Raw genomic sequence first — 56,200 nt, 5'->3', positions numbered from 1 at the left:
GCGGTCGCCGGCGAGCTCGAGCAGCCAGCGCTGGTCGATCTCGAACGAGGTCTTGAACACGTCCTTCTCGTCCTGGCTCAGGAAATCGAGATGCTGGACCGAGCCGCCGCGCTCGAGGATCGAGTTCCACACTGCGTCCGAGTTCTTGGACTTCTCGGTCAGCAGCTTCTCCAGATACGGATTCTTGACCGCGAACGAGCCCGACAGCGTCTTGTGGGTGTAGATGTTGGCCGGGATCGGCTCGATGCACGCCGAGGTGCCGCCGCAGATGATGCTGATCGACGCGGTCGGCGCGATCGCCATCTTGCAGCTGAAGCGCTCCATCACCCCCATCTCGGCGGCGTCGGGGCACGGGCCGCGCTCGATCGCCAGCGCCATCGACGCCTCGTTCACCTGGGCGTTGATGTGCTTGAAGATCTTGAGGTTCCATGCCTTGGCGGTCGCGCCCTCCATCGGCAGGCCGCGCGCCTGGAGGAAGCTGTGGAAGCCCATCACGCCGAGGCCGACCGAACGCTCGCGGCTCGCCGAATAGCGGGCGCGGGCCATCTCGTCGGGCGCGCGCTCGATATAGTCGGTCAGGACGTTGTCGAGGAAGCGCATCACGTCCTCGATGAACTGCTTGTCGCCCTTCCACTCGTCCCAGGTCTCGAGGTTCAATGAGCTGAGGCAGCACACCGCGGTGCGATCGTTGCCGAGATGGTCGCGGCCAGTGGGCAGCGTGATCTCCGAGCAGAGGTTCGAGGTCGAGACCTTGAGCCCCAGGTCGCGGTGATGCTTGGGCATCGTCGAGTTCACGTGGTCCGAGAACACGATATAGGGCTCGCCGGTGGCGAGGCGGGTCTCGACCAGCTTCTGGAACAGCGCGCGCGCGTCGACCTTGCCGCGGACCGAGCCGTCCTTCGGCGACTTCAGCTCCCATTCGGCGCCGTCGCGCACCGCCTCCATGAACGCGTCGGGGATGAGCACGCCGTGGTGGAGGTTGAGCGCCTTGCGGTTGAAGTCGCCCGAGGGCTTGCGCACCTCGAGAAACTCCTCGATCTCCGGATGCGAGATGTCGAGGTAGCAGGCGGCGCTCCCCCTACGCAGCGACCCCTGGCTGATCGCCAGCGTCAGGCTGTCCATCACGCGGACGAAGGGGATGATGCCGCTGGTCTTGCCGTTGAGGCCGACCGGCTCGCCGATGCCGCGGACATTGCCCCAATAGGTGCCGATGCCGCCGCCGCGCGACGCGAGCCAGACATTCTCGTTCCAGGTCTGGACGATGCCCTCCAGGCTGTCGGGTACCGAATTGAGGTAGCAGCTGATCGGCAGGCCGCGCCCGGTGCCGCCGTTCGACAGCACCGGCGTCGCCGGCATGAACCACAGCCGCGAGATATAGTCGTAGATGCGCTGGGCGTGCTCGGCATCGTCGGCATAGGCGGAGGCGACGCGAACGAACAGGTCCTGGTAGCTCTCGCCGGGCAGCAGATAGCGGTCGCGCAGCGTCTCCTTGCCGAAATCGGTGAGGAGTGCGTCGCGGCTGCGGTCGATCTCGACCGGATAGGGCTGCGGCGCCACCGACTTGGAATCGGCGAGCGACGCGTCCGCCGACGCAGCGGCGATCGCGGCTCCGGCGGCCTCCAGCGTGGCGGCGGCGGCTTCGTTCACCCGGCTCTCCGACGTGTCTCTGAAATCCATGGCACCAACCCCTGCTTCGTACGATCGACTCGGGGGATGATCCCCCATCCTACACCCGCCACGCCCTGGAACAAAGCGTGACCCTCCTCTGCCGGGGCGCAGACGAGGCCACCGCCCACGATATGGGGTCGCGGGCCCGGTTTACCAACGATTGCGTGTGTCCCCCTGCGGAGCCACAACAGATTGTGCCCATTTGCCGGGGAGTGCAACTGGTAAATGTGCGATGAAGCGCTGAAAAGCCCCGGTCCGCGGCCGGGGTGAGGCGGTGCGGCGCAGCGACGCGCGGACTTTCCTTGCGTTCGCGAAACGCAAGGGAAAAATGGGGAATCGAAAAAATATTTTGGAGGGATTCCGGCGCGGACTGAGGCGTCGGCTTCGGTCGTGTCTGCAGTTGTTCGAGGCGGGGCGTTATCGTCCGGAACCCTGGATTTGGGGAGGCAAGTCCGGGGTGACGGCGAGGAGGGAGCGATGTCGATCGCCCCCGCACGCAAGGAACATGAAGAGTGGGCGCCCGCCTATCTGGTGGCGAGCTTCGACTTGATGAGGCCGATCACCAGCGCGGTGACCGCACCGCTCACGCCGCCGGACGCAAAGCCCGAGACGATGGAGCCGACGTCGAGGCCGGAGGCCGCCGCCCCGGCGCCGAGGCCGAGGACCGAGGTCAGGATCTGCCCGCCGACGCCGCCGCCGATCGCGCCCGCGATCGTGTTGCCGAGCGGGCCCAGGCTGGTGGTCTTCGACGCTGCCCCCGCGGCGTTTCCGCCGATGGCGCCGCTGACGGCCTCGATGATCAGTGCGGTGAAATCCATCGTCGCCCCCTTCACGAAGTGAACCGACACAGTGCCTCATACGCGCACTAAACAAGTGCATCATGCTTCGACCGGCAAGTCAAGCAATGAAGGCGGCAAGATCGATCTATTAAGCACCGGTGCCGAACTACTCGGTCCGATCGAGATCGTTTCGTCGTCAGATTGATGTTGGTCGATCCAGCGGTCGAGTGTAATCTGATGTCGTCGGGGCAAGACGCAACAGGGAGACAGGGGATGAGGAACAAGCCCGTCGCAGCGCTGGTCATCGCTGCGCTGCTTTCGCCGGCGGGAACGGTGCCGGTCGCAGCGCAGACCCGCCCGGTACCCCTTCCTTCGCCGGTTCCCGACCGGCCGGTGCCGCTCCCGTCGCCGATCGTCGATCGGCCCGTGCCGCTTCCCTCGCCCGTTCCCGGCCGCCCACGCCCGCCGCGGCCGCCCTATCCGGGCAATCCGGGGGTCCGGCCGCCGGTCTATCCCGGGCCCGGCTATGGCCAGACGCTGCGCTGCGAATCGCGCCGGAACCGGCACCAGCGCTGCGCCGCGAACACCGAGAACCGCGTCCAGCTCGTCCGCCGGCTCGGCGGCTCCTGCAGCTATGGGCGGAGCTGGGGCTACGACCGGCGCTCGATCTGGGTCGACCGCGGCTGCCGCGCCGACTTCACCTACGGCCGCTGGGCCGGCGGCGGTGGCGGCGGCTATTATCCGCCCGACCGCGACAAGGGGCCGAGCACCGGCGCCGTCATCGCCGGGGTCGCCGTCGCCGGCGGCCTGATCGCGCTGCTCGCCAGCTCGGCGAACAAGCGGAAGAAGGAGGCGGCAGCGGCGGCGGCCGAGCCGGAGGCGCCCGCGACCTTCCCCGCCGGGCCGCCCGCCACGCTGGTCGCCGACCTGTCGCCGCTGCCGCCGGCATCGCGGCCCTCGGTGCAGACCTGCCTGCGCGAGGCCGCGCGCCAGATCGGCGCCACCGGCGGGACGCGACTCACCTATGACCGGCTCGTCTCGATCGAACCCGGCAACGGCGGCTGGCGGTTCGGCGCCTCGCTGACCGCGGCCTATCCCGACGGGGACCGCACGCTGCCCTTCTACTGCCGGGCGACGCCGACCAAGGTGATCCAGCTCGACTTCGCGAACGGCTGAATCGGCGGCGGGAGAGGAGTCCATGATGAGGCGAGCATCGCTGCTGATCCCGCTACTGGCAGGCCTCGTCGCCTGCCAGACGGCGCCATCGAAGGAGATTGCGACCGTGCCGGCCGCGCCGAGCGGTCAGGTGACGCTGACCGGGACGGTGATCTATCGCGAGCGTATCGCCCTGCCGCAGGACGCCCGGCTGAAGGTCCACATCAGCGACGTCAGCCGCATGGATGCGCCGGCGCCGGTGATCGCCGAGACCGAGATCGCCACCGAGGGGCGGCAGGTGCCGATCCCCTTCTCGCTCACCTATGCCCGCGCCCGCATCGACGCGCGCGGGCGCTATTCGGTGTCGGCGCGGATCACGGACGGAAGCGGGCGGCTGATCTGGATCACCGACACTCACAATGAGCTGCCGCCACCGGGCGAAACGATCGAGCTGCGGCTGGTGCGGGTGACCGGATAGACCGGGCGGGGCGACCGCTCCCGCGAGGGGCGATTGCCTGAAGCGGCTCGACGGCGGAACCAGGATCGCCGAGCGTTCTTCGTCAGCCATGGAGAAAGCGGTGCTGCGCCGCGAGGCCGGCGGCGCGGGCGGCTGCGCTCACCCGGGCCGTCGGCACGATATCACAGGCATGGAGCCCATCCGGGAAGACGTGCGGCGCGGTGGGGCCGCGCATAATCCATGTCCTCATCGAAAAAGGGATCGAGCGAGCCGGTGGAGATGAAGACCGGCCGGAGCCTGGACAGATCGGTCGCGTGGGCGGCCGCCCAAGGGTCCGGTCGGCAATCCCGCGCCGCGGGGTGCTTGATCGCAGGCTGATTGACGGCCGACCCCGTGCTCCATAGCCCTTCCGCATCGAAAGATGCGGGAGGGTTTTTCATGTGGGCTGCCGTAGCGGCGTTGCTGCTGCCGGTTTCGGGCGTATCGGCGACGGTGCAGCAACCGCCGATGACCGTCGCCGATTTCATCGCGCGGACCAACGCGTTGCGCGCGATGGGGGCAGCTGCGGCCGAATCACCGGAACTCCAGCAGCTCAAGGCCGAGATCGCGGGCGTGATCGCCGCCTATCGCGCCGACCTCGCCGCCGCGAGCCGGGCGGGCGAGCCGCCGCACAGCTGCCCGCCGCCGCGCGGCCGCACCGGCCTGACCAGCACCGACCTGATCCGCGAGTTCAACGCCATCCCGCCGGCCGATCGCGGGATCAGCGTCAGGGACGCCTTTTATGCGATCATGAAGAAGCGGTATCCGTGCCCGCAGTAAGGCCCGGCCCTCGACTTGCCCGAATGGACCGCGCATGGTCACAAGCGAGGGGGAACGGCTGTTGACGCGGTGGATAACGATAGCTGCTGCGCTGCTTCAGCCGATCTTCGCCGCCCAGACGGGATCGATCCAATCCGTGCCTCAGGCTGGCGATGCCTATGAAATCACGAGGGACAGCAAATCCTCGTGGCGAAGCAGCGAGGGTTCGTCGGGAAATTCAACCGATCGGGATACGATCATCGAGCGTATCGTTGCGGTGCGTGAAGCCGGCGTGGAGCTGGAGTACGACCTTCCGAAGAACGCCGCGGGGAAGGGGCGTCCGGGCAATTGGCAATTCCCCGCACGGGTCTTCAGGCCGTTTCACGGGCCACCGCAGTTGCTCAACGGCAGGGAACTGGAAGCACGGGCAGACAGCTGGCTCAAGGCGGCCGGCCTATCACGTGCGGCGTGCGGGCGATGGGTCTTCACATGGAATGCTTTTCGAATCGAATGCGATCCGCAATCGGTGATCCAGATGATCGAGCCGTTCGATCTGCGGTCCGTGGATCTTCGTGACGGAGCCCCCTACCAGGAGCGCGGGACGCGCGGGCCCGTGCCATTAAGAAAAACGGTCGGGTCCGGTGGCACGGCCTTTGTTGCCGAGATGACCATCGATCCAGACGCGGCGCGTCGAGATCTGGCCCAGTCCGATGTTGCCGCGGCCGAGATCAATCAGGAGACGTTGACGTTCGACGCGGCTCTTCGCGCACGGGCGCGCGAGGATATTTCCGGAACCGTTGTCACCGCGTTCGATAGCGATCCCGCAGGGCAGGCGCATCGGCGCAGGAAAGTTACGACGTTAGAGATCAGGGGCGCCGGCGGCCGGCTGGAGACACGGACAACGACGGAGATCGTGGAACGGCGGGCCGCTTCGCAACTCGATCCTTGATCGGCTACGGTTTGCGTCCCGACGCTCCGGACGACGTCCGTTGAGTTCGAACGGGAGGTTTTGCCTACCCGACCAGCCCCAGCCCGATCACCAGCACCAGGAACAGCGTGAGGATGATCACGATACACATGAGCAGGAAGAAGGTGCGCAGGATCGCGGTCCTGCGCCGGAGCTGATAGGCGCCGCGCAGCTGGCGGTAGAGGTGGATCACCGGGACAGCCGTCCCCACCAGTCCCAGCCAGGTATTGCTCACGCCGACCGCGCCCGCGAGGGTGAGCACGATGAACAGCAGCGACATGAACGCGAGCGAATAGGTCACGAACACGGCGTGGTCGTACATCTTGTAGTCGCGTTTCCAGAAGAACATCAGCCACATGAACGGCAGCGACAGCGGGATCAGCAGCCAGGAGAATTTGTAGCTGTTGGACTGGAGCTTGTAGAGCATCAGCTCCGGGTGCTTCTGCGCCTTCTCCAGCCCGTGATCGAGCCGCTCCCAGCCGGTGTGGATCGAGGTCTTGCTCGTCGACAGCGTCGGCTTCAGCACCGATTCGGTCTTCTCGAGCGTGGCGAGCGCTTCGCGGGCATCCGCGACCTGCTTGTCGAGCGCCGCCGCCTCCTTGGTGCCATCGGGCACCTTCGCGCGGTTCTTCTGCGCCTGTGCCAAGTCCTTCTCGAGGCGCTTGTGCCCCTCCTCGAGCCCGACCGCGAGCTCGCCCTTGCCGCCGATGTTGATGTCGCTCGGCGGCGAGATGCCCATGATCTGGAACATCGCGAACATGGTGAAGATCGAGAACAGGAACAGCGCCATCGGCGAGACGAAGCGTGCGCGCTCGCCATGGACGTAGCGCCGCGTCAGCTCGCCCGGGCGCCAGGCGAGTAGGGGCAGCGTCGACCACAGCTTGCCCTCGAAATGGACGACGCCGTGCAGGATCTCGTGCCAGATCGCGCCGAACGATCGATGGATGTGTGCGCTCTGGCCGCAGCGGTGGCAATGCGGCCCGACCAGCGCGGTCCCGCAGTTGAGGCAGAGGCCGCCTTCGCCATGGCCCACGTCCCCGCGATTCTCGCCCGCGTGCGGCTCGACCGCACGGCCGAGCAGCGCGCCTGTGATGATTTCTCCGGCTGCGTCCACCCCCATGGTGCCTCCGCCTACCATCTCGCGCCGCGCCATGCTAGCGGGCAGGAACGATGACCGACGCCACGCAACTGATCGCCGAGATGGGGGCCCGGGCCCGCGCCGCCGCCACGGTGCTGGCGGCAATGCCGAGCGCGGCCAAGGCCGGGGCGCTGCGCAAGGCGGCCGAGGCGCTACGCGATGCCGAGGGCGCGATCCTGGCCGCCAATGCCGAGGACATGGATGCGGCGGCCGACCTCTCCCCGGCGATGCGCGACCGGCTGCGGCTCGATCCTGCGCGGGTGCAGGCGACCGCCGACGGCGTCGCCGCGATCGCCGCGCTCGACGATCCGGTGGGGCAGGTGATCGACGAGCGCGAGCGGCCCAACGGCCTCAAGCTGTCGCGCGTCCGCGTGCCGATCGGGGTGATCGGGATCATCTACGAGAGCCGGCCCAACGTCACCGCCGACGCCGGGGCGCTGTGCGCGATGGCGGGCAACGCCGCGATCCTGCGCGGCGGATCGGAGGCGGTGCGCTCCAACCGCGCGATCCATGCCGCGCTGATCGAGGGGCTGGCGGCGGGCGGGATGCCGCGCGATGCGGTGCAGCTCGTCCCCACCACCGATCGCGCCGCGGTCGGCGCGATGCTGGCGGGCGAGGGCGTGATCGACATGGTGGTGCCGCGCGGCGGCAAGGGGCTGGTCGCGCGCGTGCAGGCGGAGGCGCGGGTGCCGGTGCTCGCCCATCTCGACGGCAACAACCACGTCTATGTCCATGCCGCCGCCGATCCGGCGATGGCCGAGCGGATCGTGCTCGACGCCAAGCTGCGCCGTACCGGCATCTGCGGCGCTGCGGAGACGCTGCTGATCGACCGCGGCTATGCCGATCCCGCGCCGATCGTCGAGAGGCTGCTCGATGCCGGCTGCGAACTGCGCGGCGATGCGGCGGCGCGGGCGATCGATGGCCGGATCGTGCCGGCGAGCGATGACGACTGGGATACGGAATATCTCGAATCGATCCTCGCCGTGCGCGTCGTCGACGGGTTCGACGAGGCGCTGGGCCATATCGCCGCGCACGGATCGCACCACACCGACGCGATCGTGACCGAGGATGCCGCCGCCGCCGAGAGCTTCCTGCGCGCCGTCGACAGCGCGATCGTGCTGTGGAACGCCTCGACCCAGTTCGCCGACGGCGGCGAGTTCGGGCTGGGGGCGGAGATCGGCATCGCCACCGGCCGGCTCCATGCCCGCGGGCCCGTCGCGCTCGAAGGGCTCACCACCTACAAATGGGTCGGGCGCGGGACGGGGCAGATTCGCGGGTGATCCCCTGGAAGCGGCGGTAGCGTCGCCTATCTGAGGCGTGGGCGTCCGCCCCGCTCAGGAGATCCAGCATGCGCTACAAACCGCTCGGCCGCACCGGTCTGTTCGTCTCCGAACTCTGCCTCGGCACCATGACCTTCGGCGGACAGGGCATGTTCGCCCGTATCGGCGATCTCCAGCAGGCCGACGCCGATGCGCTGGTCAAGGCATCGATCGACGCCGGGGTCAACTTCATCGACACCGCCAACGTCTATTCGGAAGGGCTATCGGAGCAGATCACCGGTCAGGCGATCAGGAACCTCGGCCTCGACCGCGATGCGCTGGTGATCGCGACCAAGGTGATGGGCCCGATGGGCGCCGGGCCCAACGACCGCGGCACCTCGCGCAAGCATATCCTGACCCAGGCGCGCGAAAGCCTGAAGCGGCTCGGCACCGACTATATCGACCTCTACCAGATCCACGGCTGGGACCCGGCGGTGCCGATCGAGGAGACGCTGGCGGCGCTCGATACGCTCGTGCGCGCCGGCGACGTGCGCTACGTCGGCGTCTCCAATTGGGCGGCGTGGCAGATCGCCAAGGCGCTCGGCATCTCCGAGCGCAGGGACCTAGCGCGGTTCCAGTCGGTCCAGGCCTATTACACACTCGCCGGCCGCGACCTCGAGCGCGAGATCGGGCCGATGGTCGCCTCCGAGGGGCTGGGGCTGATGGTGTGGAGTCCGCTCGCCGGCGGCTTCCTGTCGGGCAAGTACCGCAACGGCGGTGAGGGCCGCCGCGCCGGCTTCGCCTTCCCGCCGGTCGATGGGCCACGCGGCGACAAGGTGCTCGACGCGATGGCGCCGATCGCCGAGGCGCACGGGCGTTCGATGGCGCAGATCGCGCTCGCCTGGCTGCTGCAGCGGCCCGAGGTGACCAGCGTGATCGTCGGCGCCAAGCGGCCCGACCAGCTCGCCGACAACCTTGCCGCGGTCGATGTCGTGCTGAGTGCCGATGAGGTCGCCGCGCTCGACGCCGCCAGCGCGCTTCCGCCCGAATATCCGGGCTGGATGATCGAGCGCCAGGGCGAGTATCGCAAGGGTGGCGCCATCACCGCGCCGCCGTCGGGGCGCTGACCCGGCATTGCGGGATGGGTGCGGCATGTATACATTCGATACATGACCCATTCCGCCGTCGTTTCGGGCCGTATCGCCGCAGAGACTGCCGTCAAGCTCGACAAGCTGGCGGAACGGCTCGATCGCTCGCGCGCATGGATCGTTGCGCGCGCGGTCGAGCAGTTCGTGGAAGAGGAAGCCGAGTTCCTCGCCTCGCTCGACGAAGCCGAACGGCAGATCGATCGCGGCGAATTCTTCACCCAGGAGCAGATGGAAGCCTGGTTCGAGGCCCGTCATCGCGGTGAAGCCGCCGAGTGAGCGAGATACGGTTCGCCGCGCTTGCGCGGCGTGATCTCGAAGCGATCGATCGCCATTATCGTGCAGTCCACCCGCCCGTGGCGGAAACGATCGTCGCGCGGATTTTTGCGGCCACCCGACTGCTGGGGGACTTGCCGAAGGCCGGCCCCGTAACGGCGCGCGGCGATCGGCGCAAATGGCGCGTGGCCGACACGCCCTATCTCATTTTCTACCGCATCGAGACGGACCATGTCCGCATCCTGCGGGTGATCCACGGCGCGCGGCGGCAGGCTCGTCCATGAGCCGCATCGGCCTCCTCGGCGGGTCGTTCAACCCGGCGCATCGCGGGCATCGCGCGATCTCGCTCCATGCCCTGCGCGCGCTGGGGCTGGACGAGGTGTGGTGGCTGGTGTCGCCGGGCAATCCGCTCAAGGAGGGGGCGAGCGACATGGCGCCCTTCGCCGCGCGGATGGCCTCCGCCCGCGCCATGGCCCGGCATGCGCCGATCCGCGTCACCGGCATCGAGCGGCGGCTCAAGACCCGCTACACCGCCGATACGCTGGCCAAGCTGGTGCGCCTGTACCCGAAGCACGACTTCATCTGGCTGATGGGGGCGGACAATCTCGCCACCTTTCACCGCTGGGAGCGCTGGCGGCATATAGCCCATCTGGTCCCGATTGCGGTGATCGCGCGTCCGGGGTATGATAGGGATGCCCATGCAGGTCCGGCGATGGGTTGGCTGCGGCGCTCATTGAAGCCCGCGCGCCAGGCACTAAATTGGACCGGATGGAGATTGCCGGCGCTCGTGCTTCTGCGCTTCCGCCCCGATCCGACTTCGGCGACGCGGCTTCGGGCCGCCGATCCCGCCTGGCATCGCCGCTATTCCCGTCACCGCCGGTCGCGTGCGGGCATCCCGTAACCCCAGGAGTTCCCTTGGCCACCAACCCCCAAGTCCAGCGTTCGCCCGATGCCGACAGCGTCGAGGCGCTCCATCGGCTCGTGCTGGCGAGCCTCGACGACGATCAGGCGGTCGACACCGTCTCGATCCCGCTCGCGGGCAAGAGCAGCATCGCCGACCATATGGTCGTCGCCTCCGGGCGCTCGACCCGTCAGGTCGCGTCGATGGCGAACAAGCTCGCCGAGAAGATCAAGGCCGAGTTCGGCCGCTCCGCGCGCGTCGAGGGGCTGCCCAACGCCGATTGGGTGCTGATCGACGCGGGCGACGTCATCGTCCACCTGTTCCGCCCCGAGGTGCGCAGCTTCTACAATCTCGAGCGGATGTGGGCGTTCGGCGACGCTCCGCCGTCGGTCAACTGACGCCGCATTGCTGCTGCACATCGTCGCGCGGGGCCGCATCGGCCGCGGCCCCGAGGCTGAGCTCGTCGAGCGCTATCTCGCGCGTATCGCCTGGCCGACGAAGGTGACCGAGCTGCCCGATAAGGGCGGCAGGGTGCCGGCGGCGGACGGGGCGAGGATCGTCATGCTCGACGAGACCGGCGAGCTGATGGGATCGAAGGCATTCGCCGAGCGGCTCGGCCGCTGGCGCGACGATGGGGTGAGGGAGACGCGCTTCATGATCGGCGCCGCCGACGGCTTCGACGATGCCGAGCGCGCCCGTGCTGACCTGCTCCTGTCGTTCGGCCGGCTCACCTGGCCGCATCTGATGGCGCGGGCGATGCTCGCGGAGCAGCTGTTCCGCGCAACCAGCATCCTCGCCGGCCATCCCTATCATCGCGAGGGCTGACGGTGCGGCGGCTCGTCCTGCTCCCGCTCGCGCTGGTTGCCGCCGCCCCGGCGCCGCCCGACCGGCGCGCGGAGCTCAAGGCGGCCAATGCCGAAGCCGCCGCCGCTGAGGCGCGGTCACGCGCGCTCGAACGCGCGGCCGCGACCGAGCGGGACGAGGCGGCCAAGGCGCGCGCCCAGGAAGCCGCCGTCGCCGAGCGGATCAAGGCGGCCGAGGCGAAGATCGTCGCGGCACGGGCTCGCGTCACGCTGGTCGACGGCCTGATCACGGAGCAGCGCAAGCGTCTCGCCGAGCGCCAGGCGCCGATCGAGCGGCTGGTCGCGGCGCTGCAGTCGCTGGCCCGGCGCCCGGCCGCGGTGGCGCTGGTCCAGCCCGGATCGATGAGCGACATCGTCCATGTCCGCGCGGTGCTCGGCACGATGGTGCCGGTCGTCCGCCAGCGCACCGAGGCGGTCCGCGCCGAGATCGCCCGTTCCCGCAAGCTGCGCGCCAATGCCGCGCTCGCCGCCGCCACCTTGCGCGACGGTCACGCCAGCCTCCGCTCCGAGCGGCTGGCGCTGGTGCGCATGGAGGGAGAGCATCGCCTGAGGAGCCGCAACCTCGATCGCAGCGCGATGTTCGAGAGCGACCGCGCGATCGCGCTCGGCGAGCGGGCGCGCGATCTGGTCGATCAGATCGAGGAATCGGGCACCGCGGCCGAGACCGCCGCCGCGCTCGCCGCCCTGCCGGGCCCGCTGCCGCGCCCGGCCAAGGCGGGGGAATCACAGGCGCCGGCGCGTTTCGCGGTGCCGCCCTATCGGCTGCCCGCCGCCGGCCGCGTGGTCGAAGGACTTGGCGAGCTCTCGAGCGCGGGCGTGCGCTCGCGCGGCCTGACGCTGGCCGTCGTGCCCGGCGCCGCGGTCGCCGCACCGGCCGCCGGCCAGGTGCTGTTCGCCCGCCGCTTCCGCGATTACCGGACCGTCGTGATCATCGATCACGGCAACGGCTGGACCAGCGCGATCACCGGGCTTGCCGCCGTCGCCGTCAAGCGCGGCGATCGAGTCGCGCAGGGCGCTCCGCTCGGCCGCGCGGGCGCGGGCGACGCGCGCATCTCGGTCGAGCTGCGCCGCAAGGGAACGCCGGTCGATCTCGCCCAGCTGATCAGCTGACACGGTCAGGCGCGATCCGACAGAGCAAAGCTTTGCGTGGCCCTTCCAAAACCGCTAGCCTGAGAATAACTCCGCAGGACTGATGCCCGATGGCCCGTATGCTTAGCTCTCTTCTCCGCGCTTCCGCGATCGTCGGCACGCTCGCGCTGGTTCCCGTCACCACTGCCGCCATGGCGGAGGTCGATACCGGCGCCTATCGCGAGCTCGACGTGTTCATGGACATCTACAATCGCGTGAAGGCCGACTACGTCGACAAGGTCGACGACAAGACCCTGGTCAAGGGCGCGATCCAGGGGATGCTCGCCGCGCTCGATCCGCATTCGAGCTATGTCGACGCGCTCGACTTCGACAACATGAAGATCCAGACCGAGGGCAATTACGGCGGCCTCGGCCTCACCGTCACGTCGGAGGACGGCGCGGTCAAGGTGATCGCGCCGACCGAGGATACCCCCGCCTGGCGCGCCGGGATCAAGGCGGGTGACTATATCACCCACATCAACGGCCAGCTCATCTACGGCCAGACCCTCGACGAGGCGATCGAGGGGATGCGCGGCGAGCCCGGCACCAAGGTGTCGATCACCGTCGTCCGCCCCGGCCGCGACAAGCCGCTCGACTTCACGCTGGTGCGCGAGCGCATCATCCAGAAGCCGGTGAAGTGGGAAGTGAAGGACGGCGTCGGCGTCATCAACATCAACACCTTCTCCGCCAACACCGGCGCCGACACTCGGGCGGCGATCATGTCGATCGAGAAGTCGCTCGGCCATGCCCCGACCGGCTATATCGTCGACCTGCGCGACAACGGCGGCGGCCTGCTGACCCAAGCGATCGAGGTCAGCGACGCCTTCCTCGACCATGGCGAGATCGTCTCCCAGCGCGGCCGCGAGAAGACCGACATCGAGCGCTATTACGCCAAGCCCGGCGACCTCGCCCGCGGCCTGCCGGTGATCGTGCTCACCGATTCGGGCACCGCCTCCGCCTCGGAGATCGTGGCGGGCGCGCTGCAGGACCATCACCGCGCGCTGGTGATGGGCGAGCGCAGCTTCGGCAAGGGATCGGTGCAGACGCTGCTGCCGCTGTCGGCCAATTCGGCGCTGCGGCTGACCACGGCGCGCTACTACACCCCCTCGGGCCGGTCGGTGCAGGAGGGCGGGATCGAGCCCGACATCACCGTGCCGCAGCTCAGTGACGCCGACTACAAGACGCGGCCGGTGTTCCGCGAGGCGGACCTGCGCCGGCACCTGATCAACGAGGCCAAGGTCGACAACAAGGTCCTCGAGGAGGACACCGTCGAGGATCCCCGCTTCGCCGCCACGGCCGAGGCGTTGGAGAAGAAGGGGGTCAAGGACTTCCAGCTCGACTATGCCGTGAAGACGATCGCGCGCCTGTCGACCGTCGCGCCGCAGAAGGTGGCGGCGGTGGCGCCGCGCAGGCGCTGATCGGTTCCTCCATGCGCTCGAAGCTGGTCACCGCCAATCTGCTGGCGCTGCTCGTCTCGGCGGCGCTGCTCGCCGGCGCGTTCGGATCGGAGCTGCTCGGCAAGCTGGTGCCGTGCGAGATGTGCTGGTGGCAGCGCTGGCCGCATATGGCGGCGATCCCGCTCGCGCTGATCGCCTTCCCGGCGCCGGTTCCGCTGCGCCGGTTCCTGGTGACGCTCGCCGGCATTGCGATCGCGATCAGCGGCCTGATTGGCGTGTTCCACGCCGGCGTCGAATATCACTGGTGGCAGGGCATCACCGCCTGCACGTCGACGATCCATTCGAACGGCGACATCCAGGCGACGCTCGACGCGATCATGAACGCGCCGGTGATCCGCTGCGACGTCGCGCAATGGACGTTGTTCGGAATTTCGCTCGCCGGGTACAATGCCATCTTCTCAATCGCCGGTGCGATCGCCATCTGGGCGCTGGCATGGAGCAGGCGGTGACAGGACGAGCCCTTCCCGGCGACCGGCGCAGCGACGTCGCGTCGATGATCCGCGTCGATCAGGCCGGCGAATATGGCGCGACCCGCATCTACCAGGGCCAGCTCGCGGTGATGGGCGACCGCACGCCCGCCGCGCGCAAGATCGCGGCGATGGCGGGGCAGGAGGAGCGCCACCGCGCCTTCTTCGACGCGCTGATCGCCAGGCGCGGGGTGCGGCCGACCGCGCTCCAGCCGTTCTGGAACGTCGCCGGCTTCGCGCTGGGCGCGGTCACCGCGGCGATCGGGCCGGAGGCGGCGATGGCCTGCACCGTCGCGGTCGAGACCGAGATCGACCGCCACTACCAGCAGCAGCTCGACGAGCTCGGCGACAGCGATCCGGAACTCTCCGAGGCGGTCGCGCGCTTCCGCGACGAGGAGATCGAGCACCGCGACACCGCGCTCGCCAGCGGGGCGGAGATGGCGCCGGCCTATCCGGTGATGAGTGGCCTGATCAGGCTGGGCTGCCGGGCGGCGATTGCCGTGGCGAAGAGGATTTGAGACTATGGCTGCGATGAAGCTGCTGTTGCCCGTGATCGGCCTGTTCGCCGCCGTTCCCGCGTTCGCGCAGGACGCGCCGGTCAACGGCGTGGTCATCCTCTACGGCGACCAGAAATGTCCGACCAACAAGGACGGGCAGGAGATCGTCGTGTGCCAGCGCCGCGACGCCGGCGAGCAGTTCCGCGTGCCCAAGGAGCTGCGCGAGCCCGAGATCAAGCCGGAGTACCAGGCCTGGTCGACCAAGGTCGACGACGTGCTCGCGACCGGCGCGACGGGCACGGGCAGTTGCTCGACGGTCGGCCCGGGCGGCCAGACCGGCTGCTTCGTGACGGGAGCGACGCGGGCTCGTCAGGAGCGCCGCGCCAAGGCGCAGGCCGACAGCGCCTATACCGATCGCTGATCGAAGCCCCCCATGCCGTGATGTCCTAGAGGGGGGATGGAGACCGCGGCATCGATAGGGGGCGGCGATCGTGCTCGCCTGCGCGTCACCGCGGCGCTGTTGTTCGCGCTCGTGTGGCTCTCGTGCGTCTGGTTCGGATCGTGGGAGTGGAACCCTAACCATGCGACGCGGCTGTTCGCGGCGTTGTCGATCGTCGAGCAGGGCGATGCCACCATCGACGAATATCAGGCGCTGACGATCGACAAGGCGCGGTTCGGCGATCATTTCTACCTCGACAAGGCGCCGGGGATGACGCTGATGGCGTTGCCGGCGGTGGCCTTCGCCGACGCCGCGACCGGGCAGCAGGCGCATGACCTGCGCCTTCAGCTCTACGATGTCGGGTTCGAGCGGTTCCTGCGGCTGCGACTGCGGCTGGCGGTCGCCACCAGCGTCGCGCTGCTGACGGCGCTGGCCGCGCTGGCGCTGTTCGACTGGGGGCGCGTGCTCGGCGGGAGCGCGGCGGCGGGGGTGTTCGCGGCGATCGGATTCGCGCTCGGCACGCCGATCTGGGGGTGGTCGACGACCCTGTTCGGCCATGCGCCGGTGGCGGCGCTTTATGTCGTGGCGGCCTGGGCGGTGTGGCGCGGAAGCTACGGTGAGCGGCCGTCGACCAAACTCGCGCTGCTGGCCGGGCTGGCGCTCGGCTGGGCGGTGGTGATCGACCATGCGGCGGCGATCGGCGGCGTGGCGATCGGGCTGTGGGCCTTGTGGCGGCTGCGGCGCTATGGCTTTCCGGCCGGTCTCATTATTGCTGCCATGGCGGGCGGAGGCGCCGCGCTTCTCGTGCTCGTCGGCTACAATCTGTTCGCGTTCCACACCCCGTTCCGCCTCGGCTATCAGGGCGTGGTCGGGTTCGAGGGGATGCAGCAGGGCCTGTTCGGCCTCACTTATCCGAAGCCGGCGGCGCTGTTCGAAATCCTCGTCGGCGATCGGCGCGGGCTGGTGTGGGTGGCGCCGATCCTCGTTCCCGCCGTGATCGGCTGCACGCTGATGCTCCGGCGGCGGAGCATGCGCGACATCGGCGTGCTGGCGCTGGCGGTGGCGCTGCTAACGGTCCTCTACAATGCGTCCTACGTCTATTGGGACGGCGGCAACTCGACCGGGCCGCGCCATGTGGTGCCGATGATCGGTCTGCTGGCGCTCGGTCTCGCGCCGCTCTGGGGCATGGCGCGCAGCTGGTCGAAGGCGCTGCTGCTGGCGGTGCTGGCCGGCTCGGTCGCGCTCAACAGCATCATCGCCTCGGCGGAGATCATGTCGGGCGGGCGCGAACCCTTCCCCTTGTGGAGCGACGTGATCCGCGAGCGGTTCCTCGGCGGCCAGCTCCGCACGCTGCCGAGCGAATGGCTGGGGTGGAGCGTCTGGTCCGGCTATGCGGCGTGGTGGGTCGTCGCGGCGCTGGCGGCCGTCGGCCTCGCGATCCTCACCATGCGACCGTCCGCCAGCCCCGCTCGCGTGCGATCCGGCGCAGCTTTGCCCCAGGATTGACCGCGATCGCCTCGTCCGCCCACTCAAAGGTGGGGACGTCGGTCAGATTGTCCGAATAGAAGCGGACATGGAGCTGGTCGCGATCGAGCGACTGCTCGGCGATCCACGCCTCGATCGCCTGCAGCTTGGCGACGCCACGATAATTGTCGCCGTCGATCCTGTGGGTGAGCTGGTCACCTTCGCGGCGCACTTTGGTGGCGAGCGCCGCCTCCATGCCGAGGCTCTCGGCGATGCGGTGCGCATAATGGTCGGGCGCGGCGGTGGCGAGGATCAGGCGGCGGCCCTCGGCGCGGTCGGCGGCGAGCTGCTCGAGCGCGGCGGGGCGGAATCCGCCGGCGAGGAGCCGCGCCAGGAACGGCGCGGTCGCGCGCTCGTGCGCCTCGGCGCTCAAGCGTGGACCGAGCAGCAGCTGGTGCATCAGCTCCTTGGTGCGCTTGCGGTCGATCAGCCCGGCCTTGTACGCCGCCGTCGCCGCCGCCGCGGCCGGCACCAGCAGCAGGCGCCACGGCGCCACCGTGCGGGCGGCGTGCAGCAGATAGGGCGAATAGGTCGGCAGCCGCGTCAGCGTGCGGTCGAGGTCGAAGATCGAGAGCTTGTTCCCGCTCTCCGTCGCGCTGTCCAATGCAGTTCCCCCGGGCAGGATGAAGCTTCGCCCTAGCTCCTCCGAATCCCGCGCACCATGGTTCGGCAGCAGAAAATATACTGGCGAACGCGCCGGGCCGCGCTATCTGGGCGGCCATGATTGGCGTGATCCTGAGTGCCGGCATCGGCTCCCGCCTGCTGCCGCTCACGCAGGAGATGCCGAAATGCCTGATCGAGGTCGAGGGGCGGAGCATCCTCGACCGCCAGCTCGAGGCGCTGGCGGTGGCCGGCCTGACCAAGGCGGTGATCGTCGGCGGCTATCGCTATCGGCAGATCATCGCGCACCTCCAGCGCACGCCGCCACCGCTGCCGGTCGAGTTCGTGTTCAACCCCTTCTGGTCGGTGGCGAGCAGCATCGGCAGCGTGTGGATGGCGCGCGAGCATCTTCGCGAGCCCTTCTGCCTGATGAACGGCGACACGGTGTTCGATCCGCCGCTGATCGCCGATGCGGTCGCCCGCACCGCGAGCGGCGTCAACCTGTTGGTCGAGCGGCTCGGCGAGCCGGCGCTCGACGACATGCTGGTGACGGTCGCGAACGGCGAGATCTGCGCGGTGGCCAAGGACCTGCCGCCGGATGTCGCGACGCACCGCTCGCTGGGGGTGATCCTGTCGGCGGGCGGCGATGCCTATCCGGACGCGCTGGAGCGGGTGATCGCTGCCCCCGGAGGGCTCAATTCCTACCATCATGCGGTGGTCGCCCGGCTTGCCCAGACCGTCGGCGTCGGCGCAATCGAGACGGACCGCGCGCTGTGGCAGGAGATCGACCGGCCCGAGGACATCGCCGGATGGAGCGGGCGGGGCGGCCAGTGAAGGCCCCGGGAAAGGCCGAGGTCGCGTTCCTGTTCCTCGGCGAGACGCTGCTGATCCCGCACCTCTATCCCATCCTGGAGGAGCTGGCGCGCGCTGCGCCGGAGCTGCCGATCGACGCATGGATTGCGACTTCGGTCCATGAGGAGCTGCTCGGCCGCTGGCTGGCCGAGATGGGGACGACCGGAGTTCGCCTGCGCCGCGCGCCGGGGTTTCGCACGCTTCACGGCTATGACGACGGGCGCAATCCGCCGCTCCCGCCCAAGCTTCTGACGCTCGCCCGCCTCGCGCCGGCGCTGGCCCGGACGCCGGTGGCGGTGTGCGCCGAGCAGACCAGCCTGTGGCTGCCGACGCTGCTGCCGCTCCGGACCCGCTTCATCAAGACGCTGCACGGGGCGGGATCGATGTCCGCCTATTCCGACCGCCGCCGCAAGTCGGCCTGGCTGACCTTCGTCGCCTCCGAGCGCGAGCGTGCCACGCTGGCGAGCTTCGGCGTCGATGCCGACCGTATCCTCGCGCTCGGCTACATGAAGGCGGGCTTCCGCCACGCCCAAGCCGCGGACCTCCGCTTCGCCGAGCCGCGGCCGGTGCTGCTCTACACGCCGCACTGGCAGCAGCACCGATCGTCCTGGTGGCGGTGGGGCGAGGAGGTGGTGCGCCGGGTGATCGCGTCGGGCCGCTACAACCTGATCTTCGCGCCGCACCAGCGGCTGGTCGAGCGCGCCCCGGAGGTGCGGACGCTCTGCGCCGAGCTGGCAGGACGGGGCGACGTGCATTGCGACCTCGACAGCTTCGCGATGGTCGACGGCAGCTACACCGCGGCGGCCGACATCTATCTCGGCGATACGTCGAGCCAGGTCGTGGAGTTCCTGATGCGGCCGCGGCCGTGCGTCTTCCTCAACGCGCATGGCGTCGCGTGGCAGGGCGATAGCGTCTACGACATGTGGCAGGCGGGCGACGTCGTCGACGATATCGACGCGTTGGCAGCCGCGCTCGAACGGGCCCCTCGCGAGCATGAGCGCTACGCGGCGGTGCAGCGCGCCTTCGCTGCGGAGGTGCTGGGCGACGCCAGCGGCGCGGCGCCTCGGCGGGCGGCGGCCGAAGTGCTGGCCGCGTTGCGCTGAACCGCGCAACAGGCGCTATCGCGACGACCCCGTGTTCGGCTATCGGAATGACCGATGAAGGATGATGTGACCGCACCCCAGCCGGTGGTCGTGCCCTGGGGCGACAATCCGACGCGGATCTGGGGCATGACCGCGAGCGAGCGGCTGCGGCGGATCGCGCTCGCGCAGCAGCTGCCGCTGCAGGGTGATCCGGCGCACGGCGCGATCGTCGCCAACCTCGATTTCGTGTTCGATCCGATCTGGATGGCGCATCTCAAGCGCCGCCCGGGTACCGTCGTCACGCGCGAGGGCGTGCCGGTGCTCGCGCATGTCGCCAACGCGGCGCAGCGCGGGGCGGTGCTGGCGGCGATGTCCGCGGATGCGCCGCTCGCGCCCGATGCCGGGCTCGATGTGATCGCGGCCGAGGCGGAGGAGGGGCTGTTCAACGAGGCGCTGCGCAAGCGCGAACGGCCCTTCGCCGAGCGGCTGGTGCCCGAGAACGTCCGCGCGATCGAGCGGGCGAGCTATGCCGGCGCCTACAAGGGCGTCACCGACATCCTCACCAAATATCTCTGGCCGGAATGGGCGTTCGCGCTGACCCGGCTGGCGGCGCGGCTCGGCATCTCGCCCAACCAGGTGACGGCGATCGGCAGCGTGCTGTGCATCATCGCCACCATCGCCTTCTGGCACGGCTGGTTCTGGAGCGGCCTGGCGGTCGGCCTGATCTTCATGGTGCTCGACACCGTCGACGGCAAGCTCGCGCGCTGCACCATCACCTCCTCGGCGCTCGGCAACGCCTGGGATCACGGCGTCGACCTCGTCCATCCGCCCTTCTGGTGGTGGGCATGGGCGGCGGGCTGCGCGGTCTATGGCCGGCCGCTCGACGACCGGACCTTCTGGATCGTGATCGGCACCATCCTGTTCGGCTATGTCGCGCAGCGGCTGATCGAGGGCGCGTTCATCGCGCGCTTCGGGATGCACATCCATGTGTGGGAGCGGTTCGACAGTCAGTTCCGGCTGGTCACCGCGCGGCGCAACCCGAACATGGTGATCCTGTTCGCTTTCCTGGTCATCGGGCGGCCCGACTGGGGCATCATCGCGGTCGCGGCGTGGACCGCATTGTCGCTCGTCGTCCATCTCGTCCGGCTGATCCAGGCGATGGTCGTCCGGGCACGCGGGCGCGAGATCGTCAGCTGGCTCGCGTGACCCGAGGACCCGCTGGACCGGAGGAACGCGGCGTGAGCGGCGGCGTGCGGGCGATCGCCCGCAACTTGAGCTGGATGCTGGCCAGCCGCGGCGTGCTGGCGGTGCTCTCGCTCGTCTACATCGCCATCGTCACCCGCACGCTGGGCGTCAGCAACTTCGGCCGGTTCGCGCTGATCGTCGGCGCCTCGCAGGCGCTGGCGACCCTGGTCGGCTTCCAGACCTGGCAGATCATCGTCCAATACGGCACCGCCTATGTCCATTCGGGCGACGAAGCGCGGCTGTCCAAGCTGGTGCGCGCCTGCGGATTGCTCGACCTGGGCAGCGCGGTGGCGGGGACGCTGCTGGCGGCGGTGATCATCTACAACTGGGGCGAGGCCCTGGGGGTGAGGGAGGTGCATGCGCGCGCCACCATGTTGTTCACCGTCGCCCAGCTCCTCTCGATCCGCTCGACCCCGCTCGGCGTGCTGAGGATGCGCGACCGCTTCTCGCTGGCGGCGCTGGCGGACAGCGTGACGCCGCTCGTCAGGCTGGTCGGTGCGGCGCTGGCGGTGGTGATCAAGCCGACCGTCAGCGGCTTCCTGGTCGCCTGGGCGCTGGCCGAGGTGCTGACCGCGGCCGCCTATTGGGTCCTGCTCGCGCGGACCGGCGACCTCCAGCTGCTGAAGCGCGGCGGCAGCCTCAAGGGCGTGATCCGCGAGCATCCGGGCATCGTCCGCTTCGCGCTCAGCACCAACGCCAATTCGACGCTCGGCCTGTCGAGCAAGCAGGTGCCGCTGCTGCTGGTCGGCGGCATCGCCGGCACCGCCTCGGCCGGCGCCTTCCGGCTGGCGCTGCAGCTTGCCCAGGCGCTCACCAAATTCTCGCAGCTGCTCGCCCGCGCCGCCTTTCCGGAGATCGTCCGCGCGGTCGGCACCGGCGGGATGCACCGGGTCGGCGGGCTGATCGGGCGCTCGTTCCTGATGACCAGCATCATCGCCGCCGTCGTGTTCGTGATCATCGTCGTGGCGGGCAAGCCGGTGCTGACGCTGATGGGCGGCAGCGCGTTCGCGCGCGGCTACCCGATCCTGATCTGGCTGGCGGCGGCCGGCTGCATCGACCTGATGATCGTCGGCTTCGAGCCGCTACTGCTCGCCGCCAACCGCTCCGGCCTGACCTTCGTCGTGCGGCTGATCGCGGCGGCGGTGCTGTTCGCCGTCGCCTTCCTGCTCGACGACCGATATGGCGTGATCGGCGTGGCGATCGCGGTGGTGGCGAACTCGCTGGTGATCGCGCTCCTCCTCGGAATCGCGACGATGCGGCTGCTTAGGGTCCAAACCCATAAACGGCAACGACCGTGATCGCCCGGAGGGACGGGCGGATTTTGGCGCATGGCGTCGTCGCTCGTCAGTCACGATGCTATCCGCATCGCTCCTTCCTCACTCCTAGCCCTGCACCAAAATCCGCTCCGTCACGGCCACTGCCGTTTATGGGTTTGGACCCTAGGACCGGCCGGAACGCTGACGCATAAAGATACAAAGGCCTTGTGATCGCCTTAAAAGTGCACATTTCCCGCCGGAACCTTGGGGGAAAGGGCATGCGGGCGCGGTTCGTGCGTCCGTGTTCGCATGGATGGAGTTGTGTCCGATGACCCGGAATGCTGCCGCCGCCGCTGCGGCGATCGCGCTTTCGATGCTTGCCCCGGCCGTGGCCGAGGCGGCCTGCGCCGGCCAGCCGGGCGGCGGAGCGATCCAGCTCGACGTGGTGGCGACCGACGTCCGCAACGGCGCCGGCGAAGTGGCGTTCACCGTCTACCCCGACGATTCGGGCCGCTTCCTCGCCAAGGGCGGCAAGCTGCTGCGCCAGCGCGTTCCGGCCGCCGCCGGGACGACGCGCGCCTGCTTCTGGCTGAAGCCCGGCTATTACGCCATCGCCATCTATCACGACGAGAACGGCGATCATGACTTCAACCGCACGCTGTTCTCGGTGAAGGAAGGTTTCGGCTTCTCCAACGATGCGCCGACGACGCTGGGCGTCCCGTCGTTCCGGGCGGTCCGCTTCCCGGTGTCGGCGGATCGCCGCACCGTCCGTATCAAGATGCGCTACAGCCGCTGACGTAGCGGGATTGGCGGCACCGGCCGCATTTTTTGCGGCGGACCGTTGTCAAATGACAACAAATTCCCATTTCGCGCCTTACTCGGGTCTCATTACGGCCCAATGAAACTAATGTGACGTATAGATGTCTGTGGAAACGGGGAACTGTTTTGCGCCAGTTTTTTGATCCGTTGCGGCAAAAGCCGGTGGCCGATACCGCGCCGAAGCTCGCCCGCACCCGGGGTGAGACGGGCGTGGTGCTGCCCTGGCCGGGCGGCGCGGCAGTCCGTGCCCGCCGGCTGCGCCCCGCGGACGAGATTCGCGCTGGCGTGATCGCCAATGCGCGGGCGCACCGCAACCACAAGAACGGCCTCCAGTTCGAGGGCACCGACGACGTATTCTACGCCTCGCCGCGCACGCGCGTCGCGCTCGAGCGGACGCTGGTCGACTTCGCGGCCGAGGGCGTCAACCTGCTGATCGTCGACGGCGGCGACGGCACCGTCCGCGACGTGATCACCGCGGCGGCCAAGGTGTTCGACGACATGCCGAAGCTCGCGGTGATCCCGTCGGGCAAGACCAATGCACTCGCCTACGACCTCGGCATCCCTGAGGAATGGACGGTGGAGGCGGCGCTGGAGGCGGCGCGTGCCGAGCGGTTCGCCACGCGCGCGCCGATCGAGATCGAGCGGATCGGCACGTCGGAGCCGGCATTGCGCGGCTTCCTGTTCGGTGCCGGCGGCTTCGTGCGCGCGACCGAGCTTGCCCAGCGCACGCACAAATGGGGCGCCTTCAACGGCGTCGCGGTCGGCTTGTCGCTCGCCTGGAGCATCGCGCAGACGCTGTTCGGCGGCGCCGGCAACGCCTGGCGCCGCGGCGATCGGATGCGCATCCGCCGCGAGGACGGGTTCGAGGTCGACCGCTCCTTCTACATCCTGTTCCTGTCGACGCTGGAGCGGATGCCGCTCGGCCTCAAGCCGTTCGGCCGGCCGCGCCCCGGCCTCAAGGGCCTCGCGGTCGACGCACCGCCCGCCAAGCCGCTGGTCGCCTTCGGGCCGCTGCTGATGGGGTCGGAGGCGGCTTGGCTCGACGACTGGGGCTATCACCGCGCCGATCCGGGGCCGTTCGAGCTGACGCTGGACGGCGATTTCGTGCTCGACGGCGAGCAGTATCGCGGCGGCGAGCTCGCGATCCGCGCCGGCGAGCCGCTGCAGTTCGCGGTGCCGTGAACGCGCCGCTCGTCGAGGTCATTGCCGAGGAGCTGAACGCTCCGGTCCCTGCCGAGGTGAGTGCCGCGGCGGCCGCACTTGCGCACAAGCCGGGCGTGCTGGCGGTGCTGTTCTACGGATCGGTGCTGCGGACCGGCGACTTCGACGGCGTGCTCGATTTCTACGTGCTGACCGACGGCATCCGGAGCCGCGGCCTGCGCGCGCTCGCCACGCGCTGGCTGTGGCCGGACGTGAGCTATGTGGAGACCCCGGTCGGCACACGGATGATCCGCGCCAAGGTGGCGACCATGCCGATCGACACCTTCCGCACCGCGGTCGAGGGCCGGTCGCTCGATACCACCATCTGGGCGCGCTTCACCCAGCCGGCCGCGCTCGTCTGGGCGGCGGACGCGGCGGTAGCGCGGCGGGTGATCGAGGCAGTGGCGGCGGCGGTGACGACCGCGGCGCGTTTCGCGGCCGTGCTGGGCCCCGAGAGCGGCGAAGCGGCCGATTATTGGAGCGCATTGTTCCGCCAGACCTACACCGCCGAGTTCCGCGTCGAGCGGCCCGGGCGCGAGCGTCAGATCCTCGCCTATCATCCCGAACGTTACGACAGGCTGCTGCCGCTCGCCTGGGATGCGGCAGGCATCGGTCACGCGCGCGATGGTGACGTGCTGGTGCCGTCGGTGCCGGCTACCATGCGCCGCGCGGTGACTCGCGCGTGGCGCGCCCGCCGGCGGGCCGGCAAGCCGCTCAATGTCGCGCGGCTGGTCAAGGCCGCCTTCACTTTCGAGGGCGCGACCCGCTACGCGCTGTGGAAGCTCGAGCGCCACACCGGCGTCCACTTGCCGCTGACGCCGTGGCGCGAGCGGCATCCGATCCTCGCCGCGCCCGGCGTGCTCTGGCGGGTGTGGCGCGGGACGCGTATATCGCCCGCACGATGAGCTTCAATGCGCTGGTGCTGGCCGGATCGCGCGGCGGTGCCGATCCGGTGGCGGACTATGCCGGCGTCTCCGACAAGGCGCTGATCCCGATCGGCGGCGAGACCATGCTCGCGCATGTGGTCGCTGCGCTGCGCGAGGCGGGGGCGGCGCGGATCGCGGTTTCGGCATCGGGCGATGCAGTGAAGGTCCATGCGACGGCGCTCGGCGCGGAAGTGCTTGAAGCGGCGGGTGGCCCTAGCCTCAGCACGCGGCAAGGACTCGACCAGCTCGGCGCCCCGCTCTTGGTGACGACCGCCGACCATGCGCTGCTCGAGCCGCAATGGGTGCGCCAGTTCCTGGACGACGTGCCCCCCGGCGCCGACGTCGCCGCGCTGCTCGCCCGTCGCGAGACGATCGAGCGGGACGCTGCCGGTACGAGGCGCACCTATCTGCGCTTCGCCGACGGTGAATGGTCCGGCTGCAACCTCTTCCATCTGGCGACCCCGGCGGCGGGGGCGGCGATCGACCTCTGGCAGACGGTGGAGCGCGACCGCAAGCGGCCGTGGCGGATCGTGCGGCGGCTGGGGGCGGGCATGCTGCTCCGCTACGTCACCGGGCGCCTGTCGCTCGCCGAGGCGCTGGCCCGGCTGGGCGCCGCCTGTGGCGTCCGCGCCTCGGTGGTGGAGGCACGCGACGGTCTGGCGGCGGTGGACGTCGACAAGCCCGCCGACCTCGATTTCGTCCGCGCGCTCAGGCGCTGAGGCGCTCCAGCGCGTCGAGGATCGGGCGCTGGCTCGGCAGGATCATCGCGCGCGCCTCGGCAAGGCTGAACCAGCCGGCGCGGTCGACCTCGGGAAATGCCTGGCGCCGGCCCGAGCGCGGCGGCCATTCGATCTCGAAGCCGTTGCTGCGGACTTCGGCGACGTCGAGATCGCCTTCGAGCGCGAAGGCCTCGACCCATTTGCCGCCGGCCTGGCGGATGCGGCACAGCGGCACCGGCGATCCGGCGGGGCGGATGCCGAGCTCCTCCTCGAACTCGCGCAATGCAGCCGCCGCGGGCGTCTCTCCGGCCTCGATCAGTCCCTTGGGGATCATCCACGCGCCTTCATGTCTGTTCGCCCAGAAGGGACCGCCGGGATGGATCAGCAGCACCTCCAGCCGCTCGCGCCTGCGCCACAGGAGGATGCCGGCGCTTTCCTGGGCCACGCGGTCATTCGCCGATGAGGTGAAGCGCGATCGACCGCCGGTGCGGCCGGCGGCGGTGCTCGAACAGGTAGATGCCCTGCCAGGTGCCGAGCGCCAGCCGCCCCTCGATCAGCGGGATCGCCAGCTGCACGCCAGTGAGCGCGGTCCTGAGGTGCGCGGGCATGTCGTCCGGCCCTTCGTCGTCATGTTCGTAGGCGGCCGGGTCCTCGGGCGCGATGCGGGCGAAATAGGCCTCCATGTCTCGCCGCACGGCCGGTGCGGCGTTCTCCTGGATCACGAGCGAGGCAGAGGTATGGCGGCAGAACAGCGTCAGCAGCCCCTCCCGCATCGCCGGTTCCCGGACCCAGCGCTCCACGACGCCGAGTCCCTGTCTCTCGGTGGCGACCTCGATCGTGCCCGTTCTCTGTTTCATCTTGCCTCCATCGCATGAATACCGCCGCTCGATCCATCGCATCGCCGCGATCCATCGTCTTGAAGCGCCGATCGCGCTGCCTACCTTTTCATCGCCGGGCGTCGATCCGGGCCCGGGCCTCGCGATCGAGGGCGTCGGGCGTTCTTCCGCACTCCCTCGCAATCGCAGATGCCGTGCCCCGGCGCGCGGCCTAATGGCTCTGCAAGGCATGAGGAGAGGATCATGGCGAGAGAATTGACACCCTGGGATCGCGAACGCGAGAGCCGCCAGCTCGGCAGCTACGGGCGCGAGTCGAGCCCGTTCTTCACGCTGCGCCGCGAGCTCGACCGGCTGTTCGACGACGTCTTCCGCGGCTGGAACCTGCCGGTGACCGGCGGCGAGCGTGGGCGCGGCTGGCCGTCGCTCGAGGTGAGCGAGACCGACAAGGAACTGCGCATCACCGCCGAGCTGCCGGGCATGACCGAGAAGGACGTCGACCTCGGCATCGAGGACGGCGTGCTCACCATCCGCGGCGAGCGGCGGCAGGAGGAAGGCGACCAGCCCCGCGGCTATACCGAACGCTATTACGGCAAATTCGAGCGCCGCCTGTCGCTGCCGCGTGGCATCGACGAGGACAAGGCCGAGGCGCGCTTCGAGCATGGCGTGCTGACGGTGACGCTGCCCAAGGGACCGGAGGCCGATCGCGGCCGCCGCATCCCGATCAACGCCGACACGCGGCACTGAGGCTCGGGGAGGCGCGCCCGCTCGCGCGGGCCTCCTCCTCCTTTTCAGGAGACCGACGATGGCGGACGTGATCGGCTGGAAACTCGACCGCGGCGAGCGCGCGGCGCTGCTGGCGCGTTTTCCGCCGCATTGGCCGGAGGTGGTGGCGGATCATGTGACGCTCCGGTCGGGCGCGGGCCCGGACGATCCGCTGCCCGAGCCGGCGACCGGCGAGATCGTCGGCATCGCCGACGACGGCGCCGGGGTGGAGGCGATGGCGGTGCGGATCGGCGGCACCGCCGACCGGCCCGACGGCGGCACCTATCACATTACCTGGTCGCTGGATCGCGGCCGAAAGGCGATCGAGAGCAACGACGTGCTGGCGAAACAGGGATGGACGCCCATTGCGGAGCCGGTGCCCGTCACGTTGCTTCCGGCCCGCTGGCCTGGCGGTTCTGCGCCGAAAGGTGCCTGATCTTCGTTTCCCCGCAGTACCGGAGTTGTTCCTCGGCCGGCGATAAGGCATAATGTAACCGTTTCCAGAACCCGGCAGTGCCGGGACGATAACCGCGGATACATGGATCCCGATCGGTCCGGCCGCGTTCTGGAGCGTCGGAGGAGACATGCCTGTTCACGCGCGTTTCACTGTTCGTGCCGTGCTCCTGCTGGGCGCGGCGGTCCTGCCGATAGCACCTGCGTTCGCGCAGGCCGAACCCGCCACCCCGGCGCCGACCCCGACTCCCGCCCCGGCCGCTCCGCCCCAGGCTGGCGCCCAGCCCCAGGCGGCTGCTCCCGCCTCGTCCGCGGATCCGCAGGACTATACGCAGGACATCGTCGTCACCGGCCAGACTTCTCGCGACCGTCCGCTGATCACCTCCTCGGCCGACATCACCTTCGCCACGCGCGAGGACCTCGACCGCCGCGCGCCGCGCTCGACCGCCGACATGCTCGAGCTGGTCCCCGGCATCTTCGTCGAAGGGACGGCGGGCGAGGTCTCCAACAACTATTCGGTCCGCGGCCTCCAGGGCGGCGGCCAGCGCTTCGTCCAGCTCGAGGAGGACGGGATGCCCGTGCTCTACCAGGGCGGCGGCGCCGATTTCTTCTTCGCGCAGGACCTCACCATCGACCGGCTGGAGGCGGTGAAGGGCGGCTCGTCGGGCGTGCTGACGGTCAACGGCGCGGGCGCGACGATCAACTTCATCTCGCGCAAGCCCAACTTCAAGGAGGCGGAGGGCATCGCCAAGGTCACCGCCTACGACTACGGCCTGAAGCGCGCCGACCTCTATTATTCCGCGCCGATCGCCGACAACCTCGCCTTCAGCGTCGGCGGCTATTTCCAGAGCAGCCCGGGCGTGCGCAAGAACCCGTTCGACTATGACGGCTATCGCGTGAAGGCGATGCTCGAATATCGCTTCGACGACGGGGGATATGTCCGGCTGACCGGCAAGATCGGCGACCTCAAGACCGCCTATTACGCCGGCATGCCCTATGCCTACAACAACGGCGATCCCGACGGGGTGCCGGGGCTCGACCCGCAGAAGGACAATATCGGCGGCGACGCCTTCTCCCGCATCTCGGTGCCGGTATCGAGCTTCGTCGACAGCGACGGCTTCCGCGACTTCCGGTACACTGAGGGCGTGCGCAGCAAGACCAAGCAGCTCCGCATCGACTTCGAGAAGCCGGTCGCCGACGGGCTCGAGCTGTTCGCCCATAGCCGTTATCTCGATCTCAGCTACGACTTCAATGGCCTCTTCCCCGGATCGGGCACGGGCAACGGCGGCCTCGCCAGCGCGGTCGACTATCTGACGCCGGAGTCTTCGCCGCTCGATCGGGTGAGCGTCATAAACGACATCAGCTTCCTCGATCGCGGGCTGGCCGCCTTCCCCGCGGCCGCGCGTCTCGGCATCAAGAACCTGCGGACCGGGGAGGTCATCGGGGCGAACCAGACCGATGCGCTGAACGCATTGAACGGCAACGGCTTCCTCCAGCAGACCGTGCTCAACCACGATTATCTGAAGGGCCACGACTTCGGCCTGAACGTCGGCGCGCGCTGGGAGATGGAGAGCGGGTCGTTCAAGAACTCGCTGACATTCGGCGTCCAATATTACGACGTCAGCCGCAAGCAGAACCAGTCGGCGGTCGGGACGGTGGTCAACGACGTCCGCAACAACAGCGACATCTACGACATCGTCGCGCTCGACGCGAACAACAACGTCGTCGGCACGTTGAGCGACAACGGCCTCATCTCCTACGGCGACTGGGGCGTCGGCATCCGCGAGCGCGACGACAAGTCCTTCTCGCTCTACGCCAACGACGAGCTGCAGATCGGCGACAATCTCCACCTGGACGCGGGCGTGCGCTGGGAAAGCGACTCCGCGGTGTTCCGCGACGGCCGCGCCGCCGCGGTCAACCCGCCGCCGCCGTCCGGCGCAGGCGTCGTCCTTCCCGCGCCGGGCTCGACCTGGGACGGCACGTTCAACGTGACGCGCCGCACGCAGGAGAAGGTCGCCTGGACGGTCGGCGCCAACTACCGCATCACGCCCAACCTCGCCGTCTATGCGCGCTATGCGCTCGGCTTCCAGACCAACAACACCGATCCGATCACCGAGATCGAGCTCTACGAGGCCGGCGTGCGCTACCAGCTCGGCCGTTTCGTCAGTGCCTCGGCGACGGTGTTCCGCACCAACTTCAACGACCAGTTCTACAATTTCATCAGCCCGACCGACCCGACCCGGCAGGATAGCTTCCTGGCGGACCTCAGGACCACCGGCGTCGAGGTCGACGTCGCGGTGCGGCCGGTCAACTGGTTCTCCGTCGACTTCGCCGGCGTGTTCCAGAAGCCCAAGCTGCAGAACCTGACGCTGAACGGCGTGGCGCAGCCGACCTACAGCGGCAACCGGCCCGAGCGCACGCCGTCGACGCTCTACACGATCACCCCGACCTTCAAGCTGCCGGGCGGCCTCGGCGAGGTCTATGCGCGCTACAAATATATCGGGAAGATCTTCGCCGATTCGGGCAACGGCGTCGCGCTGCCCGGCTATGGCGTGACGGGGGCGGGCATCAGCCTCAACATCACCGAGCGGCTGCAGGTGAGCTTCGATGCCGACAACATCTTCAACGTGATGGGCCTGACCGAGGGCAACCCGCGCCAGGGCCAGACGCAGAACGCGGATTCGGGCTTCTTCTACGCCCGCGGCATCGTCGGGCCGACCTATGGCGGCACGGTGACGCTGAAATTCTGATGGGGAGGCAGGCGCGGGGAGCCGCGGGAAGAGTTAGGGCCGGAGTGGGCCTGGGGCTGGTGGCGGGGCTGTGCCTGATCGCGGCAGGCGATTCCGGCATGGCCTCGCCCCCACAGGCGAGCGGCACGCCCGAGCTCAGCTATCAATTGACCGAGGGGCAGAACCTCAACGCCTTCGTCCGCGACGGCCAGGTCGCCGCGCACCTGCTGCTGCGCTCGGGAGCCGACCCGCGCATCCTCGTCGCCTTCCCGGCAGGGAACAGTGGCGTGGGCCTCTGGTTCGACCGCGTGGCGGCGCCGGCGAGCTGGCGGCTGGAGCGCACTCCCGAGCCGGTGACGCTGGCCGACGGCCGCGGCCGCCCGCTCTACGGCATCCGCGCGACGGCGAGCGTCACCGCGCCGCGGCTGACGGTGAAGCAGGCGGTGCTCTCCAACGTTCGCTTCCTGCGCGACTATCAGGCGATCGGCAAGTTCCCGCCCGAGGTCGCGGCGCCGATGCGTAGCGAGGGGAACCGCATCCTCTACGCCCGCGACCGGCTCGACGGCGCGCCGGGCTACCAGCTCGAGCTCAACGTGCTGGAGGGGCGGGTCGACGGCGGCACGATCACCGCCGCGCCGGGCGGCCGCATCCGCCTGGAGATCGTCGCGGCAAGCGGCGACACGCCGCTGACCGGCCTCACCCTGCCCGAGCTGCTCAACGACCGCGCCGCCGACGATCCGGCCGCGCGCGACGCGCTGCATTTCCTGAGCTACCGCGAGAAGTTCCTCGCCGGATCGTGGCGCTTCGACACCTATTTCGGCCGCGACACGCTGATGTCGGTGCGGCTGCTGATGCCGGTGCTCCAGCCGGCCGCGGTCGAGGCCGGGCTCGGTGCGGTGCTGGCCCGGCTCAACGACCAGGGCGAGGTCGCGCACGAGGAGGGCCTGTCCGAATTCGCCGTCGTCGAGCATCGCCGCAACGGCGGCAGCGGCGACGTGCCGACCCTCGACTATGCGATGATCGACGACGACTTCATGCTCGCGCCGGTGGCGGCAAGCTATCTCCTCGATCATGCCAAACCCGACCCGGCCCGCGCCTTCCTCGCCCGCGACGTCCCCAGCGCGGCGAAGCCCGGCACCGCCGAGCCCGCGGGCAAGGCGCTGGTGCGCAACCTGCGCTATGTGCTCGACCAGGCGCGCCCCTTCGCCGACGCCCCCAAGATCGCGAACCTCGTGTCGCTGAAGCGCGGCCGGATGACCGGCGAATGGCGCGACAGCGAGGAGGGGCTGGGGCGCGGCCGCTATCCCTTCGACGTCAATGCGGTGTTCGTGCCCGCCGCGCTCGATGCGATCGACCGCCTCGCCCGCGCCGGGTTGCTCGACGCCTATCTCGCCGCCGACGACCGCGCCGCCTTCGCGCGGGCGCGGGGGATGGCCGAGGCATGGCGCAGCCGCGCGCCCGCGCTGTTCCGGGTCTCGGTCCCGGCCGTCACCGCGGCGGCGAGCATCCGCGACTATGCCGCGCGCGCCGGCGTCCCCGCCCGGCCGGCGCTGGCCGCGCTGGGATCGGCGCCGCTCACCTTCCATGCCATCTCGCTCGACGAAAAGGGCGCGCCGGTGCCGATCGTCAATTCCGACGAGGGCTTCGCATTGCTGTTCGGCGATCCCTCGGCGGCCGATCTCGACACCTTTGTCGGCGCGATCATGCGGCCGTTCCCGGCCGGGCTGATGACCGACGTCGGCCTGCTCGTCGCCAATCCGGCGCTGGCGGGGAGCGAGGTGCAGGCGCGCTTCACTCCCGCCGCCTATCACGGGACGGTGGTGTGGTCGTGGCAGCAGGCGCTGCTCGCCGCCGGGCTCGAGCGTCAGCTCGCGCGGCGCGACCTGCCGGCGGCGACGCGGACGCGGCTCGCGGACGCGCAGGCCCGGCTGTGGCGCGCCATCTCCGCGACGCGCGCGGTGCAGAGCTCGGAGCTCTGGTCCTGGACCTATGAAGGCGGCCGCTACCGCGTGGTGCCGTTCGGCGCTGGCAAGCAGGACGTCGACGAATCGAACGCCGCACAGCTGTGGAGCACGGTCTATCTTGCGGTGCGGCCGCCTGCTTCTCTTCGTTAGAGCGGTTTGCGGAAAACCTACCCCACCTTCGTCACCCCGGACTTGTTCCCGGGTCCACCGGGCGACCAAGCATTGGTTTCAAGGTTCGAGCTGGAACCTCGACGCCGGTCTCTGTGGAGAAGTGGATGCCGGAACACGTCCGGCATGACATTTCGGATTTATGGCAGGCCGGTCAGAAGCGGTAGGCCAGGAACAGCCCGCCCGTCCACTGATCGTCCGACCCGCGCAGGCGGACCAGCGGCGCGTCCTTGGCGTCGTTGAGCAGACGGGAGTAGCCCCCGATCGCGGAGACCACCCAGTGGCGGCTCAGCTGATAGTTGAGGTTCAGCCCGGCGCCGACGTCCTTGATGCCGCTCTCGGCCCGGTAGACGGGCAGCCCGCTCGCCACCGACTGGGTGGGGGAGACGCTGAAATAGCTGCTCATATATTTGCGGTCGGCCCAGCTCGTGCGCGCACTGACCGAGGCATTGAGCCGCTCGGCCAGGTCGAAGCGGAGGCCCGCCTCGCCCTCGACGACCACGCCGTCGTGGCCGCCCGCCACGTCCTTGCCTCCCGCCACGCGCAGGAAGGCGTTGCCGTACTCGATCGCGAGCGCGCCGCCGACCTCGATGGCCAGGTCGACGTCGCCGAGCCCCCTCAGGTCGGCATTGCGGTCCTCCGGCCGGTCGCGGCGGAAGCGCGCCATCGGGCCGATGTTGATCTTGAGGTCGTCGCTGGGCTTGAGCCGGACCAGGTTGACGCCGAGCTCCGGCCCGCGGACGTAGAAGAGGTCGCGATAGCTGATCGAGATCGCGGGGAAGGGGAGGAGGTCGTGATCGTCCGATCCCTCATAGTCGGGCGTATAGATCGCGCCGGCGCCGACCGTCACCTGCCAGTCGCCGCCCTCCTGCGACTGCGCCTGTGCCCGGGCCTCGCCCGCCGCGGACGCGGTGGCGACGGGCACCGCGAGCAGGAGGAACGCATGGCGCCATGCCGGGCGCGAGGGGGAGGCGGGACGCGTTGCGTACATGGGGAGGCTCCGTCGGTTGGTGCCCTGCGCCTATACGTCGCGCACGCCGGTCCGGGATTTCCCGGAGGTGTCGAGATATTTCAGATTGTTACGGATGCAGACTCGGTTCCGGCGCCACGCTAAGGCTCCTGAAATGGCCCGCCAGGAACAGCCGCATATCCTGATCGTCGACGACGACCGCCAGATCCGCACGATGCTGGCGCGCTATCTCGGCGACAACGGCCTGCGCGTGACCAGCGCCGCCGACGGCCGCCAGATGGGCGAGCTCACTGGCCGCTACCGGTTCGACGTGGTCGTGCTCGACGTGATGATGCCGGGCGACGATGGCTTCACCCTGTGCCAGCGCCTGCGCGCCACCAGCACCGTGCCGATCATCCTGCTGACCGCGCGCGGCGACGACACCGACCGCGTGATCGGGCTGGAGCTCGGCGCCGATGATTATGTGCCCAAGCCCTTCAACCCGCGCGAGCTGCTCGCCCGCATCCGCGCCGCCCTCCGCCGCGCCGCGATGAGCGCCGCGCCGCCGCGCGAGCACGCCGCCGGCCGCGTCCGCTTCGCCGGCTGGACACTCGACACCGGCCGGCGCACCCTGATCTCGCCGGCCGGCTCGCTGGTCGAGCTCACCACGGGCGAGTTCGACCTGCTGGTCGCCCTCGTCCAGCATCCGCAGCAGGTGCTGAGTCGCGACCAGCTGCTCGACTATGTCCACGGCCGCTCGAGCCTCAACATCGACCGCAGCATCGACGTGCAGGTGAGCCGCCTGCGCCGCAAGGTCGAGGCCGATCCGCAGGCGCCGGCGCTGATCAAGACCGTGCGCAACGGCGGCTATTTCTTCTCCGCCGCGGTCGAGCCGGACGTGGCGGCGTGAAGCTGAAGCTCTCGATACGCCTGGCGATCGCCATCGTGCTGGCGGTGACGGCCTCTTTCCTGTTCGATCAGGTGCTGCGCGTGCTGATCCCGCCGTCGCCGGTCTTCGTGGTCCAGCGGTCGTGGCTCGTCGATGCCGTCGTCCAGGCCCGTGACGGCTCCCTCGGCACGGACCGGTCGCGCTTCTTCGACATCGCGTCCTATCCGGAACCGCCCTTCCCGCAAGGCGGCAAGGCCGCGCAATTCGCCGACGACTTCCGGTCCTCGCTGGCACGCGCGCTGCGCAGGAGCGAAGCCGATGTCCGCGTCCGGGCGGACACGTTCAGCGACGTGCTCTGGGAACGTTCGCCCAGCACCCCGACGGGGATCATTCCCACAATGCCGACCCTCCTGGGAAGGACCGATATCCCGACCCGCGACGGCGCGGTGCTCGGCCGGCTGGAGATCGCCGTGCGCCAGGGCGGCGGGCACTGGCTGGTCATCCGCCCGCACCAGACCCGCGACACCCTCTCGCACTATCTCCGCAATGCGCTGGAGAGCGCCGGCAATCTGCTCATCCTCGCGGTTTTCTCGATCTGGATGGCGCGGAGCATCGCCGTGCCACTCGGCCGCCTCGCCAGCGCGGCGGAGCGGTTGGGGCGGGAGCGCGAGCCGACGCTGATCACCGGGATGCGCCTGCCCGAATTCGCGGCGATCGCCGACACGTTCAACGCGATGCAGCTGCGGCTCAAGCGCTACGTCGACGAGCGGGTGCAGATGCTCGCCGCCATCTCGCACGACCTCAGGACGCCGCTCACGCGCCTGCGCCTGCTCGCCGAATATGTCCCCGACGAGGAGCAGCGCACCCAGCTCAAGTCCAACGTCACCGAGATGGAGACGATGGTCGCCGACGCGCTCGCCTTCATGCGTGGCGAGGCGCGGCGCGAGCCGATGGAGGCGGTCGATCTCGCCTCGCTGCTGATCAGCCTTGCCGATACTTGCAAGGACATGGGCGAGGACGTCGCCTATGAGGGGCCCGATCACTTCGACATCCGCTGCCGCCCGGGGGCGATGCGGCGCGTGTTCGACAATCTGGTCGCCAATGGCTGCCGCTACGGCGGCAGCGTGCGGATCGCGCTCCGCGGCGCGGGGGAACGCGTCGTGATCGACGTGAGCGATCCCGGCCCCGGCATCGCGCCCGAGGATGCCGAGCGCGCCTTCGCGCCGTTCGAGCGGCTCGATAGCTCGCGCAGCCGCGAGACCGGCGGCACCGGCCTCGGCCTGTCGATCAGCCGCGACATCGTGCGCGACCATGGCGGCGAGATCGCCTTCGACCGCGCGGGCGGCCGCTTCACCGTCCGCGTCGCGCTACCCGCCGGGGCGAGGCCGATCGCGGCGGTTCATGATGATCCGATCAGCTCGGCCAAAGCCTTGTCGTGACCGGGCTGCGCGGCGGCCGCCTGCGCGACCGCCTCGCTGATCCGGCGGAGCTGCGTGCGGTTGACCTCCGCGTCGATCGTATCGGCGACGGGATGATAGCCCTCGGCCAGGATGCCCTGGCCGTTCAGCACCGCGAGCCAGCTCGCGTCGCGGAACAGCTCGTCGGCGCCGATCATCAGGCGGCCGGAGCGGCGGTATTGCTCCTCGCGCTCCACCAGCGTCTCCGGCAGCGCCATGTGCTGGCAGTGCGCCCACAGCGGCTCGGACCGGCCCTCGGTGGCATGATAGTGGAGGATCAGCAGGTCCTTGATATTGTCCATGTCGGCGGTGAACAGCGCGTCGAACCGTGCCGCCAGGGCAGGGTCGCAACCGCGGTCCGGAAACAGCGAGAGCAGCTTGGCGATGCCGCTCTGGATGAGGTGGATGCTGGTCGATTCGAGCGGTTCGAGGAACCCCGCGGACAGGCCGATCGCGACGACGTTGCCGATCCATGCGCACCGCCGCCGCCCCGCGGTGAAGCGCAGGAAGCGCGGCTCGGCCAGCGGCTCGCCGTCGAGGTTGGCGAGCAATGTCGCGGCCGCCTCATCGTCGCCCAGGAACGCGCTGGCGTAGACATGGCCGTTGCCGGTGCGGTGCTGCAGCGGGATGCGCCATTGCCACCCCGCAGGCCGCGCGGTGGATCGCGTGTAGGGTGTCGTCTCGGCGATACGCGCTGAGGGAACCGCGACCGCGCGGTCGCAGGGCAGCCAGTGCGACCAGTCGTCGTAGCCGGCCTGCATCTCGCCCTCGATCAGCAGCGCGCGGAAGCCCGAGCAGTCGACGAACAGCTCGCCCGCCAGCCGGTCGCCGCGCTCGGTGGTCAGCGCGGTGACGAAGCCGGTCTCGGGATGCCGCTCGACCGTGGCGAGCTTGCCCTCGACGCGTACCACGCCGGCCGCCTCCGCCAGCGCGCGCAGGTGGCGCGCATAGAGGCTGGCGTCGAAATGATACGCATAGCCGAGCGTCGACAGGATCGAGCGCGGATCGCTCGCCGGCTTGGCGAAACGGTTCTCCAGCGCGAGCCGCGTCGCGAGGGAGAAGGCGGAGAGCGGCAGGTCGAGCCCTTCCGCCCGCGCCTTGAGCCAGCGGTGATGGAAGGCGACGCCTGGCAACGGCACGCCATATTGGCCGAACGGGTGGAGGTAGCGATGGCCGGGCCGCGTCCAGTCGACGAACTCGATGCCGAGTTTGAACGTCGCCCTGGTCGCACGGAGGAAGGCGGGCTCGTCGAGGCCAATCAGCTGGTTGAACCAGTGGATCGTCGGGATCGTCGCCTCGCCGACGCCGACGATGCCGATCTCGTCCGATTCGAGCAGCGTGACGGAGAGATGGCGGCCGAACGTCCGGGCCAGCGCGGTCGCGGCCATCCACCCCGCCGTGCCGCCGCCGAGGATCACGACCCGGCCGATCCGCTCCTCTCCGTCCGGTCCGGTCCGCGAACCCATGGGCCTACCTGTCGTCACGCCTAAGGCTCATCCTGCCCCATAATCGGCTCCGACATCCAGCCCGGCTTTCAGGCCGTGACCACCTCCGCCGGCGCGCCGTTCACGCGCACCCGGTCGAGCGTCAGGTTGCGTACGCCGCGGGCGATCAGCTTCGCCCGCTCGGGATCGAGCAGCGTCACGTCGATGTCGCGCAGCGTGATGTCCGAGATCGCGGTGGTGGCATTGCCCGAGATGTTGCCGAAGCCGCGCGTGGTGCCGCGCACGTCCTCGATCACCACGTCGCGGATGATCGCGCCGGGCGGCCGCGCCGGCACCTTGGTGCCGTGGGTGAGGCGCGCGTTGACGATCAGCCCGATCGGAGGATCGCCGGCGCCGAAGTTCGGATCGGTCATGCCGTAGAACACTTCGCCGTTATGCCAGCGCGCGAAAGGGGTCGGTGCCGGTGAGAGGCGGATGCCGCGCACGCGGAGCCTCTCATAGACCTGCCCCGGCGTGTCGGGACGCACCTTGAACCGGATCGTCGGCATGTCGCCGAGGTTGGTGATCCGCTCGACCTTCACATCGCGGATGATCGTCCCGTTGGTGCCATAGGTGACGCAGCCGAGTCCGGCTTCGAATACGCAGTCGTGGATGTGGATACGTTCGACCGGCGGCGCCTCGGCGTAGGCGGCGGCGCCGGGGCCCTGCGTGCCCTTGAGCGCGATGCAATCGTCGTCGACCGAAAAGCGGCAGTGACGGATGGTGACGTCCTGGCAGCTGTCGACGTCGATGCCGTCGCTGCTCGGCGCGCGGATGTGATGCGGAACCTCGAAGCGCGCGTCCTCCACCACCGCGCGCCGGCAGCGGTAGAGGTGCAGGTTCCAGAAGGCGGCGTCCTTGAAGGTGACGCCGCTGACCAGCACGTCGTCGCAATCCTGGATGAAACAGATCTGTGGGAAGTGATAATAGACCCGCCGCCCCTCGACGCTTTCCTCGGGCGTCTGGAAGAAGCGCCGCCAGAAGGGTTCGCCATGGCCGTCGAGCGTGCCGGGCCCGACGATCCTGAGGCCGTGGTTGCCCCGCGCGTTGAGCAGTGCCATCCGCAGCGCTTCGGGATAAGCCTCGACGAAGCGGCGCAGGACGAGCGGATAGTCTGCGAGATTGGGTGAACCCTTGAGCACCGCGCCCTTGCGCAGCTCCAGCCCGACTCCCGGCTTCAGCACGATCGAGCCGCTGACGAAGACGCCCGCCGGCACCACGATCATGCCGCCGCCCGCCGCGGCGCAGGCGTCGATCGCCTTCTGGATCGCGCGGGTGTTCACCGTCCGGCCGTCGGGAATCGCGCCGTAGCGGCGGATGTCGAACAGGCGGCCGGCCCGGGCAGGGGCCGACAGCCCCGGCATCGCAAGAGCCAGGCTCAGCGCCGGCGCCTGCCCCAGAAGCTCCCGTCGCGATTGCGTCATCGGATTCCCCTCCGTTGCCTCTCTTAGTGCACTGATATAGTAGATACTTGAATAGATATGCCAACGGGATAAGCGATGAGAGAGGTGCGGGTCGAGTTCGAACGACGGACGATGATTCTCGGCCTGTCCGCGGCGTTGGCTACATCGCCGGCGCTCGCTACGGCTGCGGGCGTTCACGGGTCGGTCCACGACGTGCGACACTATGGCGCGCGCGGGGACGGCCGCAGCATCGACAGCCCGGCGATCAACCGCGCCATCCGCAACGCCAGCCGCGCCGGCGGCGGGACGGTGCTGGTGCCGGCGGGGCGCTATCTCTGCTTCTCGATCCGGCTGCTCGACAACGTGACGCTGCTGCTCGCGACCGGATCGGTGATCGAGGCGGCGGACCCCGCTGTGCATGGTGCCCGCTACGACCCGCCCGAGAACGACCTCGAGGAGCAGTTTCAGGACTTCGGGATCACCCATGTCCACAACAGCCTGATCTACGGCGACGGCGCATCCAACATCGCGATCATCGGCCGCGGGATGCTGCATGGCGTAGGGCTCGACCGCGAGGGGCCGGGTGACCGCTGGCACGGGCGGCCCGGCTGGCAGTCGCCCGCCGCGCTCGGGCTCAGCCCGCGCGAGGCGCGGCTCCGCGATCCCAAGGAGCAGGCGGCGGTAGGGCGCGCCAACAAGACGATCGGCCTGATGCGCTGCCGCAATGTGCGGCTGCGCGACTTCACCATCCTTCAGGGCGGCCATTTCGGCGTGATCGCCCACGGCGTCACCAACATGGCAATCGAGGGCCTGACCGTCGACACCGACCGCGACGGCATTGACATTGACTGCTGCCGCGACGTGCGCGTGACCGGCTGCGTGGTCAACGCGCCCAAGGACGACGCGATCGTGCTCAAGAGCAGCTATGCCCTCGGCCGCAAGGTCGCGTGCGAGGACGTGACCGTCTCCGGCTGCAGGACGATGGGCTATGCGATGGGCTCGCTGCTCGACGGCAGCTATCGCCCGTCCGACTATCGCGCGCCGGACAAGATCGGCGTGCTCGGCCGCATCAAGCTCGGCACCGAGAGCAACGGCGGCTTCCGCAACATCCGGATCGTCGACTGCACCTGCGAGAACAGCCGCGGCATCCTGATGGGCGTGGTCGACGGCGGCACGCTGGAGGACGTACTCGTCTCCGGCATCATCATGCGCGACCCGGTCAATCATCCGCTGTTCGTCCGCCAGGCCGCGCGCCTTCGCGCTCCGGCGGGGACGCCGGTCGGCCAATGCCGCCGGATCAGGTTCAGCGACATCACCATATCCGGGGCCGATCCCCGCTTCCCCTGCGGCGTCGCCGGCATCGCCGACGCGCCGGTCGAGGACGTGAGCTTCACCGACATCGACGTCACCCACCGCGGCGGCGGCACCGCCGCGGATGCGGCGCGCGTGCCGCCCGACCGGCGCGAGACCAGCCTGGAGGTCAGCTTCATGGGCCCGCTGCCGGCACTCGGCCTGTTCGCGCGGCATGCCCGGCGCCTCGCGCTCAGGAACGCGACCTTCCGTGCCGAGGCGCCGGATGCGCGGCCCGCCGTGGTGCTCGACGACGTCAGGGGCGCGATCGTCGACGGCCTGATCTCTCCTCATACGCGCGAAGGAGCCGTCGCCGCGCAGAACAGCAGCGATATCGCGATCGGCGATGTCCACAGCTTCGCATAAGGGTGACGTCGACTAAGCTCCTTCCGCCGACTACACTCTGGTCAATAATGCCGATTTGAAATATCAATCGTCTGTTAAGATATGGCAGGGGCTATGGCGGCAACTTCGGCAGCGGCGCAGGACAGTTCGGTGGCCGGATCGCAACGGTTGAGCGACCTCGCCTATCGCAAGGTGCTGGAGGGGCTGTTCGACCGCACCGTGCCCGCCGGAGCATTCGTTTCGCAGAACGACCTCGTCAACCTGCTCGGCATCCCCGTGCAGCCGCTCCGCGACGCGCTGCGCGTGCTGGAGGCGGAGGGGGTGCTGACGATCCATCCGCGGTCCGGCATCCAGTTCCTGAAGCCCGACCTGGAGCTCGCGCGCAGCACCTATCAGTTCCGCACGATCATCGAGCGTGCGGCGGCGCGGGCCTATGCCGAGACCGCCGATGCCGATGTTGTCGCCGGGCTGATCGCCGATCACAAGGCGCTGCTCGCCGACATCGAGCAGGCGGGCTTCGATGGCGCCGCGCTCGTGCGCCTGGGCGAGCTCGAGGAGCGGCTCCACGGCGGCATGATCGCCAGCCTGCGCAACCCGCTGGTCGAGACCACCTCGCGCCGCCTCAAGAACTACGTGACGCTGATCCGCCTCGATCGCCTCGTCACCCAGCCGCTGGCATTGAGGACGCTGCGCGAGCACCTCGATATCCTCGAAGCGGCGGCGGCGCGCGACGCTGATGCCGCCGAGGCCGCGCTGGTTGGCCATTTCCAGGCGGCGCTGCAGCGCATCCTCGGCATGTTCTGATGCGCGTCCTCGATGCGCACCAGCATTTCTGGCGGATCGGCGGACCGGGGCAGAGCTGGCCCGACGCCGAATGGCCGCGGATCCATCGCGATTTCGTACCGGACGACCTGAGGTCGGCCGCGGCGGGCATCGACCTCGTCGGCAGCGTACTGGTGCAGTCGCAGCCGGACGACCGCGACACCGACTGGATGTGCGAGATCGCCGGCGACGATGCGACGGTGAAGGCGATCGTCGGCTGGGTCGATTTCGACCGGGCCGATGCGACGACGCGGATCGCCGAGCTGGCGCGCCGGCCGAAGCTGCGCGGGCTGAGGCCCATGCTCCAGGCGATCGATGACAGCGACTGGATCCTTGGCCTTGAGCGTGCGCCGGCGATCGAGGCGATGATCGCGCACGGCCTCCGCTTCGACGCGCTGGTCCAGCCGCGCCACCTGGCGCCGCTGCTGACCTTCGCAAGGCGTTGGCCGGAACTCGCGATCGTGATCGACCATGGCGCCAAGCCATTCGCCGCGCGTGGCGAGCTCGACCCATGGCGCGAGGAAATCGCCGCGCTGGCCGAGCTGCCCAATGTCTGGTGCAAGCTCTCGGGCCTGCGCACGGAGCAGGCGCCGGGCCAGCCGGCGGCGGCGCTGCAATCCTATGTCGCGCATCTCGTGCGGCATTTCCCCGGCAGGCTGCTGTGGGGCAGCGACTGGCCGGTGCTGCTGCACGCCGGCGACAGCTATGCCGACTGGGTCCATACCGCTTATGATCTCGCCGCACCGGTGGATGCGGCGGCACGGGACGAGCTGTTCGTCGGTGCGGCGCGCCGCTTCTACGCGATCGGAGAGGCTGACCTTTGAACTTCGACGATCTGGGCCCGCTCGGCTTCGGCGCCGCGGCGATCGGCAATCTCTATCGCGCGACGCCCGACGAGGACGCCGCCGCCACGGTGCGCGCCGCCTGGGACGCCGGCATCCGCTACTTCGACACCGCGCCGCACTACGGCTTCGGCCTCAGCGAGAAGCGGCTCGGCGCGGCGCTGTCCGCGCTCGACCCCGGCGAGAGCGCGATCGTCTCGACCAAGGTCGGGCGGCGGCTGGATCCCCGTCCCGATGCCGATCCCGGCCGGCCGCGCCAGGGCTTCGTCACACCCGAGCCGTTCGAGAGCGTGTTCGACTATTCCTACGACGGGGCGATGCGCTCCTACGAGGCGAGCCGGCAGCGGCTGCGGCGCGAGCGGATCGACATCCTCTACGTGCACGATGTCGGCCGGGCCACCCACGGCGACGATCATCCCCGCCGCTTCGCCGAGTTCCTCGATGGCGGCTACCGCGCGATGCGCGAGCTGCGCGAGGCCGGCGCCGTCGGTGCGATCGGCCTCGGCGTCAACGAATATCAGGTGGTCGAGGAGATGCTGGAGCACGGCGACCTCGACGTCGTGCTGCTTGCCGGCCGCTATACCTTGCTCGAACAGGAGGCGCTCGCCTCCTTCCTGCCCTCGTGCGAGCGGCGCGGCGTCAGGATCGTGATCGGCGGGCCCTTCAACTCGGGCATCCTCGCGACCGGCGTGCGCGCCGGGGGCACGCCCCACTATAATTACGAGCCGGCCCCGCCCGCGATCGTCGAGCGCGTCGCGGCGATCGAGGCGCTGTGCGACCGCCATGGCGTGCCGCTGGCGGCTGCGGCGCTGCAGTTCCCGCTCGCTCACCCGCAGGTGGCGGCGGCGATCCCCGGCATGGGTAGCCCCGATCAGGTCGCGGACGCACGCCGCCTGCTCGCCACGCCCATTCCCGCCACGCTATGGATTGAGCTCAAAGAGCAGGGGCTGATCCGCGCCGATGCACCGGTGCCGTCCGCACAGAAGGAAGACGCATGACCCGCCGCATCTGTCTCGCGCTCGATCTCGTCGACGATGCCGCGCTGATCGCCGAATATGAGCGCTGGCATCAGGTGGGGCACACCCCGCCGGAGGTCATCCAGTCGATCCGCGACGCGGGCATCGACAACATGGAGATCTACCGTGCCGGCGACCGGCTGTTCATGATCATCGACGCCGCCGAGGATTTCTCCGCCGAACGCAAGGCGGCGATGGACGAGGCCAACCCCGCCGTCGTCGCCTGGGAGGAGCGGATGCAGCGGTTCCAGCAGCCGATCCCCGCCGCCACCCCCGGCAAGAAGTGGCACGAGATGGACCGCATCTTCCGCCTGACCGAGCACCAGGGGCTCGGCGACTGATCAGCGACGCACGACGTCGATCGCGGACACCAGCGCCTCGCCGCGGTCGGCGGCGAAGTCGAGCGTGAGCCGGCCGTCCTTCGCCGTCGCGGGCAGTTCGACCGTCACCGCCTTCAGTCCTGCACCCGCGAGCGCCACCGGATCGATGCGGCGTCGTTCGCCACCGCTCGCGGTGACGGTGAAGACGCGCTTGCCGGCCGCCGTCTCCACCGGATCGAACAGGTGGAGCGTCACTCGATAGTCGCCGTCGGGAAGCGGCAGCGCGTAGCCGAACCGCTGCCCCCCGCGCCAGCTCGCATAGAGCTCGGGCGTCGCCGTCCCGGTGACGATCTTGGGTGGATTGGCGGGCTTGCCGGTCCCGCTGGCATAGAGCTCGCGCCTGAACGGGTTGAGCGTGAAGCCGGTGCCGCCGCTGAAGAAGTCGTCGGACCCATAGCGCGTGCCGTCGCCGAGCGTCACGCCGGTGAGCGTGCCGGTGCGGACATGGAGCGCATCCTCGCGACCGTCGTAGCGCCAGGTGATACGGTCGGTGACCCCGCCGGCCACCGCCTCCAGCCGGTTCTCGCCCCGGCGCAGCCGCACGCCGGGCCAGACGCAGACGTGATCGGCGCACCGCGCCGTCCCCACCGGTTGCCCGTTGAGCGACAGGGTCGCGCTCGCCGCATTGCTGTAGGCGCGCACGTCGACCATCGGATAAGCGCGATCGACGTAGCGCCGGCCGGTCAGGTACAGCACCGGCCGGTCGCTCCACGCCGCCTTGTAGAAGTAGAAGGCATCCTTGCGCGTCTTGCGGTCGAAGGTCACCAGCCCCTTGGTATTGATGTCGAAGCTGTCGCCTTCCTCGCGCAGGTCGCTGGTCGCGTCGAACATCTGCCACACCCAGCTGCCCCACAGGAAATCGAGCGGCGCGATCCCCTTCCACGACAGCTCGTGCACCGCGGCCTGGACCTCCTCGGGCTGCGGGCGCGAGATGCTTTCGATCCTGCCGCCGAAGGGATTGTCGGTGTGCTGGGTGACGGCCCCGCCCGCGCCATATTCGCCGACGCCGATCGGCAGGCCGGGCCGTTCGCGGTGGAGTCCTGTCAGCACCCCGCCCAGCTTCGCTGCCTCCTCGGCATGGCCCGATCCGTACCAGCCGAGGTAGAGGTTGTAGGCGACCGTGTCGGCAGTGCCGGAGGTGCGGTCGCGCCCGTCGTCCTTGTCGCCCGGCAGCGGCTCGCAGCACACGGCGATGGTGGTCGGCCGCGTCGGATCCTCGCGATGCGCGAGCGCGTCGAGCGCGGTCATCAGCGGCCGCGCGTTCGACGGGGTCAGCCCCTTTGACGACCAGTTGGTGATCTCGTTGCCGATCGACCAGACGGCGACGGAGGGATGGTTGTAGTTCTGGCGGATCAGCTCGATCAGCTGCTGCTCGGCGCTGGCGCGCATCTCGGGCGGCGTGTCCGCCTGGCCGGGGATCGAGGCGAGGTTGACCAGCCCCAGCTCGGCCCAGAGGATGACGCCGTAGCGGTCAGCGAGGTCGTCGAACGGCTCGGCGTGGTTGTAGTGCGACAGGCGCACGCTGTTGGCGCCGATCTCGCGGATCAGTGCCATATCCTCCTCATGATCCGCGAGCGACAGCGCCCAGCCCTTGTCCTGCCGGTCCTGATGCCGTGTGACGCCGTGGAGCTGCATCGGCCGTCCGTTGAGGATGAAGCCGTGCGCCGGATCGATCGCGACGGTGCGCAGGCCGAGCGGCTGGGTCACGCGATCGGTAACGCGCCCCTTGTCCACGACCTCGACGATGGTCCGATAGAGATAAGGGTCGGCCGGACCGTTCCACCGACGCGGCGACGTCAGCCTCAACGCAGCCCGGCTCTCGCCGGCGGCGCCCGGCGCCAGACGTAGCGTGCGCTCGTCTCGCGCTACCTCCCGCCCCGTCGCATCGGCAATGCGCGTGCGGACCGTAAGATCGGTCGCATCCGATCCGTCGTTGCGGAGACGCGCGAGCACCGACACCTCCGCCGCCTGGTCGGTGAGGCTGGTCGCGTTCGCATAGGTGCCGGGGCCGCCATGATCGAGCAGGTCGACATGCCGCTCACCTGTGACCAGCAGCGACACCGGCCGATAGAGCCCGCCATACATGAAGAAATCGCCCGAGATCGGCACGACATATTGCGTGGGACTGCCGGGATCGGGCTTGGAATTGTCGACCTTCACCACCAGCATATTGTCGCCCTCGCGTACGGCGTTGGTGGCGTCGAAACGAAAGCGGCTGAAGGCGCCGGCATGCGCGCCGAGCCGCCGGCCGTTCAGCCAGACCTCGGCGACGATGCTGGCGGCGTCGAACTGCAGGAACACGCGCTTCTGCCGGAGGTCGGCGGGCGCCAGGAACCGGAGCCGATACCAGCCCACGCCGCGGACCACATTAGCATCGGCACGACGCTTCAGCTCATAGCTGCCAAGCCGGTTCCAGGTGTGTGGCACCGACACCCGCTCCCAGCTTCCGTCGTCGAAGCCGGGCGCGATCGCGCCGGCCGGAGCATCGCCGAGATGGAATCGCCAACCCTCGGCAAGCGCCACTTCGGTGCGAGGCTGCGCACGCGCCGCCGGCATCGTCGGAAGCAGGAAAGCGACCACCAGCAGGCCGAGCATTCCCATGACGTGACGCTGCATCATCGCGGCTCCCTCTCCCGGACGGCGGCGTCCGATCTGCTATTAAGATATCAATAAAGTTATGAGATATCTCTTTCGCCGCCGCAAGGGTTCGGATTAGAAGGTCGTCCGCCTGCTTGAGCTTGCGTCCGCAATCGACCGCTGGCAGCGGTTCACCTCCCGCCCCGGCCAACTAGGATGATCATGACCGACCGGCTTTCCCTGTCCAATCTGTCCAGCCTGCCTGCGGCGGTGACGCCTCCTCCCTACGATCGCGAAGCGGTTCGCGCCGGCGTGGTGCATCTCGGCATCGGCGCGTTTCACCGCGCGCATCAGGCGGCGGTGTTCGACGCGGCGCTGGCGGACGGCGATCTGCGCTGGGGCATCCTCGGCGTGTCGCTGCGCTCGCCGGGCGTGCGCGACCAGATGGTGCCGCAGGACGGGCTCTACAGCCTGGTGGTCCGCCAGGGCGACGAACAGCGCGTGCGGATCATCGGCGCGACGCAGGACGTGCTGGTCGCGCCCGAGAGCCCGGTCGCAGTGGTCGAAGCGCTGGCCAGCCCGGACGTCCACATCGTCACGCTGACCGTGACCGAGAAGGGCTATCGCCTCGACCCGGCGACCGGCGCACTGCTCGAGCAGGAGGAGGACGTCGCGAGCGATCTCGCCAGCCTGGCGGCGCCGCGTACCGCACCCGGCTTCCTCGTCGCCGGCCTCGCCCGCCGCCGCGAGGCAGGCCTGCCGCCGTTCACCGCGATCAGCTGCGACAACCTGCCGCACAACGGCCGGCGGCTGCGCCAGGCGGTGCTGACGATGGCCGAGCGGCACGACCCGGCCCTGGCGGAATGGATCGACCGGCACGGAGCCTTCCCGCAGACGATGGTCGACCGCATCGTGCCGGCGACCACGCCCGACGATATCGCCGCGCTCGCCATCCAGCTCGGCGTCGAGGACCAGGCGATGGTCAAGGCCGAGCCCTTCAGCCAGTGGGTGATCGAGGACAGCTTTGCCTCCGAACGCCCCGATTTCGCGCGCTTCGGCGTCCAGCTCACCGGCGACGTCGCGCCGTGGGAGGAGGCGAAGCTCCGGCTGCTCAACGGCGCGCATTCCGGGATCGCCTATCTGGGCGGGCTCGCCGGCATCGAGTTCGTCCACCAGTTCGTCGCGCGGCCGGAAGGCCGGCGCTTCGTCGAACGGCTGTGGGACGAGGCGCAGACGACGCTCGATCCGCCCGCCGGGCTGGATATCGCCGCCTATCGCGGTGAGCTGATGACGCGCTTCTCCAACAGCGCGCTGCAGCACCGCACGCGCCAGATCGCGATGGACGGCTCGCAGAAGCTGCCGCAGCGCCTGCTCGCGACGATCGCGGCACGGCGCGCGGCGGGATTGGAGGTGGAGACGCTGGCGCTGGCGGTGGCGGCCTGGATGCGCTGGCAGGGCGGCGTCGACGATGCCGGGGCGACCTTCACGGTCGACGACCCCCTTGCGGCCAGGACCGCGGCGGCGCTTGCGGGCTGCGGCTCGGCGGCGGAGCGCGTTGCGGCGCTGCTGGCGATCGATGCGATCTTCCCGCCCGCGCTCGCCGCGGATGAGCTGGTCCGGTCGACGCTGACCCGCCATCTCGAGCGTCTCGAATCCACCGGAGCGCTGGCGGTGCTCGCCTGAGCTCAGCGTCGCTTCGCCGGCAGGTAGCGGTCGGCGAAGCGGATGTAGTTGGCCCAGTCCCAGCGCGTGATGTCGTGCGGCCCCGCGCGCAGATGATAGGCAATGCGCGACAGCACCGGCTGGTCCGGCGGTGGCATTGCATCGGTCGCGAGCCCTTCGGCGCCGAGCAGCCGGTAAACCGGCTCGGCCGCCTTGGCCGCGAGGAACTCGCCCCTGGGATCGGACCAGAGATCGAGGCTGGCGCTGGCGACATAGACGGGCCGCGGCGCCACCAGCGCGATCAGCTCGTGCGCGTCGACCGGCAGCCCGGCCTCGCGATCCGCATAGGTCTTGTAGGTCGGCGCGAACCAATAGTCGTTCATCACCCGGATCGTCTCGCCGAACCGTCGCCGGTAGAGCGCGGCGCCTCCCTCGCCGGAATCGTTCGAGATGACGGCGGCGAAGCGGGTGTCGCGCGCGCCCGCCCATAGCGCCGCCTTGCCGTACCGCGAGTGGCCGAACACGATCACGCACCCGGCGTCGACGTCGTGGTCGGTGGCGAGATAGTCGTAGACGCGGCTGAGGCCCCAGGCCCAGGTCGCGATCGCGCCCCAGCGGTCGGGCGTCGAGGCGGTGGTGCGATAATAGGGCTGGATGCTTTCGGCGAACTTGCCGTCGCCGTCGGGGTAGAGATCGCCGGTGAAGTAGGTGGCGACACCGTAGCCGGCCTTGACGATCTCCTCGATCGGCCATTGCGCGGCGTCGATGCCGCGTGAGCGTTCCGTCGCCCGCCCTTTGACGACGCCCTCGGCAGGCACGACCCAGCTCGGCGTGATCGCGATCGCCGGGTCGGGATGGACGGCCTGGTTGCCGTGGAAGTTCGGCCCGACGAAGACCGGTACAGGCTTATTCGCGCGGGCAGGAAGGTAGAGCAGCACCGCCATCCGTGGCCCGGCGGCGCTGTCGAGATAGATGCTCACCTGCTTGCGCACCGCGAGACCGCCCAGCGCTGCGCGATCGAGGTCGGTGACGACGAAGCGCATGTGGCGCGGCGGCGGTGGGGCGATGCCGTAGATATTGGTCTCGAACAGGCGGACGAGCTCGGGCCGGCGCTGCTTCCACCATTGCCGGGCACTGGTGATGCGCGTGCCGTCCGTCGCCGTCAGCGGATCGGGCAGGGTATAGGCGGGGACCTTTGCCTCGTCGAAGTTCCCGTCGAGCTGCGCGGCCACCGGCGCCGCGGCGAGCAGCCCCGCCGCCGCCGTAAGTAAAGGCCGGAAACGTCGCCGCTTCCGGCCCACCCCCTTTTCAGAAATTGACGTGGAACCCGAGCTGATAGGTGCGGTCGAGCTGGTTCGACAGCGTCGGAAGGTCGGGCGTGCCATAATATTGCACCTGATAGGCCGACGACAGGTTCACCGCATCGAACTTGATCGAAAAATGCTCGTCGAACGCGTAGGTCGCGGAGAAATCGAGCGATTCCTGCGGCGCGTTCCACAGCGTCCGTCCGGCCGTGTCGGCGAAGTTGGTCTGCACGCTCTTCGATCGCCGGTTGTACGAGACGTGGAGCGACAGCGGTCCTTTCTCGTAGATGCCGGTCAGGTTGAAGCTATGCTTGGACAAAAGGTCCGCCGGCACCGTCACGGTCTGGCCGACGACGGGCAGCTTGCTGTCGACATAGGTGTAGTTGCCTTGGAAGCCGAGGCCGCTCAGCAGACCGGGCAGGAAGTCGAGGAACTGCTGGTAGGTGAGCTCGAATCCCTTGATCGTGCCCGATCCGGTGTTGCGTGGGCGGCTGATCTGATAATCCTGGCCGTCGATCGTCTCGGTCACCGAGAATTTTTGGATGAAGCCGGTGACGTCCTTCTGGAACAGCGCGACCGCGGCATAGTTGGACTTGCCGAAATAATATTCGAGGCTGGCGTCATACTGGTCGGCCTTGGTCGGCTGCAGATTGGGATTGCCGCCGCTGCCGGTGAAGTTGACCGCGTTGAGCACCAGCGCCGGCGACAGGTTGCCGAAATCGGGCCGGGTGATCGCCTTGGAATAGGCGAGGCGCAGGAACAGGTTGTCGGTGAACTTGGCGCGCACGTTCACGCTCGGCAGCCAATTGTCGTAGGTGGCACTGCCCTCGACCGGCTGCCCCGCCGCGTCGAACACGCGCTGGTGGTTCTTGGTGCTGACGTAGCGGATGCCGACATTGCCGTCGATCGGCACGCCCAGGTCGAAGCCGAACTGCGCCTGGGCATAGCCGGCCCAGACCGTCTCCAGATAGTTGAAGTGGTTGCCGAGTGGATAGACCGGATCGTCGATCGAGATGCCCGCCAGCACGCGCGTGCGCGTCGCATCCTTGATGAAGGGGGAGGCGATCGCCAGCCACTGGTTGATCGAGGCGTTCTGGTCGGTGAACAGATTGCCCGGCGTCAACTCGCCGACGTTGGCGAGCGGCTGAGTCAGTGTCACCGTCGAGCTGACGCTGTAGACGTCGTTGACCGCCCGGTGCCGCGCCCAGCGGCCGCCGACCAGCAGCGCGGTCAGCGGGCTGTTGGCGAACTCGTACTTGGCGTCGAGGCGGAACGACGGCTCGCGGCCGAGGCTCTGCTGGCCGAGGTCCGAATAGGTGGCCGTCGCCGCATAGCTCGCGGGATTGGCGACGTCGACGCCGCTCACCGACGCGTCCGGGGTCGCTCCCGAGAGATCGACCGTCGCCCCCGGCGCGCGCGTCTGGATCGCGATGCTGCGGGAATAGAATGGCCCCGAGCTATCAATATATGCCGCCTCGCCGGCCAGCGAGAAGCGCCCGCTCTTCCAGTTGAAGCCGAGCCCCAGGCTGGTGGTGTCGTAGGGATTGTCCGACGCGCCGGTGACCGAGCGCACCAGTGCGTTGGTCAGCCCGAAGCTGTCGGGGACGTTGCCGTTCGGCGCGTCCTTGTAGACGAAGCTCCCGGGCACGCCGCGCGTCGCGCCGTCTATCTGGATGGAGAGCTGCTGAGTGAAGCTGTGCCCGCCCGAATGGCTGCGCATCGCGTCCGCGTGGATCTCGAGCTCGGGCGAGGGCTGCCACTGCAGCGCCGCGTACATCGTCGAGCGGACGCGATTGCCGGTCTCGTAGCGCGGGCGGAACTGGGTCGGCACCGTCACCGCATCGCCGCTGTCGTTCGGGAAAACGCCGTCGCCGTCGCGATCGTAGAGGTTGTTGGTGTTGCCGTAGACGTTGGTCGAGACCTGGTAACCCGCCGAGTAGAAACGCTCGTACTGGCCGCCGACCAGCACGCCGATCTCGCCGATGCCGCTATCGAAGCGGTCGCTGACCACGCCGGAGACGCGCGGCGACGCCTTGTCCTGGAAGTCGCTATAGGCCGCCGATCCGGTGAGCGCGAAATGGAAGCCTTTGAAGTCGAACGGACGGGCGGTGCGGATGTTGATGAGGCCGCCGAGCCCGCCCTCGATCTGGTCGGCGGTGGCGGTCTTGTAGACATCGAGGCCCGACAGGATGTCCGACGAGAAGTCGAGCAAGGTCGCGGTGCGGCCGGTGTTGGTGAACAGCTGGCGGCCGTTGATCGTGGTCATCACCTGCTTGAGGCCGTGCACCACATAGCCGTTGCCCTCGCCGCGCGAGTTGCGCGCGATCTGGACGCCGGGGATGCGTTGCAGCGTCTCGGCGATGTTGGTGTCGGGCAGCTTGCCGATGTCCTCGGCGACGATCGAATCCTGGATCTGGTTCGAATCGCGCTTGATGTTCGCCGCATTGGCGAGCGTCGCGCGCAGGCCGGTGACGACGATGTCCGCTTCGGTCTGCGGATCAGCGCCGCCGCCCGCGCCGCTCGCGGCAACCTGTGCGTTCGCCGATGTCGCCGCGAGCGCGGCCAGCGCCGCCGACGCCAGCAAGGAAATCCTGGAAACCATAGCCGGGTCCTCTCGCCAACGGCCCCGGCGCGTCTGATGTGTGCCTATGAGCCTCGATATCAATCCGGCAGCATGATATTTCAGTCAAGCGAATTTTATGGGCAAAAGTCAGTTTCTGATCGAGCAGAGGGAAATGGGCCGTCGAAGATCACAGTGCCCAATGCTCCTGCGAAGGCAGGAAATCTGGCCGCAAGCAACACGCCCGCGATCCAGGGCTCCTTGCCTTCGCAGGAGCACGACTAAGTTCATCGGAATGGCTTCTAGCGAACCGGCGCCACGCCCAACCGCGGGATCTCGATCGCGGGACAACGGTCCATCACCACCTTGAGTCCCGCTGCCTCCGCGCGTGCCGCCGCCTCATGGTTGATGACCCCGAGCTGCATCCACACCGCCTTCGCCCCGACTTGGATCGCCTCGTCAACCGCTTCGCCGGCGGCCTGAGGACGGCGGAAGATGTCGACGATGTCGATCGGCTCGCCGATCTGCGCGAGCTCGCGGAACACGAACTCGCCGTGGATGTGCTCGCCGGTGATCTGCGGGTTGATCGGGATCACGCGATAGCCGTGGTCCTGCAGCCGCTTCATCACGCCATAGCTCGGCCGGTCGGGCCGGTCGGAGGCGCCGACCAGCGCGATCACGCGCGCGCCCTCCAGCAGGGCCTTGATATCCTCGTCGCGGGTCAGCGGCATGTCATCCTCCGTGTTCGCGGAGCCAGGTGTCGAGCCGTTCCGCCAGCCCCTCGAACGCCGCCGCCTCCGGCCCGTTCCCGGCGGCCGGCGGGCGCCCGGCATCCGAATCGCGCCGCACGGCGATGCTGAGCGGAATGCGGCCGAGGAAATCGATCCCGAGCCGCTTCGCCTCCGCCTCGGCGCCGCCGTGGCCGAACGGATCGGAGATCTCGCCGCAATGCGGGCAGGCGTAGCCGGCCATGTTCTCGACCAGGCCGATGATCGGCACGCCGGCCTTGTTGAACAGGTCGATCGCGCGCGCCGCGTCGATCAGCGCCAGGTCCTGCGGGGTCGAGACGATCACCGCGCCCGCGGGCTTGTGCTTCTGCACCATGGTGATCTGGACGTCGCCGGTGCCCGGCGGCAGGTCGAGGATCAGCGGATCGGCCTCGCCCCAATGAGCATCGATCAGCTGGCCGAGCGCGCTCGATGCCATCGGCCCGCGCCATGCCAGCGCCTGGCCCGACTGCACCAGCATCCCCATCGACAGTAGCGGCACGCCCGCGGGCGTCGTCACGGGGATCATCTTCTTGTCGCGCGCGTCGGGCTGCATCCCCTCGGCGCCGAGCAGGCGAGGCTGCGAGGGACCGTAGATGTCGCCGTCGACCAGCCCCGCATCGCGGCCCAGCGCCCGCAGCGCCACTGCCAGATTCGCCGATACGGTCGACTTGCCGACCCCGCCCTTGCCGCTCGCCACCGCAATCAGCCGCCGCGGGCGGCGCTCGCTGGTGCGCAGCACGCGCGCATCGGTGAGGCCCTGCGCCTCCGCGGCGGCGCGCGCCTCGGCCTCGAGCAGCGCGGCTGCGGCGGTATCGAGCCCGGTCACGTCGACCATCAAGGTCGCGCGCCCATCCTTCACGCGACCGGTGACGCGGGGCGGCAGATTGGTGAGTTCGGGGTCGGCCATCCGTGCCACTTAGGGTGCCGTTCGCGCACTGCCACTGTTTTTCCGCGTCTCCGGTCCTATAAAGGCCTCCATGAACATTCTTTCGGGATGGCGCGCGCGCGGCCACATCCTTCGCAACGAGCCGCCGAAAAGCCCCTGGGGCGGCAAGCCCACGGGCGGCGGCGATGATTCAGGCAAGGGCGGCGACGATTCGGGCAAGGGCGGTGGCGGCGGTCCGCGCAATCCCTGGTCCTTTCCGCCCGAGGGCCGGCGCTCGCGCCCCGGATCGGTCAGCTCGCTCGATGAGTTCCTGAAGCGTGCGCGCGGCGGTGGTGGCGGTCCCGGCCTGCCCGGCGGCGTCTCGGGGCGCAGCCTGTGGCTGATCGGCGTCGGGCTGATCGTCGCGCTGTGGGTGCTGTTCACCAGCATCTGGCAGATCGCACCGCAGGAGCGCGGCGTCGTCACCTTCTTCGGCCGCTATGCCGGCGTGCTCGAGCCCGGCATCCACCTGACGCTGCCGTCGCCGTTCAACAACGTCGAGAAGATCGACGTCCAGAACATCCGTGAGGAGACCTTCCCGACCAGCTCGAGCGAAGAGAATCTGATGCTGACGGGCGACCAGAACATCATCAACCTCGCCTATCAGGTGCGCTGGAACATCGGCAATCCGCAGGATTATGTCTTCCAGATTCGCGATCCCAAGGAGACGGTGCGCGCGACGGCGGAAAGCGTGATGCGCGCGGTGGTCGCCGACGTCGATCTCGACCAGGCGCTCGGCCGCGGCCGTACCGTGATCGAGGCGCGCGTGCAGCAGCTGATGCAGGAGACGCTCGACGAGTATAACTCGGGCGTCCGCATCCAGGGCGTGGCGATCAGCAAGGCCGATCCGCCCAATGCGGTCAACGACGATTTCAAGGCGGTGTCGGCCGCGCAGCAGGAGGCGCAGTCGAACCTCAACAACGCGCGCGCCTATGCTCAGCAGGTGATCGCGCGCGCGCAGGGCGAGGCGGCGCAGTTCGACAAGATCTACGAGCAATACAAGCTGTCACCAGACGTCACCAAGCGGCGCCTGTATTACGAGACGATGGAGGCGGTGCTGGCCAAGTCGAACAAGACGATCGTCGAGGCCCCCGGCGTCACCCCCTATCTGCCGCTGCCCGAGGCGCGGCGCACGATCCCGGACGCGCAGACGCCGCCCGCCGTGCAGCAGGGAGGCGCCCAATGAATGGCGTCCTGCGCAGGCCGATGACGTTCGGCATCCTGCTGCTCGCGGCGCTGATCCTGCTCGCCAGCACCTTCACCATCGTGCCCGAGACGCGCCAGGCGGTGATCCTGCGCTTCGAGGTGCCGGTGCGCACCGTCAACGCGTGGCGGCAGGGCGAGGAGTTCGGCCGCACCGGCGCGGGCCTGATCGCGCGCATCCCGTTCATCGACCGCATCGTCTGGGTCGACAAGCGCGTGCTCGACGTCGACCTCGACAACCAGCCGGTGCTGTCGACCGACCAGCTGCGGCTTCAGGTCGACGCCTATGCCCGTTTCCGCGTGATCGATCCGCTCCGCATGGTGGTGACCGCGCGCAGCGTCGACGGCGTCACCTCGGCGCTGCAGCCGCTGTTCAGCTCGGCGCTTCGGGCCGAGCTCGGCAAGGTCGACTTCGCGGTGCTGCTGTCGCCCGAACGCGGCCAGGTGATGGACAATATCCAGAAGCGCCTGCAGAACTATGCCAGCCAGTACGGCGTCCAGATCGTCGACGTGCGCATAAAACATGCCGACCTGCCCGACGGCACGCCGCTGGAAAGCGCGCTCGAGCGGATGCGGACGGCCCGGCAGCAGCAGGCGCTCACCATCCGCGCCCAGGGTCAGCGCAACGCCCAGATCGTCCGGGCGGACGCCGAAGCGCAGGCGGCGAAAATCTATGCGGACGCCTTCGGCAAGGACGCGCAGTTCTACGACTTCTATCGGGCCATGCAGTCGTACCGCTATACCTTCGGCGCCGACGGCGGCTCCGACCAGGGGCGCGGCGGCACCTCGATCATCCTGAGCCCGCAGAACGGCTATCTGCGCGAGTTCCAGGGGCGTTGATTCGAAACGAGGGCATCACCAAGTTGGGCATGAAAAAGGCGTCATCTGCTGTCGAACCGTTCATCTTCAGTGAGCGTTCAGCATTGTAGTCGTCATTAGACCCGCGTCGCTCCAGTCCATTTCGAGCTCGAGAGGAAGACCCTAACGTGCGTTACGCCTACGCTCTCACCGCAGCGCTCCTTCTTGGCGGGGCCGCCGTCTCGGCGACGCTCCAGCCGCCCGCGGGCGCGCAGACCGCCCAGAACGAGCCTGGCACGATCCAGGCGACCGCGCCCAAGGCCGGTGCGCCGATGAGCTTCGCCGACATGGTGGCGAAGCTGCAGCCCGCCGTGGTCAACATCTCGACCCAGCAGCGCGTGACCGTCAACCAGACCAATCCCTTCGCGGGGACGCCGTTCGGCGACCTGTTCGGCTTCGGCCAGCAGGGCGGCGGACGTCCGGTAACGCGTGACGCGACGTCGCTGGGATCGGGCTTCATCATCTCTCCCGACGGCTATATCGTCACCAACAGCCATGTGATCTCGCCCGGCTCGCGCAATGCCGTGGTCGACAGCATCACCGTCACCCTCACCGACCGCCGCGAGTTCAAGGCGCGGCTGATCGGGCGCGACCAGGCGTCGGACCTCGCGCTGCTCAAGATCGAGGGCACCAACCTGCCGTTCGTGAAATGGGGCGATTCGACCGCCGCGCGCGTCGGCGACTGGGTGGTCGCGATCGGCCAGCCGTTCGGGCTCGGTTCGACGGTGACGGCGGGGATCATCTCCGCGGTCCACCGCGTCGGCAGCGGTCCGCTCGACCGCTTCATCCAGACCGATGCCTCGATCAACCAGGGCAATTCGGGCGGCCCGATGTTCGACCTCAACGGCAACGTCATCGGCATCAACTCGCAGATC

Annotated in this window: 54 protein-coding genes (2 of these 54 only partly in view); 40 read left to right on the top strand and 14 right to left on the bottom strand. The window is 69.1% G+C overall.

Features of this window, described 5'->3' with window-relative positions; genetic code table 11:
- Window positions 1-1,677: the 5' portion of a ribonucleoside-diphosphate reductase subunit alpha gene (locus LZK98_RS20390; protein WP_233784335.1), read on the bottom strand. Its footprint begins 243 nt before the window's first position; the window shows 1,677 of its 1,920 coding nt (coding positions 1-1,677); it begins with the start codon at window positions 1,675-1,677; its stop codon lies off the left edge, out of view.
- Window positions 1,678-2,192: 515 nt separating this feature from the next.
- On the bottom strand, window positions 2,193-2,486 hold the full coding sequence (locus tag LZK98_RS20385) for a hypothetical protein (protein WP_233784334.1): 294 nt from the start codon (window positions 2,484-2,486) through the stop codon (window positions 2,193-2,195).
- A gap of 234 nt (window positions 2,487-2,720) precedes the next feature.
- Between LZK98_RS20385 and LZK98_RS20380 the strand changes: the two genes are divergently transcribed.
- The 4 genes from LZK98_RS20380 (at window position 2,721) to LZK98_RS20365 (ending at window position 5,806) form a co-directional block, all read left to right on the top strand.
- On the top strand, window positions 2,721-3,623 hold the full coding sequence (locus LZK98_RS20380; RefSeq protein WP_233784333.1) for a DUF3011 domain-containing protein: 903 nt from the start codon (window positions 2,721-2,723) through the stop codon (window positions 3,621-3,623).
- 25 nt (window positions 3,624-3,648) lie between these two features.
- Window positions 3,649-4,080, top strand: a complete 432-nt coding sequence (locus tag LZK98_RS20375) for a YbaY family lipoprotein (protein WP_233784332.1) — start codon at window positions 3,649-3,651, stop codon at window positions 4,078-4,080.
- A gap of 417 nt (window positions 4,081-4,497) precedes the next feature.
- Window positions 4,498-4,878, top strand: coding sequence for a hypothetical protein (locus LZK98_RS20370; RefSeq protein ID WP_233784331.1), 381 nt, complete (start codon window positions 4,498-4,500; stop codon window positions 4,876-4,878).
- Window positions 4,879-4,912: 34 nt separating this feature from the next.
- Window positions 4,913-5,806, top strand: coding sequence for a hypothetical protein (locus LZK98_RS20365; RefSeq protein ID WP_233784330.1), 894 nt, complete (start codon window positions 4,913-4,915; stop codon window positions 5,804-5,806).
- Window positions 5,807-5,870: 64 nt separating this feature from the next.
- Here LZK98_RS20365 and LZK98_RS20360 read toward each other — a convergent pair whose 3' ends face one another.
- Window positions 5,871-6,944, bottom strand: coding sequence for a DUF3667 domain-containing protein (locus LZK98_RS20360; protein WP_233784329.1), 1,074 nt, complete (start codon window positions 6,942-6,944; stop codon window positions 5,871-5,873).
- 50 nt (window positions 6,945-6,994) lie between these two features.
- Here LZK98_RS20360 and LZK98_RS20355 point away from each other — a divergent pair, with 50 nt between their 5' ends.
- The 13 genes from LZK98_RS20355 to LZK98_RS20295 all read left to right on the top strand — a co-directional run bounded on the left by LZK98_RS20355 (window position 6,995) and on the right by LZK98_RS20295 (window position 16,900).
- A complete protein-coding gene (locus tag LZK98_RS20355; RefSeq protein ID WP_233784328.1) occupies window positions 6,995-8,242 on the top strand; it encodes a glutamate-5-semialdehyde dehydrogenase in 1,248 nt (415 codons plus the stop codon).
- A 68-nt stretch (window positions 8,243-8,310) separates the two neighbouring features.
- On the top strand, window positions 8,311-9,348 hold the full coding sequence (locus LZK98_RS20350; RefSeq protein ID WP_233784327.1) for an aldo/keto reductase: 1,038 nt from the start codon (window positions 8,311-8,313) through the stop codon (window positions 9,346-9,348).
- Window positions 9,349-9,390: 42 nt separating this feature from the next.
- Complete coding sequence (locus LZK98_RS20345; RefSeq protein WP_233784326.1) at window positions 9,391-9,645, top strand: CopG family ribbon-helix-helix protein; 255 nt, start codon at window positions 9,391-9,393, stop codon at window positions 9,643-9,645.
- Window positions 9,642-9,926 (top strand): type II toxin-antitoxin system RelE/ParE family toxin, encoded by a 285-nt coding sequence (locus tag LZK98_RS20340; protein WP_233784325.1) that lies wholly within the window; start codon window positions 9,642-9,644, stop codon window positions 9,924-9,926. The genes LZK98_RS20345 and LZK98_RS20340 overlap by 4 nt, the downstream gene beginning before the upstream one ends.
- Window positions 9,923-10,543 (top strand): nicotinate-nucleotide adenylyltransferase, encoded by a 621-nt coding sequence (locus tag LZK98_RS20335; protein ID WP_233784324.1) that lies wholly within the window; start codon window positions 9,923-9,925, stop codon window positions 10,541-10,543. The genes LZK98_RS20340 and LZK98_RS20335 overlap by 4 nt, the downstream gene beginning before the upstream one ends.
- Window positions 10,544-10,557: 14 nt before the next feature.
- Window positions 10,558-10,941 (top strand): ribosome silencing factor, encoded by a 384-nt coding sequence (gene rsfS / locus LZK98_RS20330; RefSeq protein WP_233784323.1) that lies wholly within the window; start codon window positions 10,558-10,560, stop codon window positions 10,939-10,941.
- 7 nt (window positions 10,942-10,948) lie between these two features.
- Window positions 10,949-11,368, top strand: a complete 420-nt coding sequence (locus tag LZK98_RS20325; protein ID WP_233784322.1) for a 23S rRNA (pseudouridine(1915)-N(3))-methyltransferase RlmH — start codon at window positions 10,949-10,951, stop codon at window positions 11,366-11,368.
- Between the two features lie 2 nt (window positions 11,369-11,370).
- The gene (locus tag LZK98_RS20320) at window positions 11,371-12,516 is read left to right on the top strand and encodes a murein hydrolase activator EnvC family protein (protein WP_233784321.1); all 1,146 of its coding nucleotides are present in this window, start codon (window positions 11,371-11,373) and stop codon (window positions 12,514-12,516) included.
- Window positions 12,517-12,614: 98 nt separating this feature from the next.
- Entirely contained in the window at window positions 12,615-13,952 is a 1,338-nt protein-coding gene (locus tag LZK98_RS20315; RefSeq protein ID WP_233786656.1) for a S41 family peptidase, read from the top strand.
- An 11-nt stretch (window positions 13,953-13,963) separates the two neighbouring features.
- Window positions 13,964-14,440, top strand: coding sequence for a disulfide bond formation protein B (locus tag LZK98_RS20310; protein ID WP_233784320.1), 477 nt, complete (start codon window positions 13,964-13,966; stop codon window positions 14,438-14,440).
- A gap of 44 nt (window positions 14,441-14,484) precedes the next feature.
- Window positions 14,485-14,976, top strand: coding sequence for a demethoxyubiquinone hydroxylase family protein (locus LZK98_RS20305; protein ID WP_233786655.1), 492 nt, complete (start codon window positions 14,485-14,487; stop codon window positions 14,974-14,976).
- A gap of 4 nt (window positions 14,977-14,980) precedes the next feature.
- Window positions 14,981-15,376 (top strand): hypothetical protein, encoded by a 396-nt coding sequence (locus LZK98_RS20300; RefSeq protein ID WP_233784319.1) that lies wholly within the window; start codon window positions 14,981-14,983, stop codon window positions 15,374-15,376.
- A gap of 36 nt (window positions 15,377-15,412) precedes the next feature.
- Complete coding sequence (locus tag LZK98_RS20295) at window positions 15,413-16,900, top strand: hypothetical protein (RefSeq protein WP_233784318.1); 1,488 nt, start codon at window positions 15,413-15,415, stop codon at window positions 16,898-16,900.
- Here the strand turns inward: LZK98_RS20295 and LZK98_RS20290 are convergent.
- Entirely contained in the window at window positions 16,836-17,522 is a 687-nt protein-coding gene (locus LZK98_RS20290) for an HAD family hydrolase (protein WP_233784317.1), read from the bottom strand. The two genes, LZK98_RS20295 and LZK98_RS20290, sit on opposite strands and share 65 nt — an antisense overlap.
- Window positions 17,523-17,638: 116 nt before the next feature.
- Between LZK98_RS20290 and LZK98_RS20285 the strand changes: the two genes are divergently transcribed.
- The 8 genes from LZK98_RS20285 to LZK98_RS20250 all read left to right on the top strand — a co-directional run bounded on the left by LZK98_RS20285 (window position 17,639) and on the right by LZK98_RS20250 (window position 25,617).
- Window positions 17,639-18,352 carry a phosphocholine cytidylyltransferase family protein gene (locus LZK98_RS20285; RefSeq protein ID WP_233784316.1) on the top strand — a complete coding sequence of 238 codons (714 nt, stop codon included), beginning with the start codon at window positions 17,639-17,641 and terminating at the stop codon, window positions 18,350-18,352.
- Entirely contained in the window at window positions 18,349-19,473 is a 1,125-nt protein-coding gene (locus tag LZK98_RS20280; RefSeq protein WP_233784315.1) for a hypothetical protein, read from the top strand. Before LZK98_RS20285 ends, LZK98_RS20280 begins: the two co-directional genes overlap by 4 nt.
- Window positions 19,474-19,527: 54 nt before the next feature.
- A complete protein-coding gene (locus LZK98_RS20275; RefSeq protein ID WP_233784314.1) occupies window positions 19,528-20,658 on the top strand; it encodes a CDP-alcohol phosphatidyltransferase family protein in 1,131 nt (376 codons plus the stop codon).
- Between the two features lie 32 nt (window positions 20,659-20,690).
- The gene (locus tag LZK98_RS20270; RefSeq protein ID WP_233784313.1) at window positions 20,691-21,995 is read left to right on the top strand and encodes a lipopolysaccharide biosynthesis protein; all 1,305 of its coding nucleotides are present in this window, start codon (window positions 20,691-20,693) and stop codon (window positions 21,993-21,995) included.
- Between the two features lie 286 nt (window positions 21,996-22,281).
- The gene (locus LZK98_RS20265; RefSeq protein ID WP_233784312.1) at window positions 22,282-22,749 is read left to right on the top strand and encodes a DUF2141 domain-containing protein; all 468 of its coding nucleotides are present in this window, start codon (window positions 22,282-22,284) and stop codon (window positions 22,747-22,749) included.
- A 185-nt stretch (window positions 22,750-22,934) separates the two neighbouring features.
- A complete protein-coding gene (locus LZK98_RS20260; RefSeq protein WP_233784311.1) occupies window positions 22,935-23,954 on the top strand; it encodes an acylglycerol kinase family protein in 1,020 nt (339 codons plus the stop codon).
- On the top strand, window positions 23,951-24,877 hold the full coding sequence (locus LZK98_RS20255) for a hypothetical protein (RefSeq protein WP_233784310.1): 927 nt from the start codon (window positions 23,951-23,953) through the stop codon (window positions 24,875-24,877). Before LZK98_RS20260 ends, LZK98_RS20255 begins: the two co-directional genes overlap by 4 nt.
- Window positions 24,844-25,617 (top strand): nucleotidyltransferase family protein, encoded by a 774-nt coding sequence (locus LZK98_RS20250; protein ID WP_319937519.1) that lies wholly within the window; start codon window positions 24,844-24,846, stop codon window positions 25,615-25,617. The genes LZK98_RS20255 and LZK98_RS20250 overlap by 34 nt, the downstream gene beginning before the upstream one ends.
- Here LZK98_RS20250 and LZK98_RS20245 read toward each other — a convergent pair.
- Window positions 25,607-26,062 (bottom strand): NUDIX domain-containing protein, encoded by a 456-nt coding sequence (locus tag LZK98_RS20245; RefSeq protein ID WP_233784309.1) that lies wholly within the window; start codon window positions 26,060-26,062, stop codon window positions 25,607-25,609. The two genes, LZK98_RS20250 and LZK98_RS20245, sit on opposite strands and share 11 nt — an antisense overlap.
- A 4-nt stretch (window positions 26,063-26,066) precedes the next feature.
- Window positions 26,067-26,474 (bottom strand): secondary thiamine-phosphate synthase enzyme YjbQ, encoded by a 408-nt coding sequence (locus LZK98_RS20240; RefSeq protein ID WP_233784308.1) that lies wholly within the window; start codon window positions 26,472-26,474, stop codon window positions 26,067-26,069.
- Between the two features lie 222 nt (window positions 26,475-26,696).
- Between LZK98_RS20240 and LZK98_RS20235 the strand changes: the two genes are divergently transcribed.
- From LZK98_RS20235 to LZK98_RS20220, 4 genes are all read left to right on the top strand, one after another.
- Window positions 26,697-27,197 (top strand): Hsp20/alpha crystallin family protein, encoded by a 501-nt coding sequence (locus tag LZK98_RS20235; RefSeq protein WP_233784307.1) that lies wholly within the window; start codon window positions 26,697-26,699, stop codon window positions 27,195-27,197.
- Between the two features lie 58 nt (window positions 27,198-27,255).
- Window positions 27,256-27,651 carry a hypothetical protein gene (locus LZK98_RS20230; protein WP_233784306.1) on the top strand — a complete coding sequence of 132 codons (396 nt, stop codon included), beginning with the start codon at window positions 27,256-27,258 and terminating at the stop codon, window positions 27,649-27,651.
- A 148-nt stretch (window positions 27,652-27,799) separates the two neighbouring features.
- Window positions 27,800-30,418, top strand: coding sequence for a TonB-dependent receptor (locus tag LZK98_RS20225; RefSeq protein ID WP_233784305.1), 2,619 nt, complete (start codon window positions 27,800-27,802; stop codon window positions 30,416-30,418).
- A 98-nt stretch (window positions 30,419-30,516) separates the two neighbouring features.
- Window positions 30,517-32,511: a hypothetical protein gene (locus tag LZK98_RS20220; RefSeq protein ID WP_233784304.1), complete on the top strand. Its 1,995-nt coding sequence runs from the start codon at window positions 30,517-30,519 to the stop codon at window positions 32,509-32,511.
- Window positions 32,512-32,683: 172 nt separating this feature from the next.
- Here the strand turns inward: LZK98_RS20220 and LZK98_RS20215 are convergent, their stop codons facing one another.
- Window positions 32,684-33,520 carry a MipA/OmpV family protein gene (locus tag LZK98_RS20215; protein ID WP_233784303.1) on the bottom strand — a complete coding sequence of 279 codons (837 nt, stop codon included), beginning with the start codon at window positions 33,518-33,520 and terminating at the stop codon, window positions 32,684-32,686.
- Between the two features lie 133 nt (window positions 33,521-33,653).
- Between LZK98_RS20215 and LZK98_RS20210 the strand changes: the two genes are divergently transcribed.
- Together LZK98_RS20210 and LZK98_RS20205 are read left to right on the top strand one after the other, a co-directional pair.
- Complete coding sequence (locus tag LZK98_RS20210; RefSeq protein ID WP_233784302.1) at window positions 33,654-34,388, top strand: response regulator; 735 nt, start codon at window positions 33,654-33,656, stop codon at window positions 34,386-34,388.
- Window positions 34,385-35,806, top strand: coding sequence for a sensor histidine kinase (locus LZK98_RS20205; protein ID WP_233784301.1), 1,422 nt, complete (start codon window positions 34,385-34,387; stop codon window positions 35,804-35,806). Before LZK98_RS20210 ends, LZK98_RS20205 begins: the two co-directional genes overlap by 4 nt.
- Here LZK98_RS20205 and LZK98_RS20200 read toward each other — a convergent pair.
- Window positions 35,767-37,290, bottom strand: a complete 1,524-nt coding sequence (locus LZK98_RS20200; RefSeq protein WP_233784300.1) for a tryptophan halogenase family protein — start codon at window positions 37,288-37,290, stop codon at window positions 35,767-35,769. The two genes, LZK98_RS20205 and LZK98_RS20200, sit on opposite strands and share 40 nt — an antisense overlap.
- A 68-nt stretch (window positions 37,291-37,358) precedes the next feature.
- Window positions 37,359-38,732, bottom strand: a complete 1,374-nt coding sequence (locus LZK98_RS20195) for a glycoside hydrolase family 28 protein (protein WP_233784299.1) — start codon at window positions 38,730-38,732, stop codon at window positions 37,359-37,361.
- A gap of 75 nt (window positions 38,733-38,807) precedes the next feature.
- Between LZK98_RS20195 and LZK98_RS20190 the strand changes: the two genes are divergently transcribed.
- From LZK98_RS20190 to LZK98_RS20170, 5 genes are all read left to right on the top strand, one after another.
- The gene (locus LZK98_RS20190) at window positions 38,808-40,427 is read left to right on the top strand and encodes a rhamnogalacturonidase (protein WP_233784298.1); all 1,620 of its coding nucleotides are present in this window, start codon (window positions 38,808-38,810) and stop codon (window positions 40,425-40,427) included.
- 93 nt (window positions 40,428-40,520) lie between these two features.
- Window positions 40,521-41,210: a GntR family transcriptional regulator gene (locus tag LZK98_RS20185; protein WP_233784297.1), complete on the top strand. Its 690-nt coding sequence runs from the start codon at window positions 40,521-40,523 to the stop codon at window positions 41,208-41,210.
- Window positions 41,210-42,052 (top strand): amidohydrolase family protein, encoded by an 843-nt coding sequence (locus LZK98_RS20180; RefSeq protein ID WP_233784296.1) that lies wholly within the window; start codon window positions 41,210-41,212, stop codon window positions 42,050-42,052. The genes LZK98_RS20185 and LZK98_RS20180 overlap by 1 nt, the downstream gene beginning before the upstream one ends.
- Window positions 42,049-43,068, top strand: coding sequence for an aldo/keto reductase (locus LZK98_RS20175; RefSeq protein ID WP_233784295.1), 1,020 nt, complete (start codon window positions 42,049-42,051; stop codon window positions 43,066-43,068). Before LZK98_RS20180 ends, LZK98_RS20175 begins: the two co-directional genes overlap by 4 nt.
- Complete coding sequence (locus LZK98_RS20170; protein ID WP_233784294.1) at window positions 43,065-43,427, top strand: L-rhamnose mutarotase; 363 nt, start codon at window positions 43,065-43,067, stop codon at window positions 43,425-43,427. The genes LZK98_RS20175 and LZK98_RS20170 overlap by 4 nt, the downstream gene beginning before the upstream one ends.
- On the opposite strand, the gene LZK98_RS20165 is transcribed toward LZK98_RS20170, so the two are convergent.
- Window positions 43,428-46,082: a glycoside hydrolase family 2 TIM barrel-domain containing protein gene (locus tag LZK98_RS20165; protein WP_233784293.1), complete on the bottom strand. Its 2,655-nt coding sequence runs from the start codon at window positions 46,080-46,082 to the stop codon at window positions 43,428-43,430.
- A 183-nt stretch (window positions 46,083-46,265) separates the two neighbouring features.
- Here LZK98_RS20165 and LZK98_RS20160 point away from each other — a divergent pair, with 183 nt between their 5' ends.
- Window positions 46,266-47,726 carry a mannitol dehydrogenase family protein gene (locus tag LZK98_RS20160; RefSeq protein ID WP_233784292.1) on the top strand — a complete coding sequence of 487 codons (1,461 nt, stop codon included), beginning with the start codon at window positions 46,266-46,268 and terminating at the stop codon, window positions 47,724-47,726.
- Between the two features lie 2 nt (window positions 47,727-47,728).
- Here LZK98_RS20160 and LZK98_RS20155 read toward each other — a convergent pair whose 3' ends face one another.
- From LZK98_RS20155 to LZK98_RS20140, 4 genes are all read right to left on the bottom strand, one after another.
- Entirely contained in the window at window positions 47,729-49,006 is a 1,278-nt protein-coding gene (locus tag LZK98_RS20155) for a glucuronyl esterase domain-containing protein (RefSeq protein WP_233784291.1), read from the bottom strand.
- A 7-nt stretch (window positions 49,007-49,013) separates the two neighbouring features.
- Window positions 49,014-51,611 carry a TonB-dependent receptor gene (locus LZK98_RS20150; protein ID WP_233784290.1) on the bottom strand — a complete coding sequence of 866 codons (2,598 nt, stop codon included), beginning with the start codon at window positions 51,609-51,611 and terminating at the stop codon, window positions 49,014-49,016.
- Window positions 51,612-51,871: 260 nt separating this feature from the next.
- Window positions 51,872-52,300 (bottom strand): CoA-binding protein, encoded by a 429-nt coding sequence (locus tag LZK98_RS20145; protein WP_233784289.1) that lies wholly within the window; start codon window positions 52,298-52,300, stop codon window positions 51,872-51,874.
- A gap of 1 nt (window position 52,301) precedes the next feature.
- Window positions 52,302-53,246: an Mrp/NBP35 family ATP-binding protein gene (locus tag LZK98_RS20140; RefSeq protein ID WP_233784288.1), complete on the bottom strand. Its 945-nt coding sequence runs from the start codon at window positions 53,244-53,246 to the stop codon at window positions 52,302-52,304.
- Between the two features lie 70 nt (window positions 53,247-53,316).
- On the opposite strand from LZK98_RS20140, the gene hflK reads away from it, so the two are divergent.
- From hflK to LZK98_RS20125, 3 genes are all read left to right on the top strand, one after another.
- The gene (gene hflK / locus LZK98_RS20135) at window positions 53,317-54,450 is read left to right on the top strand and encodes a protease modulator HflK (RefSeq protein ID WP_233784287.1); all 1,134 of its coding nucleotides are present in this window, start codon (window positions 53,317-53,319) and stop codon (window positions 54,448-54,450) included.
- Complete coding sequence (gene hflC / locus LZK98_RS20130; RefSeq protein ID WP_233784286.1) at window positions 54,447-55,307, top strand: protease modulator HflC; 861 nt, start codon at window positions 54,447-54,449, stop codon at window positions 55,305-55,307. The genes hflK and hflC overlap by 4 nt, the downstream gene beginning before the upstream one ends.
- A 146-nt stretch (window positions 55,308-55,453) precedes the next feature.
- Window positions 55,454-56,200: the start of a Do family serine endopeptidase gene (locus LZK98_RS20125; RefSeq protein ID WP_233784285.1), read on the top strand. Its footprint extends 774 nt past the window's final position; only the first 747 of its 1,521 coding nucleotides appear in the window; the start codon lies at window positions 55,454-55,456; its stop codon lies beyond the right edge, outside the window.

The organism is Sphingomonas cannabina (genome assembly GCF_021391395.1).
GTDB lineage: Bacteria > Pseudomonadota > Alphaproteobacteria > Sphingomonadales > Sphingomonadaceae > Sphingomonas > Sphingomonas cannabina.
The sequence above is the reverse complement of the archived record's forward strand: the minus strand, read 5'-3'. Positions and strand labels throughout refer to the sequence as shown.

Bases quoted from the DNA above. Each gene is read 5' to 3' on its own strand.
- LZK98_RS20385 (WP_233784334.1), bottom strand. From the start codon at position 2,486: ATGGATTTCACCGCACTGATCATCGAGGCCGTCAGCGGCGCCATCGGC.
- LZK98_RS20380 (WP_233784333.1), top strand. From the start codon at position 2,721: ATGAGGAACAAGCCCGTCGCAGCGCTGGTCATCGCTGCGCTGCTTTCG.
- LZK98_RS20375 (WP_233784332.1), top strand. From the start codon at position 3,649: ATGAGGCGAGCATCGCTGCTGATCCCGCTACTGGCAGGCCTCGTCGCC.
- LZK98_RS20370 (WP_233784331.1), top strand. From the start codon at position 4,498: ATGTGGGCTGCCGTAGCGGCGTTGCTGCTGCCGGTTTCGGGCGTATCG.
- LZK98_RS20365 (WP_233784330.1), top strand. From the start codon at position 4,913: ATGGTCACAAGCGAGGGGGAACGGCTGTTGACGCGGTGGATAACGATA.
- LZK98_RS20360 (WP_233784329.1), bottom strand. From the start codon at position 6,944: ATGGGGGTGGACGCAGCCGGAGAAATCATCACAGGCGCGCTGCTCGGC.
- LZK98_RS20355 (WP_233784328.1), top strand. From the start codon at position 6,995: ATGACCGACGCCACGCAACTGATCGCCGAGATGGGGGCCCGGGCCCGC.
- LZK98_RS20350 (WP_233784327.1), top strand. From the start codon at position 8,311: ATGCGCTACAAACCGCTCGGCCGCACCGGTCTGTTCGTCTCCGAACTC.
- LZK98_RS20345 (WP_233784326.1), top strand. From the start codon at position 9,391: ATGACCCATTCCGCCGTCGTTTCGGGCCGTATCGCCGCAGAGACTGCC.
- LZK98_RS20335 (WP_233784324.1), top strand. From the start codon at position 9,923: ATGAGCCGCATCGGCCTCCTCGGCGGGTCGTTCAACCCGGCGCATCGC.
- LZK98_RS20315 (WP_233786656.1), top strand. From the start codon at position 12,615: ATGCTTAGCTCTCTTCTCCGCGCTTCCGCGATCGTCGGCACGCTCGCG.
- LZK98_RS20310 (WP_233784320.1), top strand. From the start codon at position 13,964: ATGCGCTCGAAGCTGGTCACCGCCAATCTGCTGGCGCTGCTCGTCTCG.
- LZK98_RS20305 (WP_233786655.1), top strand. From the start codon at position 14,485: ATGATCCGCGTCGATCAGGCCGGCGAATATGGCGCGACCCGCATCTAC.
- LZK98_RS20300 (WP_233784319.1), top strand. From the start codon at position 14,981: ATGGCTGCGATGAAGCTGCTGTTGCCCGTGATCGGCCTGTTCGCCGCC.
- LZK98_RS20295 (WP_233784318.1), top strand. From the start codon at position 15,413: ATGGAGACCGCGGCATCGATAGGGGGCGGCGATCGTGCTCGCCTGCGC.
- LZK98_RS20285 (WP_233784316.1), top strand. From the start codon at position 17,639: ATGATTGGCGTGATCCTGAGTGCCGGCATCGGCTCCCGCCTGCTGCCG.
- LZK98_RS20275 (WP_233784314.1), top strand. From the start codon at position 19,528: ATGAAGGATGATGTGACCGCACCCCAGCCGGTGGTCGTGCCCTGGGGC.
- LZK98_RS20265 (WP_233784312.1), top strand. From the start codon at position 22,282: ATGACCCGGAATGCTGCCGCCGCCGCTGCGGCGATCGCGCTTTCGATG.
- LZK98_RS20240 (WP_233784308.1), bottom strand. From the start codon at position 26,474: ATGAAACAGAGAACGGGCACGATCGAGGTCGCCACCGAGAGACAGGGA.
- LZK98_RS20235 (WP_233784307.1), top strand. From the start codon at position 26,697: ATGGCGAGAGAATTGACACCCTGGGATCGCGAACGCGAGAGCCGCCAG.
- LZK98_RS20230 (WP_233784306.1), top strand. From the start codon at position 27,256: ATGGCGGACGTGATCGGCTGGAAACTCGACCGCGGCGAGCGCGCGGCG.
- LZK98_RS20225 (WP_233784305.1), top strand. From the start codon at position 27,800: ATGCCTGTTCACGCGCGTTTCACTGTTCGTGCCGTGCTCCTGCTGGGC.
- LZK98_RS20220 (WP_233784304.1), top strand. From the start codon at position 30,517: ATGGCCTCGCCCCCACAGGCGAGCGGCACGCCCGAGCTCAGCTATCAA.
- LZK98_RS20215 (WP_233784303.1), bottom strand. From the start codon at position 33,520: ATGTACGCAACGCGTCCCGCCTCCCCCTCGCGCCCGGCATGGCGCCAT.
- LZK98_RS20210 (WP_233784302.1), top strand. From the start codon at position 33,654: ATGGCCCGCCAGGAACAGCCGCATATCCTGATCGTCGACGACGACCGC.
- LZK98_RS20200 (WP_233784300.1), bottom strand. From the start codon at position 37,290: ATGGGTTCGCGGACCGGACCGGACGGAGAGGAGCGGATCGGCCGGGTC.
- LZK98_RS20195 (WP_233784299.1), bottom strand. From the start codon at position 38,732: ATGACGCAATCGCGACGGGAGCTTCTGGGGCAGGCGCCGGCGCTGAGC.
- LZK98_RS20190 (WP_233784298.1), top strand. From the start codon at position 38,808: ATGAGAGAGGTGCGGGTCGAGTTCGAACGACGGACGATGATTCTCGGC.
- LZK98_RS20185 (WP_233784297.1), top strand. From the start codon at position 40,521: ATGGCGGCAACTTCGGCAGCGGCGCAGGACAGTTCGGTGGCCGGATCG.
- LZK98_RS20180 (WP_233784296.1), top strand. From the start codon at position 41,210: ATGCGCGTCCTCGATGCGCACCAGCATTTCTGGCGGATCGGCGGACCG.
- LZK98_RS20170 (WP_233784294.1), top strand. From the start codon at position 43,065: ATGACCCGCCGCATCTGTCTCGCGCTCGATCTCGTCGACGATGCCGCG.
- LZK98_RS20165 (WP_233784293.1), bottom strand. From the start codon at position 46,082: ATGCAGCGTCACGTCATGGGAATGCTCGGCCTGCTGGTGGTCGCTTTC.
- LZK98_RS20160 (WP_233784292.1), top strand. From the start codon at position 46,266: ATGACCGACCGGCTTTCCCTGTCCAATCTGTCCAGCCTGCCTGCGGCG.
- LZK98_RS20150 (WP_233784290.1), bottom strand. From the start codon at position 51,611: ATGGTTTCCAGGATTTCCTTGCTGGCGTCGGCGGCGCTGGCCGCGCTC.
- LZK98_RS20145 (WP_233784289.1), bottom strand. From the start codon at position 52,300: ATGCCGCTGACCCGCGACGAGGATATCAAGGCCCTGCTGGAGGGCGCG.
- LZK98_RS20140 (WP_233784288.1), bottom strand. From the start codon at position 53,246: ATGGCCGACCCCGAACTCACCAATCTGCCGCCCCGCGTCACCGGTCGC.
- hflK (WP_233784287.1), top strand. From the start codon at position 53,317: ATGAACATTCTTTCGGGATGGCGCGCGCGCGGCCACATCCTTCGCAAC.
- hflC (WP_233784286.1), top strand. From the start codon at position 54,447: ATGAATGGCGTCCTGCGCAGGCCGATGACGTTCGGCATCCTGCTGCTC.